54 protein-coding genes and 3 pseudogenes (2 of these 57 running past the window's edge) are annotated in these 57671 nt (G+C 46.0%); 32 read left to right on the top strand and 25 right to left on the bottom strand.

Going from position 1 to position 57671, the window contains the following annotated elements:
- The 17 genes and pseudogenes from OCV29_RS22145 to OCV29_RS22070 form a co-directional block, all read left to right on the top strand.
- Positions 1–2998, top strand: partial view of an AAA family ATPase gene (locus OCV29_RS22145; RefSeq protein ID WP_073602865.1) — the 3' portion only. It extends 680 nt beyond the left edge of the window; the window shows 2998 of its 3678 coding nt (coding positions 681–3678); its start codon lies beyond the left edge, outside the window; it ends in the stop codon at positions 2996–2998.
- A 388-nt stretch (positions 2999–3386) separates the two neighbouring features.
- Entirely contained in the window at positions 3387–3905 is a 519-nt protein-coding gene (locus OCV29_RS22140; RefSeq protein WP_073602866.1) for an Hcp family type VI secretion system effector, read from the top strand.
- Positions 3906–4096: 191 nt separating this feature from the next.
- Positions 4097–6163: a type VI secretion system tip protein TssI/VgrG gene (gene tssI, locus OCV29_RS22135; RefSeq protein ID WP_073602867.1), complete on the top strand. Its 2067-nt coding sequence runs from the start codon at positions 4097–4099 to the stop codon at positions 6161–6163.
- 5 nt (positions 6164–6168) lie between these two features.
- Positions 6169–6465: pseudogene (locus tag OCV29_RS23615) on the top strand (PAAR domain-containing protein); the annotation flags it as partial.
- Complete coding sequence (locus OCV29_RS22130; RefSeq protein ID WP_315972725.1) at positions 6454–7224, top strand: YwqJ-related putative deaminase; 771 nt, start codon at positions 6454–6456, stop codon at positions 7222–7224. The pseudogene OCV29_RS23615 and the gene OCV29_RS22130, both read left to right, overlap by 12 nt.
- A 2-nt stretch (positions 7225–7226) precedes the next feature.
- The gene (locus OCV29_RS22125; RefSeq protein WP_073602868.1) at positions 7227–8099 is read left to right on the top strand and encodes a hypothetical protein; all 873 of its coding nucleotides are present in this window, start codon (positions 7227–7229) and stop codon (positions 8097–8099) included.
- A 220-nt stretch (positions 8100–8319) separates the two neighbouring features.
- A pseudogene (gene tssI / locus OCV29_RS22120) lies at positions 8320–10304 on the top strand (type VI secretion system tip protein TssI/VgrG); the annotation flags it as partial.
- 5 nt (positions 10305–10309) lie between these two features.
- Complete coding sequence (locus OCV29_RS22115) at positions 10310–11410, top strand: PAAR domain-containing protein (protein WP_073606202.1); 1101 nt, start codon at positions 10310–10312, stop codon at positions 11408–11410.
- Positions 11410–12093 carry a hypothetical protein gene (locus OCV29_RS22110; protein WP_073606203.1) on the top strand — a complete coding sequence of 228 codons (684 nt, stop codon included), beginning with the start codon at positions 11410–11412 and terminating at the stop codon, positions 12091–12093. The genes OCV29_RS22115 and OCV29_RS22110 overlap by 1 nt, the downstream gene beginning before the upstream one ends.
- A gap of 7 nt (positions 12094–12100) precedes the next feature.
- Positions 12101–12934 carry an ADP-ribosylglycohydrolase family protein gene (locus OCV29_RS22105; protein ID WP_073606204.1) on the top strand — a complete coding sequence of 278 codons (834 nt, stop codon included), beginning with the start codon at positions 12101–12103 and terminating at the stop codon, positions 12932–12934.
- Between the two features lie 171 nt (positions 12935–13105).
- Positions 13106–13564, top strand: coding sequence for an SMI1/KNR4 family protein (locus OCV29_RS22100; protein ID WP_073606205.1), 459 nt, complete (start codon positions 13106–13108; stop codon positions 13562–13564).
- A gap of 143 nt (positions 13565–13707) precedes the next feature.
- A pseudogene (locus OCV29_RS22095) lies at positions 13708–14232 on the top strand (contractile injection system protein, VgrG/Pvc8 family); the annotation flags it as partial.
- Positions 14233–14308: 76 nt separating this feature from the next.
- Positions 14309–14962: a hypothetical protein gene (locus OCV29_RS23610; protein ID WP_281250449.1), complete on the top strand. Its 654-nt coding sequence runs from the start codon at positions 14309–14311 to the stop codon at positions 14960–14962.
- Positions 14963–15132: 170 nt separating this feature from the next.
- The gene (locus OCV29_RS22085) at positions 15133–15381 is read left to right on the top strand and encodes a hypothetical protein (RefSeq protein WP_139281532.1); all 249 of its coding nucleotides are present in this window, start codon (positions 15133–15135) and stop codon (positions 15379–15381) included.
- 111 nt (positions 15382–15492) lie between these two features.
- On the top strand, positions 15493–15801 hold the full coding sequence (locus tag OCV29_RS22080) for a hypothetical protein (protein ID WP_073602872.1): 309 nt from the start codon (positions 15493–15495) through the stop codon (positions 15799–15801).
- 92 nt (positions 15802–15893) lie between these two features.
- Positions 15894–16103, top strand: coding sequence for a hypothetical protein (locus OCV29_RS22075; protein ID WP_084193256.1), 210 nt, complete (start codon positions 15894–15896; stop codon positions 16101–16103).
- Between the two features lie 103 nt (positions 16104–16206).
- Positions 16207–16527, top strand: coding sequence for a hypothetical protein (locus OCV29_RS22070; RefSeq protein WP_073602873.1), 321 nt, complete (start codon positions 16207–16209; stop codon positions 16525–16527).
- A gap of 348 nt (positions 16528–16875) precedes the next feature.
- On the opposite strand, the gene OCV29_RS22065 is transcribed toward OCV29_RS22070, so the two are convergent.
- The 5 genes from OCV29_RS22065 to OCV29_RS22045 form a co-directional block, all read right to left on the bottom strand.
- Positions 16876–17667, bottom strand: coding sequence for an arylamine N-acetyltransferase family protein (locus OCV29_RS22065; protein WP_073602874.1), 792 nt, complete (start codon positions 17665–17667; stop codon positions 16876–16878).
- A gap of 103 nt (positions 17668–17770) precedes the next feature.
- Entirely contained in the window at positions 17771–18154 is a 384-nt protein-coding gene (locus OCV29_RS22060) for a nuclear transport factor 2-like protein (RefSeq protein ID WP_073602875.1), read from the bottom strand.
- Between the two features lie 211 nt (positions 18155–18365).
- The gene (locus OCV29_RS22055) at positions 18366–18860 is read right to left on the bottom strand and encodes a hypothetical protein (protein ID WP_084193257.1); all 495 of its coding nucleotides are present in this window, start codon (positions 18858–18860) and stop codon (positions 18366–18368) included.
- A gap of 19 nt (positions 18861–18879) precedes the next feature.
- The gene (locus OCV29_RS22050; protein ID WP_175561518.1) at positions 18880–20994 is read right to left on the bottom strand and encodes an LruC domain-containing protein; all 2115 of its coding nucleotides are present in this window, start codon (positions 20992–20994) and stop codon (positions 18880–18882) included.
- Positions 20995–21195: 201 nt separating this feature from the next.
- A complete protein-coding gene (locus OCV29_RS22045) occupies positions 21196–22800 on the bottom strand; it encodes an RICIN domain-containing protein (protein WP_073602877.1) in 1605 nt (534 codons plus the stop codon).
- 674 nt (positions 22801–23474) lie between these two features.
- Here OCV29_RS22045 and OCV29_RS22040 point away from each other — a divergent pair.
- From OCV29_RS22040 to OCV29_RS22025, 4 genes are all read left to right on the top strand, one after another.
- Positions 23475–24335 (top strand): metal ABC transporter ATP-binding protein, encoded by an 861-nt coding sequence (locus tag OCV29_RS22040; protein WP_175561519.1) that lies wholly within the window; start codon positions 23475–23477, stop codon positions 24333–24335.
- Positions 24336–24355: 20 nt separating this feature from the next.
- A complete protein-coding gene (locus tag OCV29_RS22035; protein WP_084193258.1) occupies positions 24356–25261 on the top strand; it encodes a metal ABC transporter permease in 906 nt (301 codons plus the stop codon).
- Positions 25258–26136 (top strand): metal ABC transporter solute-binding protein, Zn/Mn family, encoded by an 879-nt coding sequence (locus OCV29_RS22030; protein ID WP_073602879.1) that lies wholly within the window; start codon positions 25258–25260, stop codon positions 26134–26136. The genes OCV29_RS22035 and OCV29_RS22030 overlap by 4 nt, the downstream gene beginning before the upstream one ends.
- A 219-nt stretch (positions 26137–26355) precedes the next feature.
- The gene (locus OCV29_RS22025) at positions 26356–27117 is read left to right on the top strand and encodes a hypothetical protein (protein ID WP_073602880.1); all 762 of its coding nucleotides are present in this window, start codon (positions 26356–26358) and stop codon (positions 27115–27117) included.
- Between the two features lie 248 nt (positions 27118–27365).
- Here OCV29_RS22025 and OCV29_RS22020 read toward each other — a convergent pair whose 3' ends face one another.
- The 3 genes from OCV29_RS22020 to OCV29_RS22010 form a co-directional block, all read right to left on the bottom strand.
- Positions 27366–28967, bottom strand: a complete 1602-nt coding sequence (locus OCV29_RS22020; RefSeq protein ID WP_073602881.1) for a cation:proton antiporter family protein — start codon at positions 28965–28967, stop codon at positions 27366–27368.
- Positions 28968–29316: 349 nt separating this feature from the next.
- Positions 29317–30222, bottom strand: coding sequence for a 6-phosphogluconolactonase (locus OCV29_RS22015; RefSeq protein WP_073602882.1), 906 nt, complete (start codon positions 30220–30222; stop codon positions 29317–29319).
- Between the two features lie 126 nt (positions 30223–30348).
- Positions 30349–31110 (bottom strand): metallophosphoesterase family protein, encoded by a 762-nt coding sequence (locus tag OCV29_RS22010; RefSeq protein ID WP_073602909.1) that lies wholly within the window; start codon positions 31108–31110, stop codon positions 30349–30351.
- Between the two features lie 305 nt (positions 31111–31415).
- Between OCV29_RS22010 and OCV29_RS22005 the strand changes: the two genes are divergently transcribed.
- From OCV29_RS22005 to OCV29_RS21990, 4 genes are all read left to right on the top strand, one after another.
- Positions 31416–32390, top strand: coding sequence for an FHA domain-containing protein (locus tag OCV29_RS22005; RefSeq protein ID WP_073602883.1), 975 nt, complete (start codon positions 31416–31418; stop codon positions 32388–32390).
- Positions 32391–32419: 29 nt separating this feature from the next.
- Positions 32420–32878, top strand: coding sequence for a GNAT family N-acetyltransferase (locus tag OCV29_RS22000; protein ID WP_073602884.1), 459 nt, complete (start codon positions 32420–32422; stop codon positions 32876–32878).
- A 234-nt stretch (positions 32879–33112) separates the two neighbouring features.
- The gene (locus tag OCV29_RS21995; RefSeq protein ID WP_175561520.1) at positions 33113–37978 is read left to right on the top strand and encodes an RHS repeat-associated core domain-containing protein; all 4866 of its coding nucleotides are present in this window, start codon (positions 33113–33115) and stop codon (positions 37976–37978) included.
- A gap of 7 nt (positions 37979–37985) precedes the next feature.
- Entirely contained in the window at positions 37986–38294 is a 309-nt protein-coding gene (locus OCV29_RS21990) for a hypothetical protein (protein WP_073602886.1), read from the top strand.
- A gap of 11 nt (positions 38295–38305) precedes the next feature.
- Here the strand turns inward: OCV29_RS21990 and OCV29_RS21985 are convergent, their stop codons facing one another.
- Positions 38306–38605: a cyclic-phosphate processing receiver domain-containing protein gene (locus tag OCV29_RS21985; RefSeq protein WP_073602887.1), complete on the bottom strand. Its 300-nt coding sequence runs from the start codon at positions 38603–38605 to the stop codon at positions 38306–38308.
- 156 nt (positions 38606–38761) lie between these two features.
- Here OCV29_RS21985 and OCV29_RS21980 point away from each other — a divergent pair, with 156 nt between their 5' ends.
- Together OCV29_RS21980 and OCV29_RS21975 are read left to right on the top strand one after the other, a co-directional pair.
- Positions 38762–39307, top strand: a complete 546-nt coding sequence (locus OCV29_RS21980) for an RHS repeat-associated core domain-containing protein (protein ID WP_084193260.1) — start codon at positions 38762–38764, stop codon at positions 39305–39307.
- Complete coding sequence (locus OCV29_RS21975; protein ID WP_073602888.1) at positions 39304–39675, top strand: CUB domain-containing protein; 372 nt, start codon at positions 39304–39306, stop codon at positions 39673–39675. The genes OCV29_RS21980 and OCV29_RS21975 overlap by 4 nt, the downstream gene beginning before the upstream one ends.
- A gap of 176 nt (positions 39676–39851) precedes the next feature.
- Here the strand turns inward: OCV29_RS21975 and OCV29_RS21970 are convergent, their stop codons facing one another.
- From OCV29_RS21970 to OCV29_RS21925, 9 genes are all read right to left on the bottom strand, one after another.
- Positions 39852–40100, bottom strand: a complete 249-nt coding sequence (locus tag OCV29_RS21970; protein ID WP_073602889.1) for a hypothetical protein — start codon at positions 40098–40100, stop codon at positions 39852–39854.
- A 403-nt stretch (positions 40101–40503) separates the two neighbouring features.
- A complete protein-coding gene (locus tag OCV29_RS21965) occupies positions 40504–40770 on the bottom strand; it encodes a YrhK family protein (protein WP_073602890.1) in 267 nt (88 codons plus the stop codon).
- A gap of 201 nt (positions 40771–40971) precedes the next feature.
- Entirely contained in the window at positions 40972–41331 is a 360-nt protein-coding gene (locus OCV29_RS21960; RefSeq protein WP_073602891.1) for a RidA family protein, read from the bottom strand.
- Positions 41288–42763 carry an NAD(P)/FAD-dependent oxidoreductase gene (locus OCV29_RS23605; RefSeq protein ID WP_073602892.1) on the bottom strand — a complete coding sequence of 492 codons (1476 nt, stop codon included), beginning with the start codon at positions 42761–42763 and terminating at the stop codon, positions 41288–41290. Before OCV29_RS23605 ends, OCV29_RS21960 begins: the two co-directional genes overlap by 44 nt.
- Positions 42764–42777: 14 nt before the next feature.
- Complete coding sequence (locus OCV29_RS21945; protein ID WP_073602910.1) at positions 42778–43020, bottom strand: (2Fe-2S)-binding protein; 243 nt, start codon at positions 43018–43020, stop codon at positions 42778–42780.
- A 25-nt stretch (positions 43021–43045) separates the two neighbouring features.
- The gene (locus OCV29_RS21940) at positions 43046–44158 is read right to left on the bottom strand and encodes an NAD(P)/FAD-dependent oxidoreductase (RefSeq protein WP_073602893.1); all 1113 of its coding nucleotides are present in this window, start codon (positions 44156–44158) and stop codon (positions 43046–43048) included.
- A gap of 51 nt (positions 44159–44209) precedes the next feature.
- Positions 44210–45244, bottom strand: coding sequence for a TRAP transporter substrate-binding protein DctP (dctP, locus tag OCV29_RS21935; protein ID WP_245796783.1), 1035 nt, complete (start codon positions 45242–45244; stop codon positions 44210–44212).
- A 67-nt stretch (positions 45245–45311) separates the two neighbouring features.
- Positions 45312–46613 carry a TRAP transporter large permease gene (locus OCV29_RS21930; protein WP_073602894.1) on the bottom strand — a complete coding sequence of 434 codons (1302 nt, stop codon included), beginning with the start codon at positions 46611–46613 and terminating at the stop codon, positions 45312–45314.
- Positions 46614–46616: 3 nt separating this feature from the next.
- Positions 46617–47099 (bottom strand): TRAP transporter small permease, encoded by a 483-nt coding sequence (locus tag OCV29_RS21925; RefSeq protein WP_073602895.1) that lies wholly within the window; start codon positions 47097–47099, stop codon positions 46617–46619.
- A 119-nt stretch (positions 47100–47218) separates the two neighbouring features.
- On the opposite strand from OCV29_RS21925, the gene OCV29_RS21920 reads away from it, so the two are divergent.
- On the top strand, positions 47219–48151 hold the full coding sequence (locus tag OCV29_RS21920; protein WP_245796784.1) for a LysR family transcriptional regulator: 933 nt from the start codon (positions 47219–47221) through the stop codon (positions 48149–48151).
- A 159-nt stretch (positions 48152–48310) separates the two neighbouring features.
- Here OCV29_RS21920 and OCV29_RS21915 read toward each other — a convergent pair whose 3' ends face one another.
- Positions 48311–49051: a 2OG-Fe(II) oxygenase gene (locus OCV29_RS21915; RefSeq protein ID WP_073602897.1), complete on the bottom strand. Its 741-nt coding sequence runs from the start codon at positions 49049–49051 to the stop codon at positions 48311–48313.
- Between the two features lie 108 nt (positions 49052–49159).
- Here OCV29_RS21915 and OCV29_RS21910 point away from each other — a divergent pair, with 108 nt between their 5' ends.
- Positions 49160–49393 (top strand): hypothetical protein, encoded by a 234-nt coding sequence (locus OCV29_RS21910; protein WP_073602898.1) that lies wholly within the window; start codon positions 49160–49162, stop codon positions 49391–49393.
- A gap of 47 nt (positions 49394–49440) precedes the next feature.
- Here the strand turns inward: OCV29_RS21910 and OCV29_RS21905 are convergent, their stop codons facing one another.
- The 3 genes from OCV29_RS21905 to OCV29_RS21895 all read right to left on the bottom strand — a co-directional run bounded on the left by OCV29_RS21905 (position 49441) and on the right by OCV29_RS21895 (position 52093).
- Positions 49441–49806 carry a DUF413 domain-containing protein gene (locus OCV29_RS21905; protein WP_073602899.1) on the bottom strand — a complete coding sequence of 122 codons (366 nt, stop codon included), beginning with the start codon at positions 49804–49806 and terminating at the stop codon, positions 49441–49443.
- 201 nt (positions 49807–50007) lie between these two features.
- The gene (locus OCV29_RS21900) at positions 50008–50901 is read right to left on the bottom strand and encodes a LysR family transcriptional regulator (protein ID WP_073602900.1); all 894 of its coding nucleotides are present in this window, start codon (positions 50899–50901) and stop codon (positions 50008–50010) included.
- 355 nt (positions 50902–51256) lie between these two features.
- Positions 51257–52093, bottom strand: coding sequence for a hypothetical protein (locus OCV29_RS21895; protein ID WP_073602901.1), 837 nt, complete (start codon positions 52091–52093; stop codon positions 51257–51259).
- Between the two features lie 236 nt (positions 52094–52329).
- On the opposite strand from OCV29_RS21895, the gene maoP reads away from it, so the two are divergent.
- Positions 52330–52668: a DUF413 domain-containing protein gene (gene maoP / locus OCV29_RS21890; protein ID WP_073602902.1), complete on the top strand. Its 339-nt coding sequence runs from the start codon at positions 52330–52332 to the stop codon at positions 52666–52668.
- Here the strand turns inward: maoP and OCV29_RS21885 are convergent.
- Together OCV29_RS21885 and OCV29_RS21880 are read right to left on the bottom strand one after the other, a co-directional pair.
- Positions 52665–53441, bottom strand: coding sequence for an EAL domain-containing protein (locus OCV29_RS21885; RefSeq protein ID WP_073604932.1), 777 nt, complete (start codon positions 53439–53441; stop codon positions 52665–52667). The genes maoP and OCV29_RS21885 overlap by 4 nt on opposite strands.
- A gap of 212 nt (positions 53442–53653) precedes the next feature.
- Positions 53654–54238, bottom strand: coding sequence for an FMN-dependent NADH-azoreductase (locus OCV29_RS21880; RefSeq protein ID WP_073604931.1), 585 nt, complete (start codon positions 54236–54238; stop codon positions 53654–53656).
- A gap of 230 nt (positions 54239–54468) precedes the next feature.
- Between OCV29_RS21880 and OCV29_RS21875 the strand changes: the two genes are divergently transcribed.
- Complete coding sequence (locus tag OCV29_RS21875; RefSeq protein ID WP_084193432.1) at positions 54469–55536, top strand: aldose epimerase family protein; 1068 nt, start codon at positions 54469–54471, stop codon at positions 55534–55536.
- A 123-nt stretch (positions 55537–55659) separates the two neighbouring features.
- On the opposite strand, the gene xylA is transcribed toward OCV29_RS21875, so the two are convergent.
- Positions 55660–56979, bottom strand: a complete 1320-nt coding sequence (xylA, locus tag OCV29_RS21870; RefSeq protein WP_073604942.1) for a xylose isomerase — start codon at positions 56977–56979, stop codon at positions 55660–55662.
- Positions 56980–57276: 297 nt separating this feature from the next.
- On the opposite strand from xylA, the gene OCV29_RS21865 reads away from it, so the two are divergent.
- Positions 57277–57671, top strand: partial view of a sugar porter family MFS transporter gene (locus tag OCV29_RS21865; protein WP_073604930.1) — the start only. It continues 1000 nt past the right edge of the window; only the first 395 of its 1395 coding nucleotides appear in the window; its start codon is at positions 57277–57279; its stop codon lies off the right edge, out of view.

Here is a 57671-nt window from a genome sequence, read left to right as displayed (position 1 = left end):
AAAAACAGCGCAAGACGCATTATGCGGAAAACAGAGACAACAAAAGCAACAGGCGATGCAGTGGTTAGAAGGACAGACACTGTTACGTCAGGAACTCAATCAGCTTGAAGCGGATCAGAAACAACTTGAAACAGAGCGGAAAGCTTTTCTTCCTCAGCAGCAACAACTGGACACAGCGCTTCGGGCGATTGAGCTTTCAGCACCTTACGCTGAACTGAAAGCAAAGCGTCTGTCCCTGCAGGAAAACCATGCACAACTGGCAGCTTGCCATACCGAATTACCTGGCTGTACCACGGCTATGCAGCAGGCTGGAAAGGCATTTACCGCAGCGGAAGAGCACTATAATGCCGTAAAATCGGAGCAACATACCCAGCTATCACTGCTTCGTTCAGTCCGTGAACTGGATGTACAAATTGCCGCCAAAACAACACCGGCTGAAGAGCTGCGCCGGTCCGTCAAAGAGCAGAGCAAAGTCATCGCTGAACAACAACAGAATCAGCAACGCAACGCAGCTTTACTCCGGCAGAAAATATCAGAGTCAGAAGCTTTGAGTATTCAACTGGAATCGATGAAAGCAGACGAAAAGCTGACAACAGAACTGACCGGATTGCGTAGTCGCTTCCAGCAAATGCAAGAACTGACCGGACAAATTCATGCCAAACAGCAGGCCGTCAAACAGGCGACATCAACATTAGCTGATGATCAACATCAGTGGCGACAGGCATGTGAACAGCAGGAAATCGCCGGAAAAAAACGTCAACAAGATGAACAGTTGGTAGCACAGCAGCAGGTGGCGCTCAATCATTGCCTCGGAGAGCAGACGCTTTCAGAATGGCGCCATCATCACACCGCGCTGATTCAGATGCAGAATAGGACAGAATCTGCATTGAATGCAGCTGAGAGCTTATCTCTGACCCAAAAAAAACGGGATGACCAATTACAGCGTGATGCGGTTTTGATGCAGGATATCTCTGTGGCAGAAGCCACACTGTCAGAGTATCAGGCGCATCAGCTGCAACTGGAGAAAGAAGCCGGTTATCTGGAAACACAACTCACGCTGATTCGCCGCATTGAGGACCTTGAACAGGCCCGGCAGCAATTGTGTGACGGAGAACCATGCCCTCTGTGTGGTTCAGAAACGCACCCTTATGCGCAGGGAAATATTCCGGTGGCTGATGACACGCAACAACAGCTCGAACAGCTCAGACAGAGGCTGGCCACTCAACGCCAGGCGGTCTCTGATCTGCGGGTGCATCTGGCAGGTTTTAATAAAGAGCGGGAACAGATAGCCAGCCGGCAAACAGAATATACAGCGGTGATTCAGGAAACCAGAGAGCAGCTAGCCGGTTATTACCGGGAAAGTGGTATTGAGCCAGCTGAAGAGGAGCACTGTCTGCAGCAGCTTGAGCAACACCTGCAATCAGTGCAGCAACAACAGATGTCTGTCCTCCGAAGGGTGAATCAGGCAGAGGAGGCTGAACAGACTCTGATGAATCTGCGTCAGGCACTTGAAACGACAAAACATGAAGCACTGAATCACGCCCAGACGGTACAAACATTATTGCTGAAACAAAGTACTTCAGCCGAAACACTTGAGCGATTGCAAAGAGAGACGGCAAAGCTACAAGAACAGCAGCAACAAGTGTTGCAGCTGCTGCAAACTGAACTTGATGTTTATGGTGTGGCTCAGGTAACGCCGGAAAATCTCTCAATCATAGATGCCGAATTAACGCAAAGAAGCCAGCGCTGGCAGGAGCAACATGCGCAGTATAGTGCTCTCCGGCAAGAAATCGCAGGTCTTGAGCTTCAGGTTCAGCATCAGAAAGCACAACTGAAGCATGATGAGAGTGGCCTGTCCGGACAGCAGAATAAACTGGCTGAAATGGAACGGGTTTTGGCAGCACTCCGTCAGCAGCGGAATGAGCTGTTTGGGGACAAAGATGCAGATCAAGAAGAATTACGTCTTCACCAGATGGCAGAAACCGCAGAAAAGCGGCTTGAAGAACAACGACAGTTATCTGCGTTAGCAGGACAGACACTCAACCAGTTACAAGAAAAGATCAGCGATCTGAAACGCACGCAAGACACTCAGCAAACCGAACTGGCGCACATGGAACAGGATCTTATCGTGCAGCTTGCCCACTGGCAGTTTGAGGATGAAGTGCAGTATCTGGACGCCTGCCTGTCCGGGGATGCGCGTCAGCGCCTGATGCAGCAATCACAGGCACTGGCAGAACAGTACACCCGGCTCAACACGTTGCTTTACGAGAAAAGACAATTGCTGGAGACAGAAGAGAAAAAACAGCTCACCAGTGAATCGCCTGAAATGCTTAAAAAAGCAGAAGCACTTTTAGCCAGTCAGCAGCAGCAATTTCAGCAGGAGATCGGAGGCATCCGGCAGCAATTGCTGGACAATGATAAACTCAGACAACAACAACAAACCCAGATAACAGCGATAGAAGGACAACAACGCGAGTGTCAGCGCTGGGATACATTGCATGAACTGATTGGCTCTGCAGATGGTAAAAAATTCCGCAATTTTGCTCAGGGGCTGACCTTTGAAATGATGATTGGTCATGCCAACCTTCAGTTACAGAAAATGACCGATCGCTATTTGTTGATCCATGATCCGTTAAATCCACTCGAATTAAGTGTCATTGATAATTATCAGGCAGGTGAAGTGCGATCAGCGAAAAATCTCTCTGGGGGTGAAAGCTTTATTGTCAGTCTGGCGTTGGCATTAGGGCTGTCCGGTATGGCCAGTCATAACGTCCGGGTCGATTCTCTGTTTCTGGATGAAGGGTTTGGCACGCTGGATGAAGATGCGTTGGATACCGCACTTGAAACGCTGGCTGGTTTACAACAGGAAGGCAAACTGATTGGTGTGATTTCTCATATTGCAGCCCTGAAAGACAGAATATCAACCCGGATTATGGTCTCCCCCGGAAATGGTGGCAAAAGTACTATCTCTGGCGCCGGGTGTCGCTCTCAGTCTTAATGTTTGAGGCAATTTACACCGTAAATTACCTGGGTCATGTTGACTTGTATGATATAAAAGCGTTGCAAGGACAGTCGTCATATTTTCAAATTTCTGGTGTGATTTAGTGCATAGAAAAAGACCGTCATTTTTGAGGTGCACAAAAAGACAGAATGTATCAAATGTGATCCGTGCCATGAATATGCCGGGCAAGATCTTGCTCGCCGGGCAACTTTTTGCTCGCCTCTGAGCAAGATCTTGCCCGTATTATTAATTTTGTAAACTCAACTTACTGTTTTTTATAGAAACGCAGAGTTGGCACATCCATTGCTCTATAAGTGACTGTAACGCAATGCGTTTACATTTATTTATTAATTAGATTTATATAAAAAGAGTAAGGAATTACAGAATGCCAACTCCATGTTATATCGCGATTGAAGGCGAAACTCAGGGTTCAATTACGTCAGGTGCTTGTACTGCAGATTCTATCGGTGATGCATACGTTGAAGGTCACGAAGATGAGATGCTGGTTCAACAGTTCGATCACATCGTTACTGTACCAACTGATCCTCAGTCTGGTCAGCCTGCGGGTCAACGTGTTCACAAGCCATTCAAGTTCACAGTGAACCTGAACAAAGCTGTTCCGCTTCTGTATAACGCATTGACTTCTGGTGAAAAACTACCTTCAGTGACTCTGAAATGGTACCGTACTTCTATCGAAGGTAAGCAAGAAAACTTCTTCACGACAACACTGGAAAACGCAACAATCGTTGATATCGATTGTGCAATGCCACACTGTCAAAACCCAGCAGATTCTGACTACACTCAGAACGTGACGGTTTCTCTGACTTACCGTAAAATTACCTGGGATCACAACAACTGTGGTACTTCAGGTGCTGATGACTGGCGTAAGCCTATCGAAGCTTAATCAGCTTCTTCTTTCATCGCCCGCCTCTGCGGGCGATGATTTCTTTATCTGAAGTTATCGTTCAGATTCAATCATCTGATTTGTGTTCAACAACAATTCTTTATTTCCCTGTCTCCAGACTGATTTCCTGAATTCAATGAGCAGGATATTGAACGAACACGGTATTCAACGAACAACGACAGGCGTACAACATGAGAACTTTAAACTTTCGTCTGACCGTCGATGGTGTAAACGACGACACATTGGTGGTGCGGCAGTATCACGGACATGAGTCCGTTTCAGATTCCACAGATGCACAGGGACAGCCGTTTTTCGGTTATCGTTATCAGATTGAGCTTGCCAGCCGGAACAGTGGGTTGACTGCAAAACAGATGGTTGACAGCAAAGCATTGCTCGAAGTGATCCGCAGTGGCGAAGTGGTGCAAAAAGTCCACGGCATTATCCGGAACTTCACCAAAGGTGATACCGGCCATCATCATACTTTTTATTCCCTGACGTTAGTCCCTTCCCTTGAACGTTTATCCCTGCGCCAGAACAGCAGAATCTTCCAGCAGAAAGATGTGAAAGCAATCCTGACAACACTGCTCGATGAGATGGGTATCAGCGATTACGCATTTTCAGTGAAAAGAACCCTGGGAGAGCGGGAGTTTTGCGTACAGTACCGGGAAACGGATTTAGCATTTTTCCACCGGATGGCTGCTGAAGAAGGGCTGATGTATACCTTCACCCATGAAGACAGCAAGCACACGCTGGTGATCACCGATAATCCGGAAGGGTTTCCGAAACTGGGCGCTGCCATTCCCTATAATGCGCTGTCCGGCGGGGCATCGGAAGAGCCGTATATTTCAGCCCTGAGTGAAACGAAACAGTCCGAAGTCAGCTCGATTGAAATGCGGGACTACAGTTTTAAAAAGCCGTCTTACAATTTTTCTCAAACACTGGATGGCAAAGATCTGGACTATCAAAAACAGACTTACGAGCATTTTGATTTTCCGGGCCGGTTTAAAGATGACGGGAATGGCAAAGCGTTTACGCAAATCCGGCTGGATTACTTAAGGCGTACAGCGCATACCGCCAGTGGTCAAAGTGACGAGGCAAAGATTCAGGCCGGGAAACGGTTTGACCTGCAGGATCACAAAGCCGATCCTGCCATGAACCGGTGTTGGCTGGTGGTTAAAGCCAGTCATGTCGGCACACAGCCTCAGTCACTGGAAGAAGGGGGGGATAATGGCGCAACGACTTATACCAACAACTTCCTGCTGATCCCCGGCGATCAAGTCTGGCAGGCCCATCCGCAGCCGAAACCATTAGTGGATGGCCCCTGTGTTGCGATGGTCGTCGGTCCGTCCGGTGAAGAAATTTATTGTGACGAGCATGGCCGGGTCAAACTGCATTTCCCCTGGGATCGGGAAAGCAGCCAGAACGAAAAAAGCTCCTGCTGGGTTCGTGTCTCTCAGGGCTGGGCCGGCAGTCAGTACGGGTTTATCGCGATTCCGCGAATCGGCCATGAAGTCATAGTTTCCTTCCTTAACGGTGACCCGGACCAACCGATTGTGACCGGCCGGACCTATCATGCGACCAATGTGTCTCCGTACCTGTTACCGAACCATAAAACCCGGACTGTGTTTAAAACCCAGACCCATCAGGGTGACGGTTCGAATGAAATCCGTTTTGAAGATCAGGCCAGTATTGAGCAGATTTATATTCACGCGCAGAAAGATCAGGATATCGTCACGGAAAATATCCGCCGTGAATCGGTTGGCACAGACAGCCATCACCGGATTGGCCGTCACTGGTATCAGATGATCACAGAGAACTTCAACCGCATGGTGGGTAAGAATGTGGTTGAGGAGTTCGGTCAGGATCATCATGTCAAAGTTGGCCGGAATGTGGTGCAGCGGATTGTCGGTAAACTGAGCCGGTTTATTTCCGGCGGGATTATCACCAAGGTCGAAGGCAGTGTCGTGACGCAGATTACCGCCTCGGAAGAGAAGGAAATTGGCGCCAATCAGCGGATTACTGTCAGTAATGAAAATTACGTCAAAGCCAAGAATATCATTCTGGAAGCCGGGACTGAACTGACGATTAAAGGGCCGGGTGGTTTTGTTAAAATTGACAGTGGTGGTGTGACGATTTCCGGCACGAAAGTGAAAATTAACGAAGGGGGTTCACCGGGTAAAGGCACCGCGCCGAAGATGGTGAAACCGGATGAGACCGATAAGCCGCAAGAGCCTGAGGCTCCCGATACAAGGATGTAGCCGTTATGCCAAAAGCAGGAAGATTAGGAGACAGCTGCTCAGGGCACGGCTGTTTCCCGGCGACTCCAATTATTGCAGGCAGCCCGGATGTATCGATTAACGGCAAGCCAGCCGCCCGGAAAGGGGATGCGGTGCTGTTACATGCCTGTCCTTGTCCGAATGTGCCACATGGCGTGCACGGGCGCAGCATATCAGCAGGCTCATCAAGTGTGTCGATCAATGGTAAGCCCGCCTCAAGGGTCGGTGACGCCATCGGCTGTGGTGGTTCCATCGCTGCCGGTTCCGGCGATGTGTTTATCGGCGATACCCCTTACAAAGGTGAGACGTTTGATTGCGGAAAAGACAGCGCACAGGAAAAATCGACGTTCCTGAAAATCACGCCACTGGCAGAAGCGGCCGACGCGATCTGGACCTGCCCGCCGTTTATCGACGAGCCGATCCGCAAGGTGGTGAAGGGGGAAGAGCAGGCGGTTGAGGTTGGTCAGGTTTCTGCTACCAGAACTGAAGCTGCTAATGACCTAAATGCTTTAGTTGAAAAAGATGCTCAGGAGCTTATCTCTAAAAATAAAACTTCAGGAGTTGCAGTCTCAAGGGCTGGAATTCCTGAAGAGGGGATCATTAGTGAACCTTTCGAAAATATACCATTTTCTCTTAAGAAGGGAAGAACGTTTCCGGGAACAGAGCGTTGTGGTGATAATAAAGAATTGATTAAAATTACAAATCAAAGAGAATATATGGATGAGTTATCAGCACTGTATGCGAAGTCAGGTAACCGATTAAACCCTGTAATGGAGAGTAAAATAAAAGAGCATGTGAAAGAAGGTGCTATATTTGGTTTGAGAGATGATAAAGGCCTAAAGGGCATTCCCGGACTTCATGCTGAAGTTCAGGCAGCAAATAATGTGTTAAATAAAGCTAGTGCAAAACCAGGATTTGATGTCAGCAAAGTACAGGTTTCAACGTTTAAAACTCAAAATAGTTTTGGACAAGGGAAAGAGTTTATCGCTTGTAACCACTGTAGTGGCATTTTAAATGGTTTTGATATATTAACTGGGCATTGATAATGATAGTTGTTAAAAACGAATTAATAATTGACGAATCAGGCTTGTTTTTCTATGAAAGTCAATTATTCACTGGTGTCATGATTGAATTAAAAGACGGTTTTATTAATTGTTGCAAAGAATGCGAGCGAGGTGTGTTGACTAGAGATTTTACTCTGCCTTTTCCCATTTATAAGACCGGTTGTATTTATATTGATGATTCTTTATTAGACGGTGATGATGAACCTTATTTATATCAAGGTTCTTTGTATGAGGGAATATCTTTTTATTTCGAAAATGGAATATGCTTAGAAATACGGCAATTTGAGAATGGAGAAGAGTCCTCCAAAGCACAATATACAAAATATGGCCAATTATATAATCTCGAGCATATACTCTCAGATGAGAGTTTAATACAAGAATATCGATGGGATGAGAATGATAATAAATTGACTGATATTAGTATTTATGCCCCTGGCAAATTTCAGTTCTCTACACATCTTGATAATGGCGAATATTTATCTTTACTTGTTTTACGGGGTGACTACTTTAAAAATGTTAAATCTGTAAATGATCATATATTGGTCAATCAGTTTAAGGATGCTGCTGATTTTGAACATGTAATATCTGGTGAGTATTTGAGAATATCTGGCTTAGATGTAGATGATGATCTATTGAATACCTTGATAATGAATGATGGTTTAAAGTCAGTGTGTCAGTTGCAGATCTACGATACAAAAATTTCATCAACAGGGCTTAATAAGCTCAATAAGTTGAAAAATCTTAAAGAGCTTTATGTTGAATCTGATGTATTGGTGAGAGAAGAATTAATCGGGTTCAAGTCTGCTCATCCCGAATGCTATATTAGGTTTAATGATGAAGAAATAGTAATTTAACTTGTTTATCTTATCATTTATAAATCAGGCTTATGCCTGATTTTTCTTTTCATATTTCTAAACTTCACTGAGATGAACAGTGGTGGCGTCACTACTCCCGTCAATAAAGTGAAAATCAACGAAGGCATTTTACTTGAAAGTACTTTACTTTGTTACAACACGAATAACTTATCTTCGAGGTCAAAGGAAGAAGACGTGCTATTGAGTGTCCTCGTCTATAGAGACTGCTCATAATTCCGTTTCACAGGGACAGCCGTTTTTCGGTTATCGTTATCAGATTGAGCTTGCCAGCCGGAACAGTGGGTTGACTGCAAAACAGATGGTTGACAGCAAAGCATTGCTCGAAGTGATCCGCAGCGGCGAAGTGGTGCAAAAAGTCCACGGCATTATCCGGAACTTCACCAAAGGTGATACCGGCCATCATCATACTTTTTATTCCCTGACGTTAGTCCCTTCCCTTGAACGTTTATCCCTCCGTCAGAACAGCAGAATCTTTCAGCAGAAAGATGTGAAAGCAATCCTGACAACACTGCTCGATGAGATGGGCATCAGCGATTACGCATTTTCAGTGAAAAGAACTCTGGGAGAGCGGGAGTTTTGCGTACAGTACCGGGAAACGGATTTAGCATTTTCCACCGGATGGCTGCTGAAGAAGGGCTGATGTATACCTTCACCCATGAAGACAGCAAGCACACGCTGGTGATCACCGATAATCCGGAAGGTTTTCCGAAACTGGGTGCTGCCATTCCCTATAATGCGCTGTCCGGCGGGGCATCGGAAGAGCCGTATATTTCGGCCCTGAGTGAAACGAAACAGTCCGAAGTCAGCTCGATTGAAATGCGGGACTACAGTTTTAAAAAGCCGTCTTACAATTTTTCTCAAACACTGGATGGCAAAGATCTGGATTATCAAAAACAGACTTACGAGCATTTTGATTTTCCGGGCCGGTTTAAAGATGACGGGAATGGCAAAGCGTTTACGCAAATCCGGCTGGATTACTTAAGGCGTACAGCGCATACCGCCAGTGGTCAAAGTGACGAGGCAAAGATTCAGGCCGGGAAACGGTTTGACCTGAAGGATCACAAAGCCGATCCTGCCATGAACCGGTGTTGGCTGGTGGTTAAAGCCAGTCATGTCGGCACACAGCCTCAGTCACTGGAAGAAGGGGGAGATAATGGCGCAACGACTTATACCAACAACTTCCTGCTGATCCCCGGTGATAAAGTCTGGCAGGCTCATCCGCAGCCGAAACCATTAGTGGATGGCCCCTGTGTTGCGATGGTCGTCGGTCCGTCCGGTGAAGAAATCTACTGTGATGAGCATGGACGGGTCAAACTGCATTTCCCCTGGGATCGGGAAAGCAGCCAGAACGAAAAAAGCTCCTGCTGGGTTCGTGTCTCTCAGGGCTGGGCCGGCAGTCAGTACGGGTTTATCGCGATTCCGCGAATCGGCCATGAAGTCATAGTTTCCTTCCTTAACGGTGACCCGGACCAACCGATTGTGACCGGCCGGACCTATCATGCGACCAATGTGTCTCCGTACCTGTTACCGAACCATAAAACCCGGACTGTGTTTAAAACCCAGACCCATCAGGGTGACGGTTCGAATGAAATCCGTTTTGAAGATCAGGCCAGTATTGAGCAGATTTATATTCACGCGCAGAAAGATCAGGATATCGTCACGGAAAATATCCGCCGTGAATCGGTTGGCACAGACAGCCATCACCGGATTGGCCGCCACTGGTATCAGATGATCACAGAGAACTTCAACCGCATGGTGGGTAAGAATGTGGTCGAGGAATTCGGTCAGGATCATCATGTCAAAGTTGGCCGGAATGTGGTGCAGCGGATTGTCGGTAAACTGAGCCGGTTTATTTCCGGCGGGATTATCACCAAGGTTGAAGGCAGTGTCGTGACGCAGATTACGGCTTCAGAAGAGAAGGAAATTGGCGCCAATCAGCGGATTACTGTCAGTAATGAAAATTACGTCAAAGCCAAGAATATCATTCTGGAAGCCGGGACTGAACTGACGATTAAAGGGCCGGGTGGTTTTGTTAAAATAGACAGTGGTGGCGTGACGATTTCCGGTACGAAAGTGAAAATTAACGAAGGGGGCTCACCGGGTAAAGGCACCGCGCCGAAGATGGTGAAACCGGATGAGACCGATAAGCCGCAAGAGCCTGAGGCTCCCGATACAAGGATGTAGCCGTTATGCCAAAAGCAGGAAGATTAGGAGACAGTTGCTCAGGGCATGCTTGTTTTCCACCCTCTCCGATTGTTGCCGGAAGTCCTGATGTCTCAATTAACGGTAAACCAGCGGCACGCAAGGGGGATGCTGTCATGCCCCATCCTTGCGGATGTCCGGGTGGTCATGGGGTGCACGGGCGCAGCATATCAGCAGGCTCATCAAATGTGTCGATCAATGGTAAGCCCGCCTCAAGGGTCGGTGACGCCATCGGCTGTGGTGGCTCAATTTCTGCCGGTTCGGGGAATGTATTTATCGGTGATACCCCTTACAAAGGTGAGGAGTTTGATTGTGGAAAAGACAGCGCACAGGAAAAATCGACGTTCCTGAAAATCACGCCACTGGCAGAAGCGGCCGACGCGATCTGGACCTGCCCGCCGTTTATCGACGAGCCGATCCGCAAGGCGGTGAAGGAGGAAGAGCAGGCGGTTGAGTTGAAGAGTAGCGGGGCTTTGTCTTCAGCGCCTGAGTATGTGAAAAAAGTTGCGAAATTCAATAATCAGTCGGTCGAACAAGTTCAAAGTTTTTACGAGGGGATGAAAGAGATAGGTGTTGACTACGAACCTCTAATTGAAAATGCTGTTAGCACTCATGGCTTGAGCTCAGATGAAGCTCATGCTGTATTTGGGTATACGACCAAGCTTTTTTACCGGGATTTAAATGCAACACTTGATAATGGTGGTAGCACAGAAGCCAATGAATTAGCAGAGTTAGTTAAGTCTGGAATGAATAAAATGCCAGATGCAGCCCCAACTCAATTTAGGGGTATTAGATTGAACAGTTCTGCGGATGAATCTGCGTTTGATTCAAAATTTAAACTCGGTAATAGTGTAAAGTCAAGCTTCTGGTCTACTGCACCAAATGAAAGTGATGCATATGAAGGTGCGAGAAATTTAGTGATTCAGACTAATAGTGCAAAAGATATCTCAGATTTAGCCTTCGGTGTTCATTTTCATGATAAGGTGGGTAAACCATCATATTCTTGTGAAAATGTTATTCCTCCGGGTAATAACTTTACTGTTGTAAACTCAGACTCTAGTGGAACGATTGAATTGGTAGAAATGTAATGAGATTAAAAAAATATATTGATTTGCCGTCAAACCTAAAATCACAAATTGCTGAAGATAAGTTCTTGCTGGCATACCAACTTACTGATTCTGAAAATATTGTTATCTGGGTGATCAATGATCATGTAGAGAGACGAGATGAGCTTGAATTTTTACCATCAGAGAATCGTTTTTTATCATTAGATGAAAGGAAAAAACGATTGCCAGAGTCAGAAGAATTAAATCTGTCAGATATGGCGGTGAAAGTTATTGTAAAATATGACTTTGAACCTGATACAAATGTTTTGTATGAATATTTTGATATAACTTCTGAAAATTCTGGTTTGAAAATGGCTGAAGAATCGAGAAATTTTTATAGCGCATATAAACCAGATTCCAAAAAATTCATTGTTCAAAAGCTGGAAAAATTGAATTTTCCTCTCAAATACCAAACTTTTAGTGTGGATGAAAAAATAAACTATTGGGTTGAAAAAATGTACCGTTTCCGGCGTCAGGTTGGTGAGTCCGGATGTGAGGAAAATGATGCATTTGATGTTACTTTGATTGATAACATGAAAAAGATTGATCCAGATATCTCTGATATATTACCGGATTGTCTGAAAAAGCTGGCGCAAATTGAACAAATCAATGCCGTGGAACTCGCTGAAGCATTTGAGAAAAGAACAGGTTATCAGTTAGGTTAAATAAACGATGTTAACAGAAATAGCAGTTGCAGATGCATACGGAGCCGGATTCGAATTTTCATCCCGGGATAAGATCGATCAGCATAATGACTTTTCTCAATACCTGCCTCATGAACTGTATGGGATGTCAGCTAAATATACGGATGATACCCAGATGTCAGTTGCGATTGCAGAGCTTATCATCCATGAACCAATTTGGAATGATGTTCTGATTGCCGACAAATTTGTCGAATGCTTTAAACGAGATCCCCGCCAGGGCTATGCAAAAGGGTTTTATGGTTTTCTATCTGATATTTCCAGCGGACGGGAATTTTTAGAAAAAATACGGAATACCAGTGATCGGAATGGTGCTGCAATGCGCTCAGTGCCGCTGAGTATTTTAGCTGATACAGATGATCTGATTCATAAAGCCAGTATGCAGGCTTGCGTGACACATCATACTGATATTGCGATTCAATCATCTTGTGCTGTCGCATTGGCGGGACATTTCGGTATACACAGAAAAGGGAAGCTCTCGCATCTTGAATCTTTTCTTAAAGATTTTCGGTTCTCAGACTGGAACTTCAACTGGACCGATGAAGTAACCGTGAAAGCTTATGATACTGTGAGTGCTGCTTTTAGCTGTCTGATTCGTTGTGACAATTTATGCGATTTAATCATTCAATGTGTTGATCTGGGAGGTGATACGGATAGTGTCGCATCTATTGCTGTCGGGCTTGCTACATGCTTCGATGAATATGATAAATCACTCCCACAGAATATGCTCAATACACTAGACGAAGCATCTTATGGTATTCATTTTTTATCTGAGCTGGATAGAAAGCTTTATTCTCATTTATAGAAATGAATATTAAAGAACCGCTGAAAAAAACACTTCAATATAGAATGTTACGACTCTCAGTTAATCAGTCAATGACTCCAGAAGAATACAAGCGACTAACAGAAGAAGATTTTGACTCTCAATATTTGTCTGGCTGGAAGAATTCTCAGCCGAGTTTCTACAGGTAGAAATATGAACATATTATGGGAAGAATATATTGATCCGTCTATTGGTGATGCAACAAAAAATGATTTGCTGTATCTTGAATCAGCTTTAAAAGTATCTTTACCAGAAGATTATAAAAACCTGATATTGAACCATCAAGGTAAAATGCCAACCCCAGAGACAATTGAAGCTGGCGAATTAGCATTATCAGTTTTTGGTCCGCTATTTCATGTGATGAAAGATGCCACTGAAGCGCAGGAACTCTATAGTGTACTTAAAAAGTGGGAAAAATGGTCTGATGTATACGAAAATATCATACCTATTGCTGGTACAGGTGGTAGTGGGTGCTTTTTTGCTTATGATTACAGGGATTGTATAGAAAACCCTCCTGTTGTTTTTGTTGATGTGGAAGAAGATCCTGATGATGAAGATGCTATTTTGTTTGTAACTGATAGTTTATCTGAACTTATTGATTCTCTTAGTTAAAAAAATTATTTTGATTAAAATCTAATTTTGTCAAAAATAAAGAATGGGATAGTGAAGCCCCCCAATAGTTGGATATCAATTATTGGGTTTTTTTATTACTTATCAAAGTAAAAAATATCTTGCTTGAAGCGAGACTGTTCATAATCCTGACAACACTGCTCGATGAGATGGGTATCAGCGATTACGCATTTTCAGTGAAAAGAACTCTGGGAGAGCGGGAGTTTTGCGTGCAGTACCGGGAAACGGATTTAGCATTTTTCCACCGGATGGCTGCTGAAGAAGGGCTGATGTATACCTTCACCCATGAAGACAGCAAGCACACGCTGGTGATCACCGATAATCCGGAAGGTTTTCCGAAACTGGGTGCTGCCATTCCCTATAATGCGCTGTCCGGCGGGGCATCGGAAGAGCCGTATATTTCGGCCCTGAGTGAAACGAAACAGTCCGAAGTCAGCTCGATTGAAATGCGGGACTACAGTTTTAAAAAGCCGTCTTACAATTTTTCTCAAACACTGGATGGCAAAGATCTGGATTATCAAAAACAGACTTACGAGCATTTTGATTTTCCGGGCCGGTTTAAAGATGACGGGAATGGCAAAGCGTTTACGCAAATCAGGCTGGATTACTTAAGGCGTACAGCGCATACCGCCAGTGGTCAAAGTGACGAGGCAAAACAAAATGATCCTAAAGTTGGGCAACTCGAAAAACAGAGTTGTAATTATTATAACTCAATAAGGAATTCTAATGGGTATAAGTAAAAGTAGACTTTCTAGCATAGAAGATATATTTATTGATTATCCTTTTGAAGATGTTATGTATCGATGGGATTCAAAGAATAAAAAAGTACATGTAAAATTTTATGGTAAAGAAGAAAGTAAAAATGAAGTTTCGCATGACAACCGTTTATTTAATGATGCACTATTGTTTGGTAATGAAATAACTAAAGATGAATATGCCGCTGGAAAAAAGAATAGACTGGATATGGCCATCCAAATTGCAACACAAGCACATAGTGGTCAGTTTGACAAGGGCGGGCAACCTTATATTTTGCATCCTCTGCGTGTCATGTTTCAATTCGATAGTGAAAAAGAAAGAATTGTTGCTGTGTTACATGATGTCATTGAAGACTCCAACATAACTCTCAACGAAATAAAAGGCAACGGTTTTTCAGATGAGATCATTGAAGCTTTAGATTGTTTATCCAGAAGGCAAGATGAAAATTATGATGAATTCATTGATAGAGTTTTAACAAATCAACTGGCATGTATGATAAAGATTGAAGATATAAAAGATAATCTTAATGTGACTAGGTTAAATAATATTAAGGAAAAGGATTTAAAACGACTATATAAGTACCATCAGGCGCTTAGTCGATTAATAAAACATGCTCGAAAATAGATTTTTGAATCCAGATATTAAATAACAGCTTCTAATTTTAGGTCAAATCAGGTGATATCGAACACAGACACGCATGACCTATCCTTGTTTTGGCGCTCTGTAACGCTTCTTGGTGCGGAAGATCATTTGCCTCCTCACCAAAAGTGGAATATGTTTGGGAGTGGTTAACATTGATTAGTGAAGAAAAAGCAATTCAGCTTGCAATGGAAAAATTACAGAATGAAGGGATTGAATATATTGAAGGTACTGCAAAAACTATATACAGGAAACGTAAACTTCCCGTTGGTGCGGAAAATGAAGGTTGGGTTGTTAGTTGTGATTTGAATGTTTCTCCTTCTATGGAGCCAAATATGATTATTGTATATATTTCAGACCCAGAAGGTAATATATATACCACCATTGATGTGATTGGTTATTGATGACAGCAAAGTAAATCTGCAAAAACAGGTGGAATAAAAGATGGTTTATCTGATGATGAAGCTCTTGATGGACATGTTAAGGTAATAAAAGGTAAGACTATTTTACCACCGATGTCATCCGCCTTTCATTCTTATGAGTTATTAGTATTTGCTGATCAGAAAGTTAGAAGTAACAGAGCTCTTAAAAAAGTAATTGCTCAGAGCCCAGGAAAAACCAGAATTACTGTAAAACCTGAGGATGTTGGAGATCTTGGTGTTGATTTAGGGCGAGGATTTGAAAGAATCGCTGGAAGTAGATATAAGCCCAAGTTGCAAGGTGCTTCTCGTTTAGTTGAAAATCTTAGAAGCGTTCAAGCTGTTTATGAGTTGAATGTCACTAAAACTATTTGGGAAACAATAACTATTTTTCCCGTGAGGTAACTTAAGTGAATCATTATCCATCTTTAATAAATTTATTTATGACTATTTTTTCTGTTGATGTTGGATTGGAAAAAGAGCAAGAATAAGCGGCTTTGAATAGGATTCTATCTGATCATAATCAGAGAAATAAAATAGAAGAAGAACTGATTAGTTTATTTCAGGATAAAGAAATTTCTTTGGTGGATTTTTTAGACAATGATGAATGTGTTGTATACCCGGCTGATGATGAGGAGGATGCAAAAGAGTATATTATGGAAGAAATTTGGAGCAAATTTTTCCTGATAATTAAAATAGAACTATGATTTTATTCTTTTAGTATTATATATCGTTAAAATTATTTCGGATTAATTTCTATCGTTTATAAATCAGGCTTATGCCTGATTTTTCTTTTCAGATGAGAAATTTATGATACCTGTTGACTCGAAAACATATCACCTTTTGTACACCGATGAATTTGGTGACGATGTTGGGCTTGATGAAGTTCAGTTACTGGATCCACCCCTGAAGGAAAGAATTCCTGACTTATTAGCTTTACTTGATTCTCCGGATCAGTTTATCTCGTATCAGGCTATGCTCATTTTGTCTGCTTGGGGTAATGATTCTGGTATTTATTTTCTTGACTCTATAATTGACGATGAAAAAATTCATGAGTCTGGATTTGAATTACACAGAATAACAGATGAAGATAATGTGTATGATGAATTAGCTTATGCGACATATTTCTAAACTTCACTGAGATGAACAGTGGTGGCATCACTACTCCCGGCAATAAGGTGAAAATCAACGAAGGCATTTTACTTGAAGGTACTTTACTTTGTTACAACACGAATAACTGAGAGGATCTTCTTCGAGGTCAAAGGAAGAAGACGTGCTATTGTGCTTGACCAGTACAGAGAATCCAGGTTTATAAAGATTGACTCAATCTGCCAACGTGAATGACTCCGTTTTGTAACCACCAAAATTCATCACATGCGCTGTTCCAGCCCTGTGTTTTCCCACACAGAAGTGTGGGAACAATACACAAAAACTATATTTTTGAACACGTTTCAATGACAAAGCCAACAGACCCGTCATTCAAAAGCAATTTGCAATCTGTTGATAAGGCATCTCCAGCTCAATGCCGAAATAGGTTTTTAACGCGGAGAAATACGATGGCTCATTATCAAGGACAATCTCATGAGTTCCCTCAGGACGCTTTATGCTTAAACGATTGTTTAATAGTGTCAGAATGCCATCATCTGTCCTGAGTGTCGCCACGCAATTTGAGACGAATACGGAATCTGGGTTGGTTGAAGTAAAGTGATTGCCGTAAGCAATATCACCATCACACACATGGCCCATATCCAGACTGTATAAATCCCTCCAGCCGGAGTTGACCTTATTCTGCAGCATTACGCCAAATCGCTCATCCTGAATAAAGCGAAATGTTTGAAGATCTGTAGAGATTTCCTGATTAAAAACAACAGGAAGCGGGGCCCGGGGGGTGTTTGCACCAAATCCGGCATCGACAATCCATGATGTTTCCCCGAGGGTGACCAGATTAATGAAGTGCCCGCGGCCCGATGGTTTTTCTTCCAGATGGATTCTGCCGAGTAATGGCCTGACGTCAAACCCGGTAAACTTGAGTACACAGGACAACAAACCATTTAATTCAAAGCAATATCCGCCTCTTTCGTTGATCACAAGTTTTTGATAAAGCGCTTCTTCAGACAGACACGGGGTGGTGCCATTGAGCACATCAAAATTCTCGAACGGAATTCTGCAGTGTTGTCGTTGGTGAATTTGCTTCAGGGTGTGAAGATCAGGCTCAATGTGGTTTTCTATCCCGATCTTATTCAGATAATTTGCCAGCATCTCTGAATCCATAAAAACTGAACCTTTGCTTCATGAGTCAATATTTTCAATAGGTTCAGTCTAAACGACTATGAATTATCAGAAAACTGAAATATGCCATACCGGAAGAAAAGCATCAGCTTACATCGCGGATATAACCAATTTTCTCTCCGGAGAACTCAAAGCAAGACTTCCCCTGCACCGCAAGAACTTCGCCTGCTTTCAGGCCATTGGGCAGATCCACCGCCAGTACGCCCTGATAGTCAATCCCGACTGTTGCACCGGCATCACTCAAATCTACATAGGTGATTTTTTGCTCGCGGGCACTGAAAAATTTTGCGGATTCCTGTGCAAGCTCTTCAAATGCGGCCCGGCCTTCAGTGTGTGTATTAATGACCCCATTAGATTCATTTTCAAAGACAATTAGCTCATCCAGTAGTGAAAGCATACCCGGAATATTGAATGCATTATAGTAATCAATATATGACTCGATCAGGGTGAGTTTGGCATTGTCGTCCATAGGAAGTTCCTGTTTATGGTATGTCAGACGGATGGCTTATGATTATGTCACGCTGATATTGTTTTTTATGAACGGTTATCACATATCGTGATTATTTTTTAATCAGTTTTTTTCTGATGTCGTGGGTTTGCCTGTCCCCTTCTGTCAGGAAATCTGCTTCACTGCCAGGAGTGAAGCAGATTTCCTGACAGAAGGGGACAGGCAGGTTGATTTAGTCAGTCAAAAAGTACTGGTCATCAGCACCCGGACCTGAAACCGGCTGAATTTCTATCACCCGCTGAACCGGATTTGTGCTGCCAATTGTCCAGACTTCTGCCAGCAGCTCTGTGGTAGCCGCAGGTACAGTGAGAGTCACTGTTGCGGTGCCATCGGTTAGTGCGGTATTGGCCAGACGGCTCCCCGGATCCGGTCGAAAGCGACCGTCGGTGCCGGTGGTAAAGCGAGTGTAGACGGAAGCATAGCTCCGGCTGCCGGCGAGTGAAACCATCTCAATCTGTAATGTGATGGTGCGCGTTGACTCATAGTCAAAGTCATCCGGCACATTGAGATCTTCCACTTCCTGAGCCGCGGCAGCAGCACTTTGCGGTGTACTGCCTGCACTACTGCTGCCCCCACCACTACTGCCTCCTCCACCACCGCAGCCAGATAACATCAGCCCTGATAACAGACATAAGAAAGATAAAAATGAAGTGCGCTGAATCATCATAAATTCTCCCTGAACAAGCCTATGGAATGTAAATATACTGAGAAGAGGCTTTGCTGTTGGTATACCAGCTTCGCCCCTGTGCACCGGCACTTTCGGCAAACATCTGGAAATCCGGATAAGCCTGCAGCAGATCAGTCCGTTCCGAAGGCCATAGCCACTCGTAAGGGATCAATAATGCCCACGGGTGATTTTGTGCGGTTTTAAAAAACGTACCGGCGCCCGGATCACTGGCATCAACTCCGAGCTGCCACAGCATATCACCGGCAAATTTTTCGGTTGGTGCCTGATCGGGCAGATGTATTTCCCAGCTGTGTCCGGGATGGTTAGGCAGACCTTCGCCATGATAGTAACCCGGTGTGGCAAAAATAAAGGGATCGTAAGGCATCGCGATTAATCCTGAACTGTCGGCCCCGTCCTGCAAATAAATGTGGATTTCAAACTGAAATGATTCCTCTTCTTTACAGTGGTTCTGGGTGCGGAAGTACGCGCATTGTGATCCTTTTTTCAGCGTCAGATCATCTGAAATGATAAATATCGTTTCGTTGACACTCTCATCCAGCCCGCTGTTCTCCTGCAGAGTTTGATTGTGGTATTGACGGGTCAGCGCAGTATCGATGTCCTGTCGGTTCAGTCCTTGCAGACGAATGGCAAAACCATTGTGATATGTTGCGCCCATTGCTGACAAACGTCCCTGAATGAAACTTTTTTTGACCTGTCCGTCTTTGACAAATTCTGTCACCCGGTAATGAATAACGACATCGTTCATATCGTAGTCAGCGGTGTGTGGCCAGTTATCTTCAAAGGCGACTGTCGCGTAACCGGACTCGCTGGGATAATGTCTGATACTGATGCCATCAGCAGTAATATAAACTGGGTGGTCTTCCACTTCACCGGAAGTCGCGCCGCCCGTTGCACTGAGCCCGGTCTGCTGGCTGAACCGGAAGCGGCTCCAGGTTTGTCCCTGTGTGGCAGAGAAAGGCACCGTGATGAAGAAGGTATTCAGCCCGCCTTCTAAGGACTGGTCGGTAAAGATTTGTTCATTTTCATCGTCAAAATCGCCGTCCTGATTCCAGTCAATCCATGCGGAAAGGTAACCGGAAACCGATGCATCGATCTGGATAATAGCTTCAAGTCCGGCTTCCAGTGGGGTGACAAAGTTGACACCGTCTTCATCATCGCTGCCGGTGGTATCATCGGTCAATGAACTGGTATATCCGTCCTGTTCGCCATCCGGGATGCTTTGTCCCAGCCAGGTCAGGCCATCGAGCTGATGTCGCGGGCCATTGGCGGCCAGTGAGGTGCCGTAACTGTCGGGGGCATCACCAAAGTCGATCTGAGAATCTTCATCAATCACGGGGGCATTTGCACAACGTGCGCCATCGTTTTGATTCGAGGAGGGACCGTCAGCAAATTTGACAGCAGCCACATTGCCGGAACTCAGATTCGCTTCACTGGATAAATCAATCCGGTAAATCTGTCCGTCCTGATTGCGTGATACATAATAATAACCGTTGACGTCGAAGTAACCTGCGCCGAAAGTTCCTGTTTCTCCGGTATCACCAATGAATGTCGCGGCGCCGGTCCCGGTGTTGAATTCGTAAAGATAACCGGAGTTATTATCGATACCGTAGAGCTTGCCGTTTCCGGGATGAAAAGCAAAGTCAGTCAGTGAAATTTTGGCGGTACCAGTGATTTTCTCAACCACCAGAACGGCATCCGGATCCGTATCCAGCGGGGTAAGGTCAATCCGGAATAGTCCTTTATTCTGCCGGTATAGGTAGTAATACTGATTAAATACATCACCAACAAAGAATGTGTGATCGGTGGGTAGGCCTATGGTTGGAATGACGGTTACCTGAAAATCTTTATCAAGCCGGACAATTCGTTTCTGGGTGGTGTCATAGCCGAATATATACCGGGAAACAAAATCAAAGCCAACGCCATTGATGTTGCTGGCTATCCCTGTATCCCCTTGTATCAGGGTGGTCATCCCGGTGACCAGATTAACCCCATACACCTGAACAGGTTTGGACTGAAACAGATATGCCCGGCTTGGGCAGTTGTCAAAAGGTGTTGCGGTAGCAACATGACCGGTAAAAAGGAGTAATACAAAAAGAATGATTTTTCTCATCATTATCCCTCAGTTTTATAGGCAAGACGTCAGATAACAATGAAGAGTACAAAATGTGTGCCTGTTTTAATTAATTGAAAATTAATGATTTATTTTGGGTGGGTTCAAATCGTTCAAATTGACAATCAGAATGAGAAGCTATCATGGAAAGAGTAAGCCGGTGACAGACAGGCCCGTATTCCGGGCCTGTCATACAGGTTTCAGTTATTGCGGGCCGGTCCCGCCGTTCACCTCATTTCCTAACGCCGATGGGTTCTCCAGCGTGTAAGGGTACATATTGACATCAGAAAAAACAGTGGCACCGCTGTCTTTATACTGATCGTTTTTGGATACGCCGGTATAAGTATTGCCGGAAGCAGAGAAGTAAGCATTTCCAATGTTCCAGTGTGGTTTTGCACTGTTTTCGAAGTAATTGTTTTCAACCAGAATCTGGGCATTATCATCGCCGCCAATGGAGAAGTATGTAATATCTTTCCAGTAATTGTTGAACAGGTGAACCCGTGCTTTATTGCCTTCGACTTTAGGATTCCGTCCTGCGGCTGTATCCCAGAAGTTATGGTGGAAGGTCACCTGAGAATCATCAATCAGGTGCGTGTACCAGTGTTGGTTGGCGCAGACCTGTGTATTGTGACCATAGAAGCGGTTCCAGCTGAGCGTGACATTTTGACTGCCTTTCACATCCACATAGCCATCACTGATTTTACTGAAGGCAACATGATCAACCCAGACATGGCTGCTGCTGTTGACGGTAATACCATCACCCGCTTCGACCAGTGACGGGTTAATATTGCTGATGGTTAAATTACGGATAATGACGTTTTTCACACCGCTCAGATATAAATTTGCGCCCAGCAATGTCGAGCCGGCTCCAAGTCCTTTGAGTGTTTTATTCGATTTAACACGAATGGTGGTTTCATTGCGGGTGACATTGACGGTGCTGCTTGAGCTGCTGCCTAAATCACTACAGTTCTGAGTACTTGTCGGTACCCGGTACCAGGTTTTTCCGTTGTCTCCCCATCTGGCACAATCAAGCGGACAAGCCGCGACTGTCCGGTTTGCTGTCCGGCAGTCAATCGTGGTATTAGCCGGAATCTGAATGATTTGCGCAGAGGATGACGTCAGTGCTGATTGCAATGCGCTACAGTTGGATACCGTCACGGTACTTCCGCCGGCACCGCCGGTCGTGGTTGAAAGCCCGTCACTACCGGACTGGGAAGCAAACCCTTCCAGAGCGCTGTCTGATGTGCCTGAACCTGAGCCCGTGCTGGTGCCGCAGGAGCCTGAGACAGGGCTGATGTACCAGCGTTGGGAGCTGGCTGAGGTATCATCATTCTGATATACATTCGCGCCATTCGAGGAACCTGCAACGGTCAGAGATTTTTGCGAAGACTTATTGACAATTTTAAACGCGCCTGAAGATTGAAGTTTAAGTTCCCAGCGCTGATGATTACTGTGAGTATCTGTACCCACATCAACGTTTGCTCCATTTGAACCGGAAGCTCCTTCGACTTCCAGAACCTGATTATTATAAACAGACTTCAGTGTATAGTAATTATCACTCTGTTTGGTGATAACGTATTGCTGGTTATTATTGCCTGAAAAATTATAAGTAATGACGTTGGGTGAATTACTGGTGTCTCCTTTACTGACGTCCAGCGCCAAATCAGAACTAATATTTTTAATATAATACTTTTGCCCGGAGGTTGGCATTGTGGAACAATTATCAGCGTAAGCCGAAAGGCTGATGGCAGAAAGAAGAAATGGAATGGTTTTTTTCCAGCCGGGAGATTTTAAATTTATTCTCATCATGAACTCCTGATGTATTATTACTGACTTGTTGATTGTGAACAGTTATGGCCTTTCTTTATTTTTCATATTTTTATTGTTTGTTTTGTGTTTTTAACTTTTTGCTTTTCATGGTTTTTATCATAAATGCAAGCGTAATCAATTGATTGTTGTAAAATGAAACTGCAAGAACGATTCATCCCATCATGTGATTGTAACCAGATGTATCAAAATGTAACGGAGAATTTTTTATTATTTTCAGGTTTGTCGGTTTGTCCCCATATTTAACCGGGAATAATTAATTATTCAGTTAAGATGCTTAAAAAATTAATTTAATCCAGGGGGAGTAAATATTTTCCTTAAAGATTAATAATAAGGAAAATTATACCGGAGTTAATTCTGTATTTTTTTGATAAAAATAATAATAGCCAGGCTACCTGAAAATACATGATTGAGGTTTTATGGATAAAAAGGAATTCAGGAAACAGATATTCAGCGAAAATAAATGTGTCTGTCCTTTCAATTTAGTTTTTCAATTTTTTTAATTTCTTTTGATCCTTTCAATTTTTAAATTCATCCTTTTTTCAATTTATCCGGCGCTGAAGTGTGATTTTGACAGGCGATTCAACACTCGCTCTCCGGTGCAGTTTGTCTGTTGCTGTGTTCGTTTTGTTATGTTATAACATAATGAATTAGGTGTGACTTTGGTACAAAATAATGACTCAGACGACATCTTGTACACGCTCACGCAGATCTTCATCAATCCTGACTGCATCCTGTATCGTCCGGGCAGCAGGCGTGTCTGTGCTGATTCTGTGTCTTTGGCTGGCGATTCGCTGGGCGGTGTTACTGCCATGATCGAATTGAACAATTTAGTGGTGGGATATCAGGGAAAAGGGCTGACAGAGCCGGTGAGTGGTTGTTTTGATCAGGGCAGTTTAACCGCCATTATGGGCGAAAACGGTACAGGTAAGTCCACCCTGTTAAAAACGATCTGCGGTATGTTATCTCCTGTGTCGGGGCATGTCTCTTTTCGTCAGAACACGCAGACGGATATGTCATGGCTGCCACAGCAGGCCGATATTGACCGGAGTTTTCCCATCAATGTATTTGACGTTGTATCGATGGGATGCTGGCCGCGGCGAAGCATGATGGCCGCATTACGTCGTCAGGATATTGCGCGGGTCGAAGCGGCTTTAGAAACGACGGGGATTAGTGATCTGGCAAATTACAGTGTAAATCAACTTTCAGGCGGACAATTTCAGCGCATGCTGTTTGCCCGGTTACTGGTTCAGGATGCGCCTGTGATGCTGATGGATGAACCTTTTACCGGGATTGATGCCCAGACGCAGGAGATGCTGATTGCATTGATTGGTCAGCTTCACCAGGCGGGTAAAACCATCATTGCGGTGCTGCATAATCCGGAAATGGTGCACACCTTCTTTCCGCAAACACTGGTGATTAATCATCGCTGCTTTCACTGGGGTGAGACGGGAGATGTGTTATCCCGCTGTGGCTTGTTTCAGCCACAGGCCGGGCTGAGTCTTCGTTTCGGATAACCGGGTTAAGAGGAATAATAATGACGATGCATGTTCTGGATGCCTTTGCCCAGTTTGGTTTTATGCGACGTTCTCTGGTGGCTTGTCTGGCTTTGTCTGTCAGCCTGACGCCGCTGGGTGTTTTTTTACTGCTGCGCCGGATGAGCCTGATTGGCGATGCTTTATCGCATGCTGTCTTGCCCGGTGTCGCAATTGGTTACTTATGTGCCGGAATGTCTCTGGTTGCGATGGGGATTGGCGGGTTTGTTGCCGGATTACTGGTTGCCATGAGCTCCAGCTGGATCAGCTCGGCGACCCGGTTGCATGAAGATTCAACATTCGCCGGACTTTATTTAGGATCGCTGGCACTGGGCGTCACGCTGGTTTCGCTGCGCAGTACTGGTGTTGACTTATTACATTTGTTATTCGGCTCTTTACTGGCGGTCGATAATGAATCCATTATTTTTATTGGTGTGATTACTTCAGTCACCCTGATTCTGCTGGCTCTGTTTTACCGGGCGATTGTATTTGAATCGTTTAATGCCGCGTTTTTTCAGGTTCGGGCAAAGCGGTTTCCTTCGCTGGTTCACGGACTATTCATGGCACTGGTCGTGATGAATTTAGTCGCAGGGTTTCAGATTCTGGGCACCTTGATGACCGTTGGATTAATGATGTTACCGGCCATTTCAGCCCGGTGCTGGTCGAATCATTTGCCGGTCACCTTGTTGCTGGCCACCCTGTTTGGTGCGGTGAGTTCCGTGGCCGGGCTCACCTGGTCCTGGTATCAGTCGATTCCTGCCGGTCCTGCCATTGTATTAACAGCCACAATTTTGTTTCTTTTTTCTGTGTTTTTCGGCATGGAAAAAGGAATTCTGCCTGTACGTAAAAAAGTAATCTGTCCATCTTCACAAGCGATGGAAATCAGTCAATTAAGGAATATAAAATGAAACAATTACCAACAGCAGTGTTGACGTTATTGTTTGCGGTCAGTCCTTCTCTGATGGCAAAAACGCTCGATACAGTCGCCAGTTTTTCTGTGCTTGCCGATATTGTAAAACAGGTTGGCGGCGATCATGTGAAAGTGACTTCCCTGGTCGGGCCGGATGGTGACCCGCATACCTTTGAACCAGCGCCGAAAGACAGTGTCACCCTGAATCAGGCGGATGTTGTCTTTGTCAGCGGTCTGGGGCTGGAAGGCTGGATGAATCGTCTGGTGAAATCATCCGGCTTTCGTGGTGTGCCGGTTGTTGCCTCCAAACATATTCAAACCCTGTCGATGCTGGAAGACGGAGAAACCATCACCGATCCGCATGCATGGAACAGCGCGAAGAACGGTATGGTGTACGCAAAAAATGTCATGGATGCGCTGATAAAAGCGGATCCTGAAGATGCGGACTATTTCCGTCAACATGGCAATGCCTATATTCAGAAACTGGAGAAGCTGGATGTCTGGGCGAAACAAAAGTTTGCTGCCATCCCGCAGAGCAAGCGTAAAGTCCTGACCAGTCACGATGCGTTTGGTTATTTTGGGGCAGAATATGGCGTGAAATTCTTGTCACCTGTGGGCTTTTCTACGGAAGCCCAAGCCAGTGCGAACGATGTCGGCCAGCTGATTCAGCAGCTGAAAAATGAGCATATTCATGCGTATTTCATTGAAAATCAGACGGATCCCCGGCTGGTGAAACAGATTGCTGCCGCGACTGGTGCGAAGGCAGGTGGAGAGTTATTCCCTGAAGCACTGACCGGAGAGAATGGCGAAGCCCCCACCTATGTGGATGCGTTTACGCATAATGTAGAAGTGATGGCTGCCAGTATGAAGTAATCAATGACGTTATCTGCCGGAGTGCATGACTTTCAGAGATAAGTGATTCATTTCCCGGACAAATCACCGATACGCTTTTATCGCAGTCTTATTTGTCACACAGCCTGTGGTGGCGGATATAATTTTATGGCATACACTTCAAGTTGTTATTCATTGAATTTTATATCTGCGTTGAGAGGTAGAAACGCTTGACACACTAACGTTACAGGAGTCTGTCACATGAGTGGAAGCAATAAAAGCGAATACATCATTGGAGGCTGGACACAGGAAATCCATGTCCAGCCACCGGTCACATTTACCTGCACGATGTATGGCATGGTGACTAACCTCAAAGAACTGGCGACAGGTACGCCGCCGAAACAGTCCTGGAACTGGAGCCCGAAAACCACACCTGCCCCCACGGTTATCCATGGGGATGTTATGTGGACCTATGGTGGTGCAGGCGCCGTACCGGATGATATGCCGGCCGGTGAGCAGCTGGACGAAATTGCATCGACCTGTACCCGCGGATCATGGGCGGGGATCGATTTTGATAACGAAAGCCGGATGAATATCACTAACGTGATTGCCGTGATGGAACAGCTGAAGGCCAGTGGCTGCCCGACCAGTTATACTTTTCTTGCCGGTGCAGATTATGTGGATTCAGGTGACAGTACGGTTCAGTCTGTCGTTGAAAGCGGCGTCTGTGATCGGTTTGTGTTGATGTGTTACGGTGGTCAAATGTGGGGGATGAACGACATCGAACGGTATGTGAGCCGGGCGATCGAAAAAACGATCCATGAGTATGGCGTACCTGAGAAGAAAGTCATCCTTGCCCTCACACCGGCAGGATTGACCGCTGAAAATCTGGATTATTTTCTGCAACAGGTCAAAACCCATCATATTGGTGGTCTGTTTATCTGGAATTTCCAGTTATTGAATGCTGAAGATCTCGAAACCATTTGTACTCAACTTGGCATATCGTCACTGGAATATATGTGAGCTTAGTCGTGGTCCACGTTTATACCATTCTAAGTCATTTTCTGATCTGGATATATCTGGTTCCACAAACCGCTCAAGCCATCCCTTTTCGTTGATAAGAAAGGCGCTTAAACAAGGGCATCCATGCCCTTGTATGTTTGCTCCACCAGACACATCCAGATGATCTGTTTATTTTTCAGATTGGTATGAGGTGCTACTTTGGTGACAAGGCTGGCAAATGACAGGCTTTAACGGTTCCCCGCAAGCGTCTATTTGCTGAGAAATGATTCCAGTTCATTGGCAAAACCCAGCCCGGCGACCGTGTAGATATTAAATGTATGATCGACGCCCAGCGCTTTGAGTTCATCCTCTTCATCATGGTGCTTGGCAGTTGCAGCAATGCGTCCCTGATATCCCATTTCTTTCAGACGTAAGACCGAATTCATATTTGCCTGATGGTTGGGCAGTGTCAGTAATACCCACTCCAGATCATGATGAAGTTCCGGCGCCCTGATCCAGAAATCCGGGTTCGTTACGTCACCGGTATAGACATTCCGGCCCTGTTGGGTCAGGCGGGTTGCTCTTTCTCTGTCGACCTCGACACCAGCAATGTTGCCAGCATAGTTTTTTTCCAGCGCATTATAGGCGGCAACTCCCATTCTGCCCATCCCGAACACGACAGCTTTGATATGAGACAGTGCCAGATGTTCTTCACCGGCTAACCGGTTTTTCCTTTCAAAACGATTCATTTTTGTTCGCCATCGCTCATACAGGCTGTCACGGATGCTGATGATTGGCGCTGAAAGAATAAAAGAGAAAGCCAGAATCAGAGCGAGAATGGCTAACCATTCACCGGCCAGCCAACCAGATGAGACAGCAATTGCCCCCACAATTAAACCAAATTCACTATAGTTGGCTAAATTTAAAGATGCCCGCCAGGCTGAGTTACTTCTCAGATTAAACAGGCTGAACAAGCCGAAATAGATTGCGACTTTAAGGGGCAAAAACAGCATCAACAATAAAGCGATCAAAACGTCTGTACCACTTGGCATCGCCGTCATGCCAACACTGAGAAAGAAACCTACCAGAAATAGTTCTTTAAACCCAAGCAGCGCTTTGGCCAGTTCCGTGGATTTAGAATGCTTTGCCAGCAACATGCCGAATACCAAAGCGCCAACGTCGCCTTTCATGCCCACCAGTTCAAATAAGTCGGCACCAATCAGTGCCATGGAAATACCAAACAGAATCAGCAGTTCACCGTGGCCGACTTTATCGAGAATCTTATAGAAAATGAATCGCATCGGGATCAGTAAAATCAGGGTGACTGTCCACAGAGAAGGAATTTTTCCCATCGATACCGCAATAAAAATAACGGCAGCAATATCCTGAATCACCAGCACGCCGATGGATGTTTGTCCGTGCAGAGCATTGTTCGTCCCGCTTTCATCAAGCACTTTGACAGCAAAAACAGTACTGGAAAATGTCATAGCAAAGGCGATAAGCAACGCTGTTTCTGCCTCCATGCCGTGAAACAGAGGCACGGAAGTGTAAGAGAGCAGCATGACTAATATGCCGAAAATGAGAGTGACCAGGCCCATATGCAGGGTTGCTGTCCCCCACACTTCAGGCCTTGCCAGTGAAGAGAGCTTCAGTTTCAGGCCAATGGAAAACAACAAGAGAGTGATCCCCATGTCTGATAGTATGCCCAGAAATTCGCCGTCTTTGGCACCGAGTCCATTCAGGACAAAACCAGCAAAAAGGAAGCCGACAAGGGGAGGAAGACCAAAATTTTTAACGGTTAAACCGCAAACAAAGGCTATCGCTATCCAGAGTGGGTCACTGTAGTGAATCGAAATCAGTTGTGCATCCATGTTTATTCCAAAAGATATCTCATCAAAAATCTGATGAAGGCTTACTGCAGGGTGAGCACGACATTCTGTCTGTCCGGTTGATTGGATCCGGTTGATCAGTGTGTTACCGCGTTTTTGTATCAGTAAAGATAGGATAAATTTTTGCTTTTTTCTTATCCAATTTGACCGGTTATTTTTGAAAAAGCGGGATAGCTCTTATCTTTTGTTACTGTCTGTCTTTTTCAAAGGCGGATATGGGCTGAATTTTTCAGGAGTTGAGGGGGTAAGGGTTTGACATTATCCAGGGCAGGAAAGTATCTGACGCTTTCATACCCTGTGATAAATTATAGATGAAAAAACAAAACCATATTTAAGCCTGTGCCATCACATCCGGCAGAACATAACTCACCACATTGTGGTGCAGCCGGACCCAAAGTCCGGGATTGGTATTCAGTTGTGCCGCCAGCTCGTCTGAATCATCAGACAGGGTTGCATTCAGCACATTGTTATAAGTGACTTTTTTGGCGGGTGCAGTATCTGCATCCACTACCGACTGAACAATTTTCTTCGCACTTAAAATCGCGGCAGGTCCCAGCGTGAGGATGTATTTGGCATTGCGGCATTCTGTTTCATCTTCACCATTGACCGCAGTGCCACCTGCTTTAAATTTGGTGATGTGATGTTCCAGAATTGATTCAGAAATCGGGATAATGCCTGCGATATCATGAAGTCCGGCGTCCGAACCGGGTTTGATGTAAGCGAGGTGAGAAGCACCTTCTGCTTCCGGGCCATGACCGAGGAAGAAAATATCCAGTCCACCCAGCGCATTCATTTTTTCAAGGTATTGGTCCATGGCTTGCAGAATATCGCCACTCTCTGTATTCATCGGTGTGAATGATTTAATTTTGGCAAAAAAATCTGCGCCTAACAGACGTTCAAAATCACGGACAAAACTGAGGCTGTTCTCCATTCTCATCGGTGCCAGTGCATCCTGCGTGAAGACATTCAGGCGGGAAAGCAGCGCATCGATCGACGAGCCTTTGGCAAGTTCTCCCAAATGTTTATGCAGCGCCTGAGCCCCCCGGCCACCGAGCAGAACAATGTTAATATCACCGTCTTTGCTATCGGCAACGGCCGTCAGCTCATTAAACATGGCAAGACCCACAGCTTGCTCATCCGCCAGAACCACGGGTTCAATGGCACGGCTTGCCGGAAAGGTGAGTGGTTCGCCTTTTTGGGTCATCCAGGTATTTTTATCGGTAGAAATGGTCTGCATATCCTTACTCTCTGATATCTCTGTTTCCACGGATTGTAATCTTCACCGGTGCCTGTTGAAAACCATTTTTGTCAGCCAGATCCGAAAAGGTCGCCGGATGTCCCCTTAAAGAAACGATGCGCCCTTTTATAATCCCCGTCCGGTCGACAGAAAATGTTCCCAGTCTTTCCGGCCGCGTTTCAGGGCTGCATTGATGGCACTTTGCACATCATATTGGACCTTGTGAAAACCAGCCTGCCATGTTCCGGCGGTGGTTTTTTCTAAAATGGCATAAGAAGCCAGAGAGGAATAAGTCTGCATAGAATGCAGGTGAGGCGTATCGTCCGTATAAGCCGGCAGACCGACACTCCCCGGATTGATAATCAATTGCCCGGTTCTGAGTGACACACAGCGTGGGATGTGGGTATGTCCGCATAAAATAACCGGGGATGTCACCCCATTGAGCAGGCGGGTAATTTCTTGCTCTGTTCTCAGTTCGGGGTGCCCTGAGCGTGTTTCTTCCAGTAAATAGACCAGATCGTCTCCCGGTGTCCCGTGGCAGGCGTATATCTCCGGCGTGACTTGTTTATCAAACGGCAGTTGCTTCATCCATATCAGAGGCTCATTGCCTAAATCATTCAGGATAAACTGCATGGTTGGGTTGGCATCAATTTCAGCCTGCGTTGCCTGATAAATCTGCCGGTCCTGATTACCGGAGATCGTCACAGCCGTTAGGGTCATTAAGTAGTCGTAAGTCGCTCGTGGGGCGATCGGGCCATACAGAATATCTCCGAGGTTGATAAGTGTGGTTACACCTCTGTTTTTTGCATCTTCAACGACAGCTTTCAGTGCGTAAATATTGCTGTGAATGTCTGAAAGTACAGCAAATTTTTCTAATGGTTGATTCATTTTCCAATCACTCACTTTCTGGATTGCATTTTATTTCAGTGTGCCATACCTGCGGGAAAGGTCTCAACCTACTGTTCGCTCGTTATTGTGCCGCTGCGACTCAATCTGGCTCCGGAAAAGGTTCAGCTATACATTGTCCCGTGCTTTTTTCTTTACACAAGCCTCGCGATGATTAATATTCACTCATATTCAAGCATTGCATAGGATATTTTCAACGGTGACAAATACAGCTGATTATCTGGATATCTGTAAGCTCGTGAGGTCATACTGAAAATAAACGTCAGAGATTTAAATAAGGAAAGACCATGGCTTCTCTCAACTATTCACATGCGCAATATCCGGTTTTTCTGAAATCGTTCCATCAGTTTGGCCGTTTGGCAACCAAAGTGGATACGGTGATTGACTTTCCGGATGTATCACGGATTCATGCGGTGATTGAATGGCATGATGCATGGTATTTACGCGATCTGAGTAAAAATGGTGTGCGGGTCAATGGGCAGATGATTTCTCCTCATCATCCTTACTTGCTGAAGATGCATGATCAGATTGCTTTTTCCGGTTATCAGGAGACGCCTTTTGTGGTGGATGATCTTGAACCGCCCAGAGACCTGCTTGTACCAGAAGCTTGCGGGCCGGAGCCGGATATCAAACCAATTTATCTGGAGCGGTATCATTTTCTGCCCAGTGAACATTCACCTGAAATTGTTCTTTTTTACAATATGTCAGAGCAGGAATGGCAATGCGAGCATGTGAAGAATGGTGAGACTTTCCCGCTCAAAGATGGTGAAATACTGCAATTTTCGCACAGGATGTGGCGGCTGATTAAAGGGATTGACAGCGCGACAGAGGAAACCCAGCAGTTCACGACTCAGCCAACAGATGAGCTTTGCTATATCTTCAATATCAGTCAGGATGAAGAACTGACTGAGCTGACAATTCAGGATCACAGTCATCAGATTGACTGTGAAGTGAGAAGCCACCACTACTTAACAGCGCTGCTTGCCCGGTATAAAGCGGAAGATCTGAAACAACATATTCCTGAGCCCGAACAGGGATGGCGCTCCGTCATGCAACTGATGAAAGATATGGGCCTGTCGGAAACCCATCTCAATATCCAGATTCACCGGGCGCGTAAGCAAATTCAGGATGCGCTGTTATCTGAAGGACTGATGGCGCCTGATTATATTGAACGCAAACGCGGACGGGTGCGGCTTGCTGTCCGGAACTATCAGGTGATCAAAGGAAGCCGGCTGGAAGTTGATTCCGCACATTTGTCTTAAATTACTTTGCAGACACAGAGAGCATTTTTATGTCGATTGAACTGAGACCGCTGAGCCCTGAAGAGTCGGGGATGACTTTTCCAGTGTTTAAAACTTATATGAAACCTGTGATAGAAGCAGCATTCGGTTGGGATGAGGCATTTCAGTACCATGGTTTTACGGCCAATTTACAGCCGGAATGGTTCAGTTGGGTGGTCAGTTGTGGTCATCAGGCGGGTTTGGTGTGTTACCGACAGAAGGCGGAAAGTCTTCATATTCATCTGCTGGTGACCTTTTCATCACAACAAAGGCAGGGAGTGGCATCACGCGTGATAACTTTGCTCAAAGGACAGGCTTGCCGACAAAACCTGTCGTTAACGCTCAGTTGTATTAAAAATAATCACCCCGCACTTCATTTGTACCGGAAGCTCGGATTTGAAGTGCAAGAGGAGGATGAACACTTTTATAATCTGATTTGTTATGACCCATGTCCGATCCACATTCAATAATTAAACCGGATGGACGCGTGGCAGTCGGGTATGCGCTGGTAAGTCGTGATTTTTGTTCCAAAAAATCCGGGCAAGATCTTGCTCACCGGGCAACTTTTTGCTCGCGTTTGAGCAAGATCTTGCCTGTATTTATAATTAAATCAATACAAATCATTGAAATATAGTGATTCACTCTATGGCATAGTAAATGCTCTTCTCCTCTGCTGATTATCCATCATGGGGAAACCGCCGTTTATGTCTTCACCTTCTGTATCAAAAAAATCCAGCCAACAGAAAAAAGCCAATCTGCTCGCCAGTGTTCAGGCCGCTGAAGCCAACTTCTCTACCGACAAAGTACTGGATTGTGGTTGTGTGGTTTGCGGCTGCCAGGCATTTATCCGCATTGTCTACGAAGATGGCACTGGCGTGCCAGAAGCGCCGGTCACTGTGATTGACAGTAATGGTTCTAAAGTTGAAGGCACCACCGATAAAAACGGCGTGATTCATGTAAAAAACATGGGCTGTGGCGCTTATGAGCTGATGTTCAAAGAAGGTAGCGATGAATTCAAACTGACGGGTGTGGCTGAAAATAACCCGGTTTTGCAAGATACCACGCACCTTGCCGCCCTGATGGGGGAATATTTCACGCTGTTCAGCCAGCTGCATAAACGGGGGTATCTGACCTATGACGCAGACGGCAGTTCCGATAATTATGTCGATGTGGATGGCTGCCCGTTTACCGATATTCCGGACGAGTATGAAGCGGCCTACGACCGCTACTGGGAAATCCACAAGCAGGTGCAGGAAGGCCCGGTTTCCATGCGCATCGCCGCCAATAAAATGTTCTCCGGCCTGGCCGGTGAAACTGCTGAAACCACCATGTTCAGTGTGGCTGCCCAACTGGCAGCAGAAGTCATTATCGGCATGATCCCTTATGTCGGTCAGGCCAAAGATATCTACGATATCAGCTACTGGAGTTACGAAACTTATGAGGGAAAAGACTCTGAAGCGCACTGGCTTGAAGGTTTCCTGAATGTGATTGGGATTGTTCCCGGCGTTGGTGATGGTGTGAAAGTGATTGGCCGGGCCATCAGCCGGGCACTGCGCCACGCGGATATCCGCATGCTGCAAAAAGCCGGAAAGATTATCCGCAGCCTGTCCAAAGGCAACATCACGGAATATCTCAAAACCTTTGATAAAGAGCTGGATGAGGTGCTTAAGGCCGTCAAACCCCAGATGGACAAAATACTGGCAGCGCTGGATGAAGCGGTGATCAACAGTAAAAACTGGATTATCCGGCTGGTGAAAGCGCAGTTTGCCGGGTTAGTGGCGGCGCTGAAAAAGTTGCGCAACAAGCTGGATGATATCGCGGCGAAGCTGAAAAAGCAGGTCAAAGAATTTGTGGAGAAATACACTCACCGCTCGGATGGGAGCACGCACAAAAAGAAAAGCCAGGTGCGTGATGAAGAAAAGCCGCTGGAAACCACCAACCCGCACGCTGAGCAGGCCGAACACGATGAGTTAATGAACCAGCACGAAGGCAATAACACCCAGTGCACTTCTGCCGTGTGTCAGGGCAAAGGGGAACCGGTTGATATTCTCACCGGTAAAGTCTTTGAACAGCGCGAAGACTTCCGCCTTGCCGGGCCGCTGCCACTGAGCCATGAACGTTATTATCATTCCGCTGGCCTGCGCCAGAGCGGGTTGCTCGGCACCCTGTGGCGCAGCAGCTGGGATTTAACCCTGCGGCTGGATGGCACACAGGCCATCTTCACCGATCTGGATTTCTCTGAAGCGGCGTTTACCAAACCGTATCCCGGTATTCCGATGCGCTCCGCCGCCAAACCGGGCTGGGAGCTGAGCCGTGATAGTCAGCAAAACATGGTGTTGCAGGATAAACAAGGTATCCGCTATACCTTCGGCCATGCATTCGGCCCCTTGTTGCGGCTGACGCAAATTGAAGATGCTTACGGCAACACAAACCAGTTTCTTTATGATCGCGGCACCCTCAAATGGGTGATCCTCAGTGATGATCGTCTGATTCAGGTGGAAACCCAGCGGCGGCGGATCACCCGGCTGACCTTATGTGATGCACAGAAAAACCCGCTGCGCGAGCTGGCCGCTTATACCTATGACAAGCACGGACAACTCACCGCCGTGCGTGGCGCGCCCGGTTGCAGCTTTGACTATCAGTACAACAAAGACGGCGGGTTAACCCGCTGGCAGGATTTGGCGCACACCTGGGTTGAGCATGATTACGACGACAAAGGCCGCGCCATCGCCACCCGCTGCGCCGATGGCCTGTGGTACGATCAAATCCGTTATGACGACGACAACCATATTCACTACTACAAAAACGCTTTTGGCGGCATTGAGGCGTATCATCTGGATGAGCGCAACCTGCCTTATGCCATTGTCGATTCAGATGGCAACCGCACAGAGCAGCAGTGGCAGGGGGATTTACTGGTCAGTGAAACCAATGCCGCCGGGGAAACCACCACCTACAGCCACGATGATAACGGCAATATCACCGAAGTCACGCAGCCGGACGGAAAGCTGCATGTGTATCAGTACAATGAGCACAGCCGGCTGACGGGCTACACCGCGCCGGACGGGGCGCGCTGGCTGTATGAGCACAACCAGCAGGGCGATGTCACCACCGTCACCGACCCCGATGGCCGCCAGTGGCATTACAGCTATACCGAATCGGGCCAGCGCGCCAGCGAAACCGCGCCCGATGGCAGCATCACCCGTTATCAGTACCACGCTAACGGCCTGCTCAGGCGCATCGACCCGGCCACCGGTTACGGCATGACACTCAGTTACGATGTGCACGGGCGGTTGATTAAACGCGAGAGTGACAACAAACAGGTCCGCCGCTGGTGTTACGATCACCATCATCCGCACCCGTCTCAGGTGATCTATGAAGATGGCACCACCGCGCGTTTTACTTACGATATTGAAGGCAACCTGACCACAATCACCGATGCCGCCGGGCACACCCGCACCTTTGCCTACGGTGCTTTTGACCGGTTGCTCACCGTGACCGACCCGCTCGGTGCGACGACGCAATATCACTACAATCAGGAAGGTGAATTTGCCGGGGTGACGAACAGTCAGGGCAATGAGTGGCGCTATGAATTTGATGATTTTGGCCGCATCTGCACCGAACGTCATTACGACGGACGCAAGGAGCACTTCAGCTACACGCTTGCGGGGCAGCTGGCATCGCGCACCAAACCCGATGGTCACCGGTTTGATTATCAGTATGATCCGTGTGGCCGCCTGCTTGAAGCGCAAAGCTTTGATGCCGACAACCAGCCCACCGGCAAAAGCTGGTATGAATACGATGCCGCCGGGCGGCTGCGCTATGCAGAAAACAGCGATGCCTGGGTGGAGATGCAATACAGCCCGGCCGGATTACTGCTGAATGAAAACCTCAACGGCACGCCGATCACGCATGAATATGATGCCGCCGGGCGGCGGATACAGATGCAGGGCGCTCACACGCCGCGGGCGTTTGAATGGCAGCAGCAACAACTGATGCAGTTGCAGATTGGTGAGGCAGACACGCGCCATGATTTACTCAGCTTCAGCTGGCATGAGAGCGGCCTTGAAGCCAGCCGTCGCAGCGACAGCGGTTTTGCCCTGCATCAGGATTACAGCGCCACCGGGCTGCTCACCGGCCAGCGCCTTGGCTTGTTTGGCACGCACATGCTGCGGCAATATCAGTATGACGCGCTGGATCAGCTGTCTGAAATCAAAGACAGCCACCGGGGTTACACGCAGTTCAGCCACAATGCCAACGGTCAGATAAGCGCTGTACGCCAGCGGCGCTCATGGGAGCCCCGCGCCAGTTTTGTGCAGTTATTTGGCTATGACAGTGAGCTGAACCTCAATGAAACCGGCAGCGGCAGTGAGTTCTCCGGCAATGTCATTTCAATGGCCGATGAGCGGCTCAAGCGCCAAACCAAACAGTACGACAATGCCGGGCGCGTGGTTGAAACCGGGCGATTCAAATACGTTTACGATGCATGCGGGCGCGTCACCACCAAAACCGAAAGCAAAAACGGTTACCGGCCACAAACCACGAAATTTATCTGGAATGACGAAGATCGGTTAACGCATATTGAGCTGCCGGACGGCACCCGTTACCGCTATCGCTACGACCCGTTCGGGCGAAGAGTCGCCAAAGAATGCCTCAAAACCCAGACTCAAACGCATTACCTGTGGGATGGCAACACGGTGATTCAGCAAAGCCAGATCACCGCCGACGGCACAGCCCTGCAAAGCACCGAATATCTCTACGAGCCAGACACCTTCCGTCCGCTGGCGCAAATCACCACCGACCACGACACCGGCCGCGAGCGTTTGCACTACATCATCACCGATCATGCAGGCACCCCGCAGGAATTATGCAGTCCGGAGGGGGAAATTCAGTGGCGCGGCAACCAACAGCTGTGGGGCAACTTCCACCAGCAAACAGAAATCCTCAACCGCGGTTACCTCGAAGAGGCCATGAACGACGCGGTGCACTGCGACCTGCGTTATCAGGGCCAGCTTGAAGATACAGAATCCGGGCTTTATTATAATCTCAACCGCTATTTCGATTCAGACAGCGGGCAGTACCTCAGCCCGGACCCGATAGGATTTGCGGGTGGGTTGCGGCCGCAGGGGTATGTGCATAATCCGGTGGCGTGGGTTGATCCGCTGGGGTTGAGTCCGGATTGTTATAAGAAAATAGATAGAGGTGCTCCAGAGCTAGGGGGATTTGCAAAAGGAATTAGTGCCGATGAAATAAAAGAAATAAATAGGAGTCTTGGTAATACAGCTGGCGCTTATCGAGATCCATCAACAGCATTATATAATGCATCACATAGAAATGGTTTTTATGATAAAGCCGCATCATTAATTCGCGATATTGCTGGTGGACATATGTTTAGAGATGCAAATAAAAGAACAACTCAGAGTGTTATTGAAAAATTAATGGATAGAAATGGTATTTCTGGTGGTCCTGATTCATCTAAACTTCGTAGTATAATTAATAGAGTTGCTGATAGTACAAGAAAAGACCATTTGAGTAGTATCGAAGATATTTCCACTGCATTAAGAGGATTTTGATAATATTATGATTTATACAAAAGAATTTATTCCCCAAATTGCTAGTCACTTCAGTATGAATATAATTCCTGATGATTGGAGTGGTATTGATGCTGTTCTGCCTATAATCGAAAGAATTAAATGTGATGGTGCAGTATTTATTATCAAAATCGATGGAGAAAGGGGAGATGATGATAATGGCCCTTATTCTATATTAGTGTTTGGAAAACCTCTCGGTGAGCTCTGTATTAGTACTGATGCCCATAATTTAGACGATGGGCTAACTTATGTAATCGGTACATATGCAAATCATGTCTGGGGCATTAGTCAAAGTTAATTCAGTGTTTTTTAGGCTCTTAATTTTAAGAGCCTATTAATATTGAGTATACCTGCTTGCATTTTTTGTCTGGCAGAAGTGTTTGCAGAATGTACAAGAATTTGGGGTGGATCATAGTTAGTAGTTGCAACAGCTTCTTCAATCCAAAGAATTACATCATATCCTGTCCCTTTTTCATCATTCCCTAAATCATGATCTAGACTAATTATTGACACTTTCTCTGTTTTTAGAAGTTCTATTGCTTCATTTGGCCATCTAACTAAGGTCCAGTCTTTTGGTGGAACTCTTTCATCATCAAGAAAAATCTTCATTTTTATAATTGGTTCTACTTAATTTCATATAAACTCGTCGTGAGATTGTAACACAGTAAATGTTTGGGTAACTAAATCGTAAGTGTCAACCGCGGGGACAATTGTGACTTCCGCCAGCAAACAGAAATCCTCAACCGCGGTTACCTCGAAGAGGCCATGAACGACGCGGTCCACTGCGACCTGCGTTATCAGGGCCAGCTTGAAGATACAGAATCCGGGCTTTATTATAATCTCAACCGCTATTTCGATTCAGACAGCGGTCAGTATCTCAGCCCGGATCCGATAGGATTTGCGGGTGGGTTAAGGCCGCAGGGGTATGTGCATAATCCGGTGGCGTGGGTTGATCCGCTGGGGTTGAGTCCGGATTGTGGGGATGCTAATTTTGCAGATGAGTCAAAATTGACTAATCACTATGAAAAGCATGGTGCTGAATTTGGTGCTGAAAGTGAAGATGAATATCTTTCAATGGCTCGTCAGGTAATGAACGAAGGGACTCCAGTTCAGTACGAATATAAAGGTGAATTAAGAACTGGATTTGTTCAACTAATGGGAAATAATCGTAAAGGTCAAGCAAAATTTGCATTCGTTGGTACAAATTCACAAGGTCAAATAACAACATTACATACAAAAAGTGGGAAAGATTTTTGGAAAACACTAAATGGCAGTGCAAGCGACAAGCCTATAAGGCCAGCTAATTTATGAATAAATATGAAATAATTCTTAGGAAATTAAATCCGACAATAGAAGAAGAAGTGACAATAGAACTGAATAAAACAATGTTGACCGTTTTTGCTGGTATTTGCTCCTATCCAATTCAAGTTGATCAATCATACTGGATCACTTTTAGTATGTCGGATTTCGAGCTTCATGAACAAGATTGCTCCGAGGAATATTCTGTCATACGTGTAAACAATGCTTATTCTTATGAACTAAAAGGTATTTTAAACGGAGATACTATTGATACTGGAGTTTTCAAGATCCAGGATGAATATTTGTCATTTGAATTTGGATATCTTGATGGAAAATATATTTGCTTATATGTTGACAGATTAGATATCGAATTTCTTTGATAATGAGATGGTTCATTATTCTGTGTCATCCACTTTATCTATCGCCTAAATGTTCGCAGCCGGGATCACTATCCCGGCTGTTGACTCACTCAACTCACCCCACCCCAGTGCCGATTTTAACTGCGTCAGTTTCTCCCGCAATGCCAGCCTTTGAGATGAATATCCGGGGTACTGAACTACCCGTCCAGATATTCCCGTTCTGATTCGGTGATCAGGTTATGAATAAATACCTGAATTTGCCATAAATCCTGGTATTCGATCTGGGGATGACCGGAAAGAATCGCCTGCATTAACATCAGATATTCACGGGCTTTGAGATGGATATTCAAGTCGGTGTGATTCGCATCTGTATGCTTGGTATTGAAGATCCGTTCTTCTTGCTCGGGGGTAAGTTTGGCTTGATGGAAATAGTTTGATGTGGGCATTGAAGCCTCCGTCTTGCGATTAAATATCAATCACCACTCAGAGGGACTAATCAATGGGTGGTGAGCTGAACAAGGTTAGTCCTACCGTTCGCAAGAGACGGCCAGCATAAAGCTGCCTCATCCAGCTCACCATAATTCAGGCGTACTGAAATAACACATAAATGACCGACGGACAAGCCGGCATTTATGTGCCTTGCGATTGTAACGGGGGACTAAACCCGACACTGTTTTTTTGCAGTGCGGAGGTAGGTTAATTGGGCTGACTGCTTTATTCAAGGCAGAAGTCTGAGTGGCATTAAACGCCTGTCCTGATAAATCCTATTCTGATAATTTCAGCTTTTCTTTTTGAAATATGATAACGAATTTCTCTGCTACGAGATAAGATTAGTGAGTGACGTGTAAGTTATTGTGTCTTTTTATAAGTCCGGGCGACGTGAATTAAGCTGGTTAGCTTGATTAAGGGTTTAATTAATAATTGAGCACTGCCAACAATAAATAACCATGTTCCGCTTTCGACCAGTGAATCGTTTAAAAAGAAGAAGCTGCCAATTAAAAACCAAATGGCGATCAGTAAGTCGTTCAATGCTCCCAATGCTTCATAACGGCGCTGGATGACAATATGTTTGGTGCCTATATCGACGTCTAACTCTCTGCTTTTGATGACAATCATGTGTTTCCTGTTTCTGAGTTGATGAAATTTGCCTCTGCGGACTGTAGCGAATATGCAAAGTGTTCGCAACCGGGGGCGCTTGAGTCTGTTTTTATACAGAGAGAATAACAAGGTCCTCATCACCAAAAGGTATCAAGGACCATGGGTTATGTGGTTTTTGGAGCGGTTGTTTTTAGCAGTGATTCGCGTCTCTGCAGGGAATTATGATTCACCTGGCTTTGCTGCTGTGACTAACAGTTCGACTTTGAGCTCCGGGCTGGCGAGCCGGGCTTCACCACATGCTCTGGCTGGCGCGAATCCATCTTCAAACCAGCTGTCCCAAACCTGATTCATTTCGTCAAAGTCGGCCATATCGGCCAGCCATACTGTGGTTTGCAGAATATGATTCTTATCCGATCCTGCTTCTTTCAGTAATGTTTCTGTCCGGCGAAGTGCTTCAGCGGTTTGCTCGGCGACGCTGGTGCCGGCAACGCCGACCTGACCACACAGATAAATCGTCTCGTTGTGGATGACAATTTTACTCATGCGTTGATTCGTAAACTGGCGCTGGATTTGCGTCATATTCAGGTTCCTTTTTTCTGTATGGGTTCATCAATGATTGATGGGCTGGTGTCAGACTGGCTAACTCGCCCAGCGTCAGGGGTTTAACGGGGTGACGAATCCGGTAATAGCCAACTTGTGCGGGAGTTTGCCCGGTTTCGCTGGCAATCAGTTCACTGACTGCTGCACCACAATAACGTCCCTGACAGGGCCCCATGCCACAACGGGTCATTGCTTTGATTTGATTGATGCCGTTGCTTCCCTGCCGGGCCAGCGCACGTACTGCGCCTGCTGTGACTTCTTCACAACGGCAGACGATGGTCTCATCGGTTGGGTTGAGTGCTTCAGCAGGCGGTGTGTAGAGGGCATCAAGAAATGGCCGGACCGCCAGTTCTTTTTGAATTTGACGGCTGAGCTCCGCCCGTCGATTTTTCTGGTCCGGAACTTTAATTTGCAGAGCTTGCAGTACTTCAATTGCAGTGAGTTCGCCCTGGAGTTCTGCAACTATTGCACCGCCAATCCCGCCGTTATCTCCGGCAACGGAAATTCCGTCAATGGTGGTGAAACCGTGCGAACTCAGTATGGGTTTCCAGCAATGTTGTTGTTGATCCCACTGGTGCTTTACACCAATAGCACGGGTTAACTGGACATTGGGAATCACACCAACATGGCAAAGCAATGCGGATGTCTTCAGCATGTGTGCTGTACTGCCGGAGCGAAAACTCAGGGCTTCAATCTGGTGTCGTCCCGTTGCCCGGAGACCAGTTGCCCGGGTGAAATGCAGCACGCCGGCCCGTCTGATTTTCCGGAGCAACCGGAGTCCTTTGAGCAGATAACGATATCCCAGCAGTGCGCCACCGGCATAGCGGGCTGCTTTCAGGTAATTCTGTGGCTGATGTGTATCCACCAGAGCCAGAGGGGGGACACCTGCATCAATCATTTGTGCTGCCAAAAGGTAGAGTAATGGCCCGGTTCCGGCCAGCACCGCCTGACGGGGGAGCGTGTGAGCTGTCTTCATTAAAATCTGCCCGGCACCGGCCGTCATGATGCCCGGCAGAGTCCATCCCGGAAAAGGGAAACTCCGCTCTGTTGCACCAGTGGCAATGATAATCTGACGTGCCCGAACAACCTGACTTTGATTGCGCCGGCTCCAGTACACGTGTTTATCGGTATCGACACGCCAGACAGTGGCTTCATTCACATAAGTCAGCCCTGATTGAGCAGAAGAAAGAGACTGCTCCAGCTGATGGACTAAAGTTGCTCCGTGTAAATAGTCAGGGCCCAGGCGTTTCCCTGCCGGATGATCACCTGTTCCAACGGCCCGGTAAATCTGTCCGCCGGGTGCTGGCTGTTCATCCAGCAGCAGTACACTGGCGCCTGCATCGGCGCATTGTACCGCAGCCTTCATGCCTGCAGGGCCTGACCCGATGACGCAAACGTCGTAATTTTGCATATCTTTTTCCTGTTTTAGTTGCGCTGACGTTGAATCTTCATGCCTTCCTCAACCAGCCTCATACAGCCTTGTACGTTGGACTCTCCATTGACTTTCACCCGGCATTCAAAGCAGGTTCCCATCATGCAAAAAGGTGCACGGGGCGCGCCGGAGGTCAGCGTCTCACGGGTCGTGGAGATACCGGCGGCAAGTAATGCCGCGGCAATGGTATCTCCCGCTCTTGCCTGATAAGGGGTTCCTTCCCAATAAAATGTCATTTCGGGTGTTTCGCTTGATGCTTGTTCAAGCCTCACAAATGTTGAATCGTTTTTCACTGAATAACTCCAGATCAGGCTGATCTGCCTGATTTTCAAACCATGCCGGGAGCAGATAACTGTGTGCTGCGGCCAGCGTAATTCCGCTGTGACAACTGACGATGTATGTACCAGGATGCGTCGGGGATTCCTGATAGATTGGTAAGCCATCAGGTGAAATCACCCGCAGGGCTCCCCAGCTCCGGATGAGCCGGACACCGGCAAGAAAGGGGTAAACCGCAATTGCCCGCTCAGCGATGGCTGCCGTAATTGGTAAAGTCTCGGTGTCATCAAATCCTGCTGTTTCTTTTGAGTCACCAATCTGGATGCCTCCTTCATCAACCTGACGGATAATTCCCGAAGGTCGCTTCAGGATAGGGGGCATTTTTTCTGTGATTAAAACCTGACCTTTCTGTGGGGTGACCGGAGCCTTTAAGCCAAGCTGCGGGCCCAGTTGAGCCGCGCCAAGACCGGCACATAAGACGACTTTATCTGTGTGATATTGAGAGCCGTCGGACAGCCGGACCTGATACTTTCCGTGGTCGTCTGGCTGAATCTGTTCCACATGTGCCTGACTGATAATGTTGCCACCCAGGGCTCTGATGCCCTGCCAGTATGCTTTGAGCAGTTTCAGCGGATTGACATGCCCATCTTCCGGCCCGTAAATCGCTCCGGCAACTTCCGGACCGATTTCCGGTTCTTCCTGCAACAGCCGTGCCCGATCCCATACTTCATAGGGATGATCACTTTGAAGTTCAGAGCGAATCCACTCGTATTGTGCGGCCCGTTGTGCCATGTCGGATTCACTGAAATGGAAATCGTATCCACCGGTTTGCTGCAGATGAATATCAATCCCGGAGATGTGTTCGAGTTCGTCTGCCAGTGCCCGCCACATCCCGATTGAGCGTCGGGTCCATGCGGCATAATGTGGGGCGTTTAACCCTTTACAGGACAACCACACCAGCCCAAAATTACCGCGTGAAGCCCGGTATTCGCTGTCTCCGCCATCCAGTATGGTGACTTTGTGGCCGTTTTTAAGTAAACCGTATGCCACGGCACTGCCCACAACACCGCCGCCGATAATGATATATTCCGGTTTCATAGATGACCTCTGTTGTGTTGCGGGGGAGGCAATGCACTTCCCCGGTCAACATTAATGAAATGTTTTATCCAAAATGGGCTGGCCCCATTTCTGACCGATGTCGTTCAGAATTTCAGGCCAGACGGTTTGACGAACGTGTTGGGCGATCTTACTTAACTGCTGTTCGCTGACAGGTTCGATTCTGGTGCCGTTATCAGCCAGTTTCTTCTCGTTTGCTGCCTGATCATCTTCTGCGTACTGCCAGCGCCGGTTTTCAAAATCAGCGGCAGCCGTCTTCAGCGCTTGCTGATCAGCTTTTGACAAATCATCGAATCTCTCGCTGTTGATAATCAGATACCAGATTTCAAAATGAGTATTGAGCGGGATGTACGTTTTGGTGACATCTCTGAATGAGGCATAATAGCCTTCTGCACCCGAGCCAATCACGCCATCGACAACACCGGTTTCAACCGCAGTAAAGGCTTCGGAAAACGGAATCGGAGAACCGATATAACCGAGGTTATCCGCCAGTAACTGGAAACTTTTGATGGGTGGCACCCGCAGCTTGATACCTTTACTTCCGGTCAGGTCACCCGGATTTTTCGCTGCACGGTTGAGGGATATACCGCCGAAATAGACCGGATAAGCAGCCAACAGTGTGATACCTTGTCTGGCGTAAAGTGAAGCGATTGCTTCGCGCAATGGCGTGTCTGTCCCAAAAACCTGATGGGCCTGATTCCAGTTGGTGGCCAGGTAAGGCAGGAGTCCAATTTGCATCCGGCGATCGGTTGCCGTTGAAGCGGGTTGTACGGCCATGTCTATCGCACCAACTGCAATTCTTTCCTGAACAAGGGTGTAATCTCCGAGGGCGTTTGCGGCATAAACACGTAATTTGAGATCGCCATTTGTCGCTTTTTTCAGGGCGTCACCGAACTGCCGGATATCTTTGTCTACGACCGTACCCTGAGGCCGGACATGACTGATCCTGAGTGTTTCAGCACTGACAGGCAGGGCGCAGAATGTTGCGGTTGCAAGCATCAGGGTACAGAGGGTTGACTTGCCGCCAGCCAAATGCGTTAGTTTCTTATACAGATTTGTGAATTTCATACAACACATCCTTATTCGTTGTCTTTGAACTATGAGTTGTTTTTAAACCGTTGACTGGTTTAAACCGTTAGCTGTAGCCAAATAAATTCGGCAGAAAGAGAGATAAATCAGGCCAGAAAGAAGTGAGAATCACCACGGGCAGGTAACCCAGCAGGATCAGCATCATCGCCGGACCGATCACTTCAGAAAATTTGACATCACCAATTCGCGCCCCCAGATACAGAATGGATGCATAAGGGGGGGTGACGCCGCCCATCGCGGTATTCACGCCCATAATTGCAGCAAACTGAACCGGGCTGATCCCTATGGCATTCATCAGGGGGAGCAGCAGTGGTGCGATTAGAATAATCGCTGTAATGTCATTGACGACCATTCCGACCAGAAACAGTAAAATATTGATAAAAATCAGCAGTAATGTTTTGTTTTCGGTGATATCGAATATGGCGCTGACCAACGCCTGAGGCACGTTTTCGACAACAAACATCTGGCTGAGAATCAGGCTGAACAAGATCATGAAAATAATGGCACCGACCATCGATGCCGACTCTTTTCCTGAAGCCAGCAGCGACTGAAATGTCAGCCCCTTATAGATGAAAAAACCAACAGGCACAGCATAAATAACAGAAACGGCAGCCGCTTCTGTTGGTGTCATGACGCCACCATAGATACCACCGAGAATGATGACTGGCATCAATAAGGCCGGAACAGCATGTACCGTCCGTGACGAGGCTTCTTTGACCAGACCTGAGAATGAGGGTTTGTCATCCAGAATCAGGGAAAAATTGCGTGCCTTATACAGGTTGATTAATGCAAAGTTAAATGTCACCAGAAGACCTGGCCCAAGTGTTGCCAGAAAACAGGCAAGGATCGATGTATCAGTCACCCAGCCATAAACGATCATGGTGACACTTGGCGGTATGAGCAGCCCCAGAATCGATGAATTGGCAATCAGTGCCGTGGCGTATGCTCTCGGGTAACCACGTTTTTCCATTTCAGGAATTAACAGTGGTCCGATCGCAGCGACGCCGGTTAATCCGCTGCCGGAAATTGCACCGATAATTGCGCAACTGACCGATGCAACGACGCCAAGCCCTCCGCGAATATGGCCAACAAAGATGTTGACGAACTTTAATAAACTGGCGGCGATACCACTTTGACTCATGATGGTTCCGGCCAGAACAAACAGTGGAATGGCAAGCAACACCGGATTGGCTAACTGGCCGACACCCCACATCATATTCCCCTTCATCGAGATATCGCCCACATAAGTCATGATCATCAGGGCACCGCCGAAACAAAACGGCAGAGGGACACCAATAGTCAGTAACAGCACCAGAGCACCAACAGCAAGTAATGCGACTTCAACCATGTTTTATACCTTCTCTGTAGCCAGTCGGGGCATGGTTAACTTTTTGGTTAACCGCACAATATGGAGCAGAATGAATCCACTGATCAGCACCAGGCCGATAAAGAGCGAACATTCGTAGATGAGGGTGGGAATATATAAAGTCGGCGTTTCTTTTTTCACCCGGAGTGCATATTTAAAATAGTCCCAGGCCCAGTAGGTGAGCCAGACTGAAATGACAAAGCTAATGACTTCACCAATCAGAGCCAGAAGCGTGTGTCCCCATTCTGATTTGATAAAAATTTCCAGGACATTGGCCCGAATCTGAGTATTTTCACGGGAAGCATTGACCGCGCCCAGCATATACATCCAGAGTGTGGGAATGATGGTCATTTCTTCCAGACCCATCACCGGAACTTCAAAAACATAGCGGGTGATGACCTGAATGAATTGCGCGAAGGCAACAACGCCTATCAGTATCGTCAGTAAGTATTTAAACAACCGCTCCACAAAACACTTCCTTATGTTAACTAATGTGAATGATTTGTTAATTTAAATGATGACACATGATAAAAACAAATTTAAAATATCTTTGATTCAATAAATTTTTCTTATAGGGAAGGATGCCTGTGACGATTAATTTGTCGATCAAGCAGTTAGAAACATTCAGAACCGTGATGCGTTCTGGCTCCGTTTCTGAGGCTGCAAGATCGTTGTGCCGGACGCAGCCTGCTGTCAGTGCCATGCTGGTCAGTCTGGAAAATGAGCTCAATTTTCAGTTGTTCGAGCGTGACAAAGGAAGGCTGACCCCGAAGCCGGAAGCCTATTTTCTGTTGGAAGAAACGGATGCAATCCTCGAAAGGCTGACCCGTACTTCCCAATTAATGGCTGAAGTCAGTAATTTATCCCGGGGGCACTTACGTATTGCGGCCATGCCTGCGGCTTCTCTGTATTTTATGCCGTATGTGATTGCAGGATTTGTCAAAGACAGACCGGACGTTAATGTATCGATGATGATGCGAAGCTCAATGATTGTGCATGACTGGATTGCTGCCCAGCAATATGACATTGGTTATGCGGAGATGCCGAAAGAAAGAGATTCTATTCATGTAGAGCCGGTTATTATTAAGGGGGTTTGTGCTATTCATAAAGATCTGCCGTTGGCTCAAAAATCATGGATTACACCGGAAGATCTGGATGGTGTCGCTCTGGCAGCACTGTTTTCACAGCACCCTAACAGTGAGGCATTGCGTCTGCTTTTCGAAGAGAGAGGGGTCAGGTATTATCCGCGTTTTGAACTGCAAAACTATATTTCCGGCTTTGAGCTGGTTGAGAGAAAACTGTGTTGTTCGGTATGTGATCCGATGAGCGCAGCCAGCTATAGTATTAATAAATCCCGTCAGGAAAATGTCGTGTTTCGCCCGTTTAAACCTGACATCATTTTTGAACACGCAATTATCACTCCCGCACATAAACCACTTTCAGGGGTGGCGCGGTGTTTTATTGAAAGTATCCGTTCAGGGTTGAATGAGTTTATGCCACCGGGATGTTTTGTTGAATAATACCAATTCCACTTATTTTTCTGCTCAGAATGAGTCTGGTTTCGCAAACCGCTCAAGACGTGCCTTTTTCGTTTACAAACACGCCCAGGGGCATCCATGCCCTTGTCAGCTTACTGCACCAAACCCAGCATTGCTTGTCTGATGAATGGTCAACAGCCTCTAGTCGGTTTCAAACCAGTCTGTCAGGCCGTTATATTCTGCATCCTGTGATGGTGAAGCCGTATAATAATAGAGTGCGATGGATTTTCGGGTGACTCCATCCGGAGTGCTGAGAGGTTTTGGATGACCGTGAAGTGAGCCCTTATCCGTATTAAACACAACCAGACGGTTAAATCGTGGTGCAACTGATTTAACGCAGGTTTTCCCGTGCTTATCCCATAATTCCAGATGTCCGTTATAGCTGTCTTTCCAATCCTGATTTAAATAGAAGATAACATTGAGCCGACGGTAGATATTCAGGCTTTCAAGATGGTTAAAATCGGTATGAACAGCCAGTTTGCCGCCACTCAGGATCTGGTGAAGTCCGCCACCGTTGAAATAAGGGTCTGGCAGCAACCCTTTGATGCCGGTGAGTTTTTCCAGAAAGTTCAGGAAAGGGTATGCGTTAAATGCATGAAGCAGGGTGAGCAGATCCGGGTCGACACCTTTAAGTCTTGAGGCATGGCCAATCCCCTGTTTTTTGGGCTGGTGAACCGTATCTCGTTTGGTCCAGTCGAGCCATATATCTGAGGTCGGTTTAGGGAAGGCTTTTAAGGCTGCTTTTGCTTCTTTTTCCGGCAAAAAGTGATCAAGAACTATATGACGAAATGGTTCTGCCTGATTGTAAGCTTCATGATGGGCCGAGCCGAGAGTTTCAAGAGAATCAATCTGATATAAAAATGGTGTTTTTTTTCTGAACATACTAAAACTTATCCGATATTTTGAAGTGCTGAAAAATCATCAGGCCTGACCGACGGGCTGAGCTTCCACTTTGAACAGGCCTTGATACAGCGTCATCACCTGACGTGCATGGTCTTTATTGATGTCTGCAAAGATAGTTTCCAGCCCGGTTGTGATACGGTGCTGGCGTCAGACATTCTGGTGCACTATGCCTGCTTGTTTGTTGATAATCAACTTTATTACATACAGAACTGTTTGATGAAACGTGACGATGAAAGTGGTATGGAATCAGCGGGGTTAAGGGGCGTATACACCGGTCAGAAAACGCCCAAGGTTGATGGTGCATTATCAGCGGAAGAGTGACTGCCGGCAACGGCTGGCAGTCACAGGAAAGGCGTGAGGGTCAGCCATCATCCATAGACTTCATCTGACATCTCAGCGTCAGTGACATCAACGTTTAATGTTTCCTGATGCCGTCTGTTGCCGTTCAGTGTATGGAATGATTTTCTTCCTCTGGCGATCTGAATGTATTTCAACCAGGTTTTCTCTATTTTTGATTTCGATTTTCCCGGATTGCGGAGTGCTTTCAGAAAGTGTTTTTCTTCAGTATTCACAGGCATTATTTCTCCGGACTCCAGAGCCTGCAAAGTCTGCCCGTAGGAGCTTAAGATATCATCTTCTGCCAGAGTGAAGTTTCCTGATTTACTGAATCCTCTCGGAAAAGCTTTGTTGTCATAGAAACGTTTTTCACCAATACGAATTTCACTTTCAACCATGTTTGTACCCTCAAAAGAGATAAGTTGACTTGTTTCGAAGCAAAATTATTTTTTTATGGGGAAAAAATCCAGCGAATTATTTTTTTGGTAACAATAAATATTATTTATGAAACTTGCCGGGGTTTGACACGACATGTTTTTTGTTAAGGCGCGCATAAATTTTCACCGTACGCCCCGTGTTTACAAGGATTTCAGAGGAGATTATTCATCAGGTTCAACTTCCCCTGCCTGAATCAGACTATATGCAGTGGTTGGATCAATTTTGCGGATGAAACTTTCAATGTCGAGAATTGAATTCAGAGACGAACTCTTTTTCCTGTATGTCAGATAAAGCGGCCTGGTGATTTCGATACTGTCCTTCACACGTACTAACTGACCCGAATGTAAAAAAGCTTCGACAACTGATGTGGGCAGGTAAGCACTGCCACCTTTTTCCAGAATAAAATCCAGTGCAATTCTTCCCGTTGATGTGCGTAAAAACGGCGCATGTTTTTGCGGATGACGCGCTGCATGTTCAGATGCAAATGCGGTTCCCCAGTCGACATAAATATAGCGCTCAGATAGGGCTTCTTCGACATTGCATGGTGTTGCGGCAACCAGCACAAAAGTTAAATCAGTGAGCTTGATACACTCAAATTCTTCGGTTTTGAATGCATCGAATACAAAAGCCATGTCGATGGTTCGTTCATTGAGACCACGGCTAATCAAGCTTCTGCTGAGCACTTCTGCATTAAAGCCGTAACCACGAAATGCTTCTGTAATCATACTCAGGCAACTTTGCAGATATGCATCCCATATATTTGGGGTTCCGGCAATGGTGAGCTGTAAGGCTTCTGAACTTTCCAGTGATAATTCATATTTCGCCTGCTGGAGCGTCGTCACCATCACTTCTGCATAGCTGATGAGCCGCTCACCGGATGAGGTGAGTCTGATATGGTTTCTTTCCCGGGTGAAAAGCGTTGTACCAAAGTAGCTTTCGAGTTGTTTGATACGGGCGCTGACGGCTGCCTGAGTAATATGAAGATTTTCAGCAGCGACGCCAAAATGTCTGACCCGGGCCAGTTCAAGAAATGTACTTAAAACTCTAACGTCCACGATTTGCTCTTGTTATGGGTTTGATTTCAATTGATACACATCTGTGCCATTAGACAGAACTTTCAGCGAAAAAGAAAGCATTTATGTTTATATACCTCAATGCATGATTCAGTGTGGATTCGAAATGTGCAGTTCAAGGAAAGTGAATGCAGGAATACGCCCGCCTTTCAAATCTCATTGAACACTGCACTTTCAGGTCGTGTGGGTATACACGGTTGATTTCGGGAATAAAGGATTCAGTGCTATCAACAAGTCTGATTCAGGGAAGAGACTGAAGACATACTCTCTTCCCGGTGATGCAAGCCGGTGGTTCAGTGGCTGCCTGGTGGATTAAAATATTGATCTGAGTGATGAATCAGGAGCCAGTGAGATATTCTGAGAGGTGATTGGTTCGTATTTTATCCAGAATTTTCTTGGTTTCTCTGGAAAATAGCAGAGATTCAGCGTCGCCGGTCAAATGTATCAGAACAAGCTTTTCTGAAGTGATCAGGGCTTGGATGACATTTAACACAGAATCAAATTGAGACGTATAAAGCGTTGGTATCATTTTTCTGACAACGGAACCGAGGTCTATATATAAAGCTATGCGTTCATGTCGCTGGATATATGGGTCCAAAGTATGGTGTAGTTTTTCCGTATCTGCCGAATAGAACGCCTGACTACTAAGCCATTGAACTCCAGACGACATTGCCGCCTGTGACTCAAATGGCAGCACCGCGTTTTCATCAACCCCTAAGCTTAATAATTCAGCATTGATATGCTCAGCTGTGATTTCTGTGTAGTTTTGCACCGGAATCAGATTAATACCACTGGCCAGGTCAATTTTCCGGTTCAGGTTAATAATTCCGGTTTTATCTGTCTGAAAGCTGGTCAGACAGGCTTTGAAGCTTTGACAGCTATTAGAAATAATAACGGGTAGCGCGTTCCGTTGTATTAAGGTGCAGACACATTGTGAGAGTTTCTTCAACTCAAGACTACCGGAAGTTCTGGCAGGAAAGTAACCACCATTGTTCATATGTGCGCTGTGAGGCGTGTCGCTGTACTCATACCAGTCAAATACAGACTCAATTGCCTGTTCTGCCTCGTAATAAAGTGAATAATCATCAGCTTCTTTGAAAAAAGAGCTGATTAAAACCAGTTCTCTGGAGGGTACTTTAGCCCTGTGAAATTTTTGGATAATATGTTTGAACATCAACGACTCCGGCATAATAACTGTGCCTTTACGGGCATAAACGCGCTATTTCCCCCAATGTTAATAAGGATAATTAAAAATACCAAAGGAATGTCGGAAAATAATTTTTATCGATATGAAAAAATCAATTCATTGGATCCGCTGAAAAAAACTTGATAACTATATCCAGGTTCCTGAATCGTGCATCTTCAGGTTGTTTGGGCGTAATATTTATTTCAAATTATTCAGAAATCAAGATGAAACATATTCAATTTCGTATGGGACAGCATCAGTTTGAAGACCATGAAAACTTTCCGGATGGATTTGTGGAGTCAGGACACTTTACGGATGCTGAAGAAGAGATGCTGGTCTATTGGGGCGAGACAATGATGGCTCTGGCTTGCGGTGAGCTTGAGCCGGTCAATGAAGAAGAAGCACATTTTATATTCATACTTGCTCACCCGAAGCTGGCGATGTCGCCCCTTGAAAAAGTCTGGCTGAAATATTGCGATATCACTTGTGGCTCATATCTGGCAACAGAGTCTTTGAGAAAAAAGACGTTTGAGAACAAGGCGTATCTAAGAGGTAGACTCTAATTAAAATGGCTGAAGTCGGCATCCGGTAATTGTTCAAGGCGTGGTTTGGCAAACAGAAAACCCTGCATCAGGCTGATGCCGTGTCGTTGCAGCCAGTGTGCCTCATCCCGGGTTTCAACCCCTTCGGCCAGAACCTGAATACCCAGCTCGGCCATCATTTGAAGAATACCATTGATGATGGCCTGTTTTGCCGCATGACAATCAACACTGCGTATGAGGTGCATATCCAGTTTCACGATATTAGTTTGAAAATCTGCGAGCAGGTTTAATCCTGAATATCCGGAACCAAAGTCGTCCAGTGCCGTGATAAACCCTAGCTGATGATAGCAGTCGACAATATTTTTGATATGAGATGTATCGTTAATTTTTTCCGCCTCAGTAAATTCAAACATAATATTCTGAACAGGGAAATCGTAAGTTCTGGCCGCGTCTAAGGTCGTTCGTATACATCGTTCCGGCTGATAAATTGCGTTGGGAAGAAAATTAATACTCAAAATTCCCTGAAGATGAAGTTGAGCCGCCAGTTGAATTGCTTTGACCCGACAGTTCTGGTCGAACTGATAAATATTATCCTGATTGAGTTGTGCGATGATGCTGGCTGCGGATTGATTATCAAGACCACGAACAAGCGCTTCATAGCCAAAAACAGATCGCGAATTGAGATCGACAATTGGTTGAAAGGCCATCGTAAAACCGAACCCCGGATCATTTTTATTTTTGCACCGTTCACATCTCAGGGAATCCATGCCATTACCATTTTGATTCATTTGCATATATTCATATGATTGTAGTCATATAAATCAGGTCTATCCAAGATATGAGATAAAATACTAAATCTGGCAGGCTGACAGAGAGCGGAAACAGGGCAAAAAAAAGCAGCGCTAAAAACGCTGCAAAGGATAGTATAACAGGAAAATAAAACTCTTTTTTAAACTCATTTTGTAAACACTTGGTTATGAGTTTTCCTGAATCAATCACGGCTGGTTTATACCGTGATTGTCTCCAGCTGGGATTGAGCGGATGCGATGCCTTTTTGTGCCATCTCATCACCCATGTTTAATGCTTCTGCATAAACAAATTCAACATCAGTGATACCGATGAATCCAAGGAATAATTTGACATATGGTGTCAGAATATCACTGGCTGAATCTTTATGAATGCCGCCCCGGGTGGTGATAACAATGGCTTTTTTGCCTTCAATCAACCCTTGCGGACCGTTTTCAGTGTACTGGAATGTCACGCCCGCTCTTGCAATCAGATCAAACCAGTTTTTCAGCTGAGTCGGAATCGAGAAGTTATACATTGGCGCAGCAATGACCAGAGTATCTGCGGATTTGATTTCCGCAATCAGCTGATTGGATAAATCAACAATCTTTTGTTGTTCTGCGGAAAGGTCTTCTGTCGAGCGAAGTGCTGTCGCTGCTGTAAAATCTAATACCGGCAGTGGATCTGCGGCCAGATCACGGACAGTCACATCACTGCCGGACTGATTCAGGTATTGATCGATAAGTTTTCCTGACTGGGAATATTCACCAAGAATGCTGGATTTCAGAGCAAGTACACGAGACATATTCATTATTCCTTTCACTGTGTTCATGTGGATGCGTTTATCCTATGCCTGATGGGGGAATGGATAAAGCGAGTGATTTAGCCGGAGTTGTTCGAAAAAACTGAATGGTTCACGAATGATCAATAGTGTGATCTGGCTTTAAGTAACGATTTTCCGTTAAGCAGATATGAATTTTCACAATAGTTTCCCGGTTCGCCTTTTTTACACTGAGCAAAAAGGAGGAGCACCAAATGTCTGTTAACTGTATGGACCAGCTGGAAAAAGCGGTTTATTTTTCCTGCTGGGAAAATGATTACCATTTGTATCATCTGCGCAATGCATGCGGCACACAGGTAGATATCAGCGATCTGGGTGCAACAATTGTTCATTTTCTGGTCCATGATGAGCAGGGGACGCGCCGGAATATTGTACTGGGTTATGACCGTCCCGGTGATTATCTGGAAGGAGAGTTTTTCATTGGCGGAGTTGTAGGGCCGTGGGCAAACCGGATTGCCGGGGGAAGCTATTCATTGAATGAGAGCCGGGTAGCACTGGATAAAAATGAAGGAGACAATCATTTGCATGGCGGCTCCTGCCAGTTGCACAAAAGAAAATGGCAACTCATGAATATTGAAGCAGGTACGGTATCACTGAGAACTTGTGTCAGACGGGGAGACGGCGGATATCCGGTTGATATAGATATTCATGTGACTTATCGGCTGACGGATGACAATGAACTCTATATTGATTATTACGCTTGTCCTGAACAGTTATGCCCGGTCAATCTGACTCAGCATAGTTATTTTAACTTAACCGGGCATTCCGGTTCGGTGTTTGACCATGAACTTGTTCTCAACGCTGGCCAGTACTGGGAAACCGACTCTCATTCAATTCCGATCCGGTGTGAATATGTGCTAAATACCCCGATGGATTTCCGGCAGCAAAAAAAACTGGGGGCAAATTTATCACCACTGCATCGTATGTTGCTGAATACACGGGGATATGATCACTGTTTTATGCTGAATGGCAACGGGCTCCGCCCGGTTGCACAGGTTTTTGAGCCTGAAAGTGGTTTGTTTTTGAAAGTCTTGACAACCGAAACCGCGATGCAGCTTTATACCGGTAATTTTTTAGTTCAGGAATCTGCTCAGGGTAACGATAGTCAGGGCCGGAAAGGATTTGCGCCATGGTCTGGTTTGTGTCTGGAGACTCAGTGTATTCCGAACCAGATTAATATGCCTGAATTCAGCAATTATGTGACTTATTCTGCAGCGCATCCTTATCGCTCAACCACGGTTTATCAGTTATTCACATCCTGAGATTCAGCCATGTTTGAACACGCTCTGGTCAGTGATAACTCTGGTTAATGATATCTTTGGTCAATGATAAAAAGCACCGTTCCGGCGCTTTTTATCTGTTGCCTGACCGGGGTCCGGGAAGTGCTATTTATAAATAAACCGGTTAACAATATTTTCCAGATATTCCTGCTGGCCTGAATGTTTGACCGGAGAAATATTATTTTCAACCGCCAGCGTAGCCAGTGATTCCAGACTGTGATCGCCGGATAAAATACTTTTTCCCAAATCCTGATTCCAGTCAGCATAGCGCTGTGCAATATTTCTGGATAATACATCATTTTCTATCATTTCAGCCGCACGTTCGAGTGCCAGTGCCATGGTGTCCATTCCCCCAATATGGCCGTAGAACAGATCTTGTGGATCAATCGAAGGACGACGTAATTTTGCGTCGAAGTTAAATCCACCTGTTGTAAATCCACCGGCTTTGAGGATTTCATACACCACCAGCGTATTTTCTTCGACACTGTTCGGGAACTGATCCGTGTCCCAGCCGAGTTGTGGGTCACCACGGTTAGCGTCAATCGAGCCAAAGATTCCCAGCGAAGTTGCGGTCGCAATTTCATGGTGGAAGCTATGACCGGCCAGTGTCGCATGGTTTGCTTCGATATTGACTTTAATTTCTTTCTCCAGACCAAACTGCTTCAGGAATCCGTAAACCGTTGCCGTATCAAAATCATATTGATGTTTGGTCGGTTCCTGAGGTTTGGGTTCAATCAGAATTGTTCCTTTAAAGCCGGTTTTATGTTTATGTTCCACCACCATTTGCATCAGGCGGCCAAGCTGTTTGCGCTCCTGACGCAGGTCGGTATTCAGCAGCGTTTCGTACCCTTCACGTCCTCCCCATAAAACATAGTTTTCACCGCCGAGCCGGTGGGTCGCCTGCATGGCATTAAAGATTTGAGTGGCGGCATAAGCGAAAACCTGTGGATCGGGGTTTGTTCCGGCGCCTGACATATAGCGGGGATTAGAAAAAACGTTCGCTGTTCCCCATAAAAGTTTCACACCTGTTTCTTCCTGCTTACGCGCCAGAATATCCACCATCTGGTTAAAGTTCCGGACATATTCCTTCACTGACTGGCCTTCCGGTGCAACGTCAGTATCGTGGAAACAGTAATAAGGGACGCTTAATTTGCTGAAGAATTCAAAGGCATGATTTGCTTTCATTTGTGCCATTTCCATGGCGTCTGCGGATTGATGCCAGGGGCGTTCGAATGAAGCTGCACCAAACATATCGGCACCCGGCCATACAAGATTGTGCCAGTAACAGGCGGCAAACCGCAGATGATCTTTCATCGATTTTCCCAGAATCATCCGTTCTGCGTCATAGTGGCGGAATGCCAGTGGGTTGTCTGACGCAGTCCCTTCAAATTTAATATTGTCTATTTGTTTAAAAAAATCACTCATTTTTTTGTTCTCTTCCGGATATGACATGAATTTATACTTGACTGGTTTTAATCCGGTGACAATTGCGATTTTTCTTATCCCTATTATTCATTTTTTTAACTATGAGCCGGGTAGATAATTTGCTTCGAATAATCAATTTCTGTTGGGTCTGTCTGATTTTAATTGCTGAAAAAGCAAACTGTTTGAAGGGTCACATTCGTTAAATTACGTAAAGTCGTTGGTAAATTTCATGATATTAAAATGCTCAATTTATCAGCGAAGATATATTGACCCTACATAGATAAAAGAGATAAAAAAATGAAACCTGGTACGAATATTTTACATTTAACCCTGGTGGTTGCGCTGGGTGGTTTACTATTCGGCTATGATACCGCCGTAATTTCTGGTGCAACGGAGGCACTCCAGTCTTATTTTCATTTAACTGCCGCAGAACTGGGGTTTGCTGCTTCATCAGCATTGATCGGTTGCGTTATCGGGGCTTTAGTGTCCGGCTACACCAGCAGCCGGTGGGGGCGACGGGGGGCCTTGCTCCTTGCCGCGCTCTTGTTTCTGATTTCTGCAATTGGTTCAGCGATTCCCGAAAGCTACTGGACTTTCGTTATTTACCGGATTATTGGTGGCATCGGCGTGGGAATCGCCTCAATGGTTTCACCAATGTATATTGCTGAGGTTTCACCCCCGCGCCGCCGGGG

The organism is Vibrio aerogenes (genome assembly GCF_024346755.1).
Taxonomy (GTDB): domain Bacteria; phylum Pseudomonadota; class Gammaproteobacteria; order Enterobacterales; family Vibrionaceae; genus Vibrio; species Vibrio aerogenes.
The sequence above is the reverse complement of the archived record's forward strand: the minus strand, read 5'-3'. Positions and strand labels throughout refer to the sequence as shown.

Excerpts from the sequence above, each read along its gene's own strand:
- OCV29_RS22140 (WP_073602866.1), top strand. The coding sequence starts at position 3,387 with ATGCCAACTCCATGTTATATCGCGATTGAAGGCGAAACTCAGGGTTCA.
- tssI (WP_073602867.1), top strand. The coding sequence starts at position 4,097 with ATGAGAACTTTAAACTTTCGTCTGACCGTCGATGGTGTAAACGACGAC.
- OCV29_RS22125 (WP_073602868.1), top strand. The coding sequence starts at position 7,227 with ATGATAGTTGTTAAAAACGAATTAATAATTGACGAATCAGGCTTGTTT.
- OCV29_RS22115 (WP_073606202.1), top strand. The coding sequence starts at position 10,310 with ATGCCAAAAGCAGGAAGATTAGGAGACAGTTGCTCAGGGCATGCTTGT.
- OCV29_RS22110 (WP_073606203.1), top strand. The coding sequence starts at position 11,410 with ATGAGATTAAAAAAATATATTGATTTGCCGTCAAACCTAAAATCACAA.
- OCV29_RS22105 (WP_073606204.1), top strand. The coding sequence starts at position 12,101 with ATGTTAACAGAAATAGCAGTTGCAGATGCATACGGAGCCGGATTCGAA.
- OCV29_RS22100 (WP_073606205.1), top strand. The coding sequence starts at position 13,106 with ATGAACATATTATGGGAAGAATATATTGATCCGTCTATTGGTGATGCA.
- OCV29_RS23610 (WP_281250449.1), top strand. The coding sequence starts at position 14,309 with ATGGGTATAAGTAAAAGTAGACTTTCTAGCATAGAAGATATATTTATT.
- OCV29_RS22080 (WP_073602872.1), top strand. The coding sequence starts at position 15,493 with ATGTCATCCGCCTTTCATTCTTATGAGTTATTAGTATTTGCTGATCAG.
- OCV29_RS22070 (WP_073602873.1), top strand. The coding sequence starts at position 16,207 with ATGATACCTGTTGACTCGAAAACATATCACCTTTTGTACACCGATGAA.
- OCV29_RS22065 (WP_073602874.1), bottom strand. The coding sequence starts at position 17,667 with ATGGATTCAGAGATGCTGGCAAATTATCTGAATAAGATCGGGATAGAA.
- OCV29_RS22060 (WP_073602875.1), bottom strand. The coding sequence starts at position 18,154 with ATGGACGACAATGCCAAACTCACCCTGATCGAGTCATATATTGATTAC.
- OCV29_RS22055 (WP_084193257.1), bottom strand. The coding sequence starts at position 18,860 with ATGATGATTCAGCGCACTTCATTTTTATCTTTCTTATGTCTGTTATCA.
- OCV29_RS22050 (WP_175561518.1), bottom strand. The coding sequence starts at position 20,994 with ATGATGAGAAAAATCATTCTTTTTGTATTACTCCTTTTTACCGGTCAT.
- OCV29_RS22045 (WP_073602877.1), bottom strand. The coding sequence starts at position 22,800 with ATGATGAGAATAAATTTAAAATCTCCCGGCTGGAAAAAAACCATTCCA.
- OCV29_RS22035 (WP_084193258.1), top strand. The coding sequence starts at position 24,356 with ATGACGATGCATGTTCTGGATGCCTTTGCCCAGTTTGGTTTTATGCGA.
- OCV29_RS22030 (WP_073602879.1), top strand. The coding sequence starts at position 25,258 with ATGAAACAATTACCAACAGCAGTGTTGACGTTATTGTTTGCGGTCAGT.
- OCV29_RS22025 (WP_073602880.1), top strand. The coding sequence starts at position 26,356 with ATGAGTGGAAGCAATAAAAGCGAATACATCATTGGAGGCTGGACACAG.
- OCV29_RS22020 (WP_073602881.1), bottom strand. The coding sequence starts at position 28,967 with ATGGATGCACAACTGATTTCGATTCACTACAGTGACCCACTCTGGATA.
- OCV29_RS22015 (WP_073602882.1), bottom strand. The coding sequence starts at position 30,222 with ATGCAGACCATTTCTACCGATAAAAATACCTGGATGACCCAAAAAGGC.
- OCV29_RS22010 (WP_073602909.1), bottom strand. The coding sequence starts at position 31,110 with ATGAATCAACCATTAGAAAAATTTGCTGTACTTTCAGACATTCACAGC.
- OCV29_RS22005 (WP_073602883.1), top strand. The coding sequence starts at position 31,416 with ATGGCTTCTCTCAACTATTCACATGCGCAATATCCGGTTTTTCTGAAA.
- OCV29_RS22000 (WP_073602884.1), top strand. The coding sequence starts at position 32,420 with ATGTCGATTGAACTGAGACCGCTGAGCCCTGAAGAGTCGGGGATGACT.
- OCV29_RS21995 (WP_175561520.1), top strand. The coding sequence starts at position 33,113 with ATGTCTTCACCTTCTGTATCAAAAAAATCCAGCCAACAGAAAAAAGCC.
- OCV29_RS21990 (WP_073602886.1), top strand. The coding sequence starts at position 37,986 with ATGATTTATACAAAAGAATTTATTCCCCAAATTGCTAGTCACTTCAGT.
- OCV29_RS21985 (WP_073602887.1), bottom strand. The coding sequence starts at position 38,605 with ATGAAGATTTTTCTTGATGATGAAAGAGTTCCACCAAAAGACTGGACC.
- OCV29_RS21980 (WP_084193260.1), top strand. The coding sequence starts at position 38,762 with ATGAACGACGCGGTCCACTGCGACCTGCGTTATCAGGGCCAGCTTGAA.
- OCV29_RS21975 (WP_073602888.1), top strand. The coding sequence starts at position 39,304 with ATGAATAAATATGAAATAATTCTTAGGAAATTAAATCCGACAATAGAA.
- OCV29_RS21970 (WP_073602889.1), bottom strand. The coding sequence starts at position 40,100 with ATGCCCACATCAAACTATTTCCATCAAGCCAAACTTACCCCCGAGCAA.
- OCV29_RS21965 (WP_073602890.1), bottom strand. The coding sequence starts at position 40,770 with ATGATTGTCATCAAAAGCAGAGAGTTAGACGTCGATATAGGCACCAAA.
- OCV29_RS21960 (WP_073602891.1), bottom strand. The coding sequence starts at position 41,331 with ATGACGCAAATCCAGCGCCAGTTTACGAATCAACGCATGAGTAAAATT.
- OCV29_RS23605 (WP_073602892.1), bottom strand. The coding sequence starts at position 42,763 with ATGCAAAATTACGACGTTTGCGTCATCGGGTCAGGCCCTGCAGGCATG.
- OCV29_RS21945 (WP_073602910.1), bottom strand. The coding sequence starts at position 43,020 with ATGACATTTTATTGGGAAGGAACCCCTTATCAGGCAAGAGCGGGAGAT.
- OCV29_RS21940 (WP_073602893.1), bottom strand. The coding sequence starts at position 44,158 with ATGAAACCGGAATATATCATTATCGGCGGCGGTGTTGTGGGCAGTGCC.
- dctP (WP_245796783.1), bottom strand. The coding sequence starts at position 45,244 with ATGAAATTCACAAATCTGTATAAGAAACTAACGCATTTGGCTGGCGGC.
- OCV29_RS21930 (WP_073602894.1), bottom strand. The coding sequence starts at position 46,613 with ATGGTTGAAGTCGCATTACTTGCTGTTGGTGCTCTGGTGCTGTTACTG.
- OCV29_RS21915 (WP_073602897.1), bottom strand. The coding sequence starts at position 49,051 with ATGTTCAGAAAAAAAACACCATTTTTATATCAGATTGATTCTCTTGAA.
- OCV29_RS21910 (WP_073602898.1), top strand. The coding sequence starts at position 49,160 with ATGGTCTTTATTGATGTCTGCAAAGATAGTTTCCAGCCCGGTTGTGAT.
- OCV29_RS21905 (WP_073602899.1), bottom strand. The coding sequence starts at position 49,806 with ATGGTTGAAAGTGAAATTCGTATTGGTGAAAAACGTTTCTATGACAAC.
- OCV29_RS21895 (WP_073602901.1), bottom strand. The coding sequence starts at position 52,093 with ATGTTCAAACATATTATCCAAAAATTTCACAGGGCTAAAGTACCCTCC.
- maoP (WP_073602902.1), top strand. The coding sequence starts at position 52,330 with ATGAAACATATTCAATTTCGTATGGGACAGCATCAGTTTGAAGACCAT.
- OCV29_RS21885 (WP_073604932.1), bottom strand. The coding sequence starts at position 53,441 with ATGCAAATGAATCAAAATGGTAATGGCATGGATTCCCTGAGATGTGAA.
- OCV29_RS21880 (WP_073604931.1), bottom strand. The coding sequence starts at position 54,238 with ATGTCTCGTGTACTTGCTCTGAAATCCAGCATTCTTGGTGAATATTCC.
- OCV29_RS21875 (WP_084193432.1), top strand. The coding sequence starts at position 54,469 with ATGTCTGTTAACTGTATGGACCAGCTGGAAAAAGCGGTTTATTTTTCC.
- xylA (WP_073604942.1), bottom strand. The coding sequence starts at position 56,979 with ATGAGTGATTTTTTTAAACAAATAGACAATATTAAATTTGAAGGGACT.